Source organism: Sanguibacter sp. Leaf3 (assembly GCF_001425965.1).
Taxonomy (GTDB): Bacteria; Actinomycetota; Actinomycetes; order Actinomycetales; family Cellulomonadaceae; genus Sanguibacter; species Sanguibacter inulinus.
This window is the reverse complement of the sequence record NZ_LMRH01000003.1, coordinates 115,343-171,698: the sequence shown is the minus strand read 5'-3', so window position 1 is coordinate 171,698 and position 56,356 is coordinate 115,343. Positions and strand designations below refer to the sequence as shown.

The window sequence follows — 56,356 nt, the reverse complement described above, 5'->3', positions numbered from 1 at the left end:
GACGAAGATCACTATGTCACCTCGGGAGCGTGTTTTCATCCGCTCCTGAGGTCATCCAACACATCATCCACCGAACCGACAAGGGGTGACATGTGGCAAGTTGCTGCCAAAGCCTACGAAGCGACCTGCGCAGTGTACTCCTCAGCGGTGAGGACCGGCCCGGTTGCTGTGATGTCGACCTTCACGAGCCATCCTGCCCCATACGGGTCAGAGTTCACGATCTCCGGGTTCGCGACAGCCTCGTCGTTGACCTCGACGACGGTCCCGCTCACGGGGGAGAACAGCTCGGAGACCGACTTGGTCGACTCGACCTCGCCGATCACAGACCCGGCCTCGATCTGCGTGCCGACGGCCGGGAGCTCGAGGTAGACGATGTCGCCGAGGGCGTCCTGGGCGTTCCACGTGATACCGACGGTCGCCGGGCTGTCGGCCGTGAGCCACTCGTGCTCGGCGGTGTAGGTGAGGTCTGCGGGGATGTTCGACACGGGGTTCTCCTGGGGATGGTCTGGCGCGAGAAGGCTGGGGACGAGCAGGTCAGGACTGAGGGTCAGGCGCGCGGGCGCCTGTAGAACGGGGTCTCGACGACCTCGACGGCCTCGCCCCGGCCACGGACGTCGACAGCCAGGACGGTGCCGACGGCCGAGAACTCCGGGGTGACGTAGGCGAGAGCCACGGGGTACCCGAGGGTGGGCGACGGCGCACCAGAGGTCACGCTACCGACGACGACGTCGAGCTTCGAGGCGTCGACCACGACCGGGTACCCGGCACGGGCCGGCCTGCGGCCGAGCACCTTGAGACCGACGAGCACGCGTGCGGGCTGCGAGCCCTTGCGGGACTCGAGCGCCGCACGCCCGACGAAGTCGACGGGCGCGCCGTCGGCGTCAGTCTTGTCGAGGCGGACGACCCGCCCCAGACCAGCCTCGAAGGGGGTCGTCGTGAGGTCGAGCTCGTGGCCGTAGAGCGGCATGCCCGCCTCGAGACGCAGGCTGTCCCGAGCGGAGAGACCCGCCGGGACGAGCCCGAGCGGCTCCCCCGCGGCGAGCAGCGCCCGCCAGAGCGCGACGGCCGCGCCGTTCTCGACGAAGAGCTCGAAGCCGTCTTCACCGGTGTAGCCGGTCCGGGCCACCAGCAGCGGTGTCCCGGCGACGGTCGCCGGGGTGATCGCGTAGTACCGCAGGCCCGAGACCGCGTCGGCGTCGCCGGCCTCGGTCAGCGAGAGCAGGATCTCGGCAGCCCGCGGTCCCTGGACCGCGACGAGCGCGACCTCGGGGGACGTGAAGGTCACCTGGGCCTCGAAGCCTGCCACCCGCTCCTCGAGCGCGGCGAGGACGACCTCGGCGTTGCCGGCGTTCGCGACGACCAGGAAGGTCTCGTCAGCCGTGCGGTACACGACGAGGTCGTCGATGACGGCGCCGTCGTGCTGGGCGATCATCGAGTACCGGGCTCGCCCGACCTCGAGGGTGCTGAGCCAGCCGACGAGGGCGTGGTCGAGCGCCGCACCGGCGCCGGGGCCCGACACCTCGATCTCGCCCATGTGGGAGAGGTCGAACAGGCCCGCGGCTGTCCGCACCGCTGTGTGCTCGGCGATGTCCGAGCCGTAGCGCAGCGGCATCATCCAGCCGCCGAACTCGGTCATCGAGGCGCCGAGCGCCACGTGCTCGTCGTGCAGGGGGGTGGAGCGTGCGGTGCTCATGCGTCGTCCTCGTCTGCGGTGCGGGTGGTCGGGCGGTCGCTCAGGCCAGGCTGCGGGGTCATGCGCCCACCGCTGCGTGCGCGAGGGTGGTCTCGGTCGGCTCGGCGACGTCGTCGGCGTAGGCCTCGATCGGCGGGCAGGAGCACACGAGGTTGCGGTCGCCCTTCGCGCCGTCGATGCGGCGGACCGGCGGCCAGTACTTCGCGGCGCGCAGCGCGGCCACAGGGTAGGCGGCGGTCTCGCGGGAGTACGGCTTGTCCCACGCGTCGGAGACCACGGAGGCCGCGCTGTGCGGGGCGTTGCGCAGCGGGGACTCGGCGAGGGCCCAGGCGCCGTCGGCGACCTGGTCGATCTCGGCGCGGATCGCGAGCATCGCGTCGACGAAGCGGTCGATCTCGGTGAGGTCTTCGCTCTCGGTCGGCTCGACCATGAGGGTCCCGGGCACCGGGAACGACAGGGTCGGGGCGTGGAACCCGTAGTCCATGAGGCGCTTGGCCACGTCTTCGGCCGTCACCCCGGTCTGGGCCGTGAGGGGACGCAGGTCGAGGATGCACTCGTGGGCCACGAGACCGCCCGGTCCCGTGAACAGCACGGGGAAGGCGTCCCGCAGCCGGACAGCGAGGTAGTTCGCCGACACGACCGCGATCTCGGTCGCGCGGCGCAGCCCGTCCGGTCCCATGAGCGCCACGTAGGCGTAGGGGATCGGGAGGATCCCGGCCGAGCCGGCCGGTGCTGCCGAGACGGGTGCCGAGCCTGCTCCCGGCAGGAAGGGCACGAGGTGCTCTGCGACACCGACGGGGCCGACACCCGGGCCGCCGCCGCCGTGCGGGATGCAGAAGGTCTTGTGCAGGTTCAGGTGCGAGACGTCGCCGCCGAACTGGCCGGGCTTCGCGAGGCCGACGAGGGCGTTGAGGTTCGCCCCGTCGATGTACACCTGACCGCCCGCGGCGTGGACGAGGTCGCAGACCTCGCGGACGGTGTCTTCGTAGACGCCGTGGGTCGAGGGGTAGGTGATCATGATCGCCGCGACCTGCGGGCCGTGCTGCTCGAGCTTGGCGCGGAGGTCGTCGAGCAGGATCTCGCCGTCGTCGGCGGTCGCGACGACGACCACGCGCATGCCCGCCATCGCGGCCGACGCGGCGTTGGTGCCGTGCGCGGAAGCCGGGATGAGGCAGATGTCGCGACCGGCCTCGTCGCGGGAGCGGTGGTAGTTGCGGATCGCGAGGAGCCCCGCGAACTCGCCCTGCGAGCCCGCGTTCGGCTGCACGGAGACCGCCGCGTACCCGGTGATCTCGGCGAGGTTCGCCTCGAGGGTGCTGATGAGCTCGGCGTAGCCGGCGGTCTGCGCAGCCGGCGCGAAGGGGTGGATCCCCGCGTACTCGGGCCAGGAGATCGGCTCCATCTGGATCGCGGCGTTGAGCTTCATGGTGCACGAGCCGAGCGGGATCATCGTGCGGTCGAGCGCGAGGTCCTTGTCGGCGAGGGTGCGCAGGTAGCGCATCATCTGCGTCTCGGAGCGGTGCGTGTGGAACACCGGGTGCGTGAGGTAGTCCGAGCTGCGGCGGTGCTCGGCAGGGAGGTCGCCGACGGAGACGAAGTATCCCGAGGCGCTCGAGCCGGGGACGAAGGCCTCGACGACGGCGTCGAGGTGCGCCTCGGTCGTGGTCTCGTCGCAGGCGACCTGGACGTGGTCGGCGTCAGGTGCCCAGAGGTTGATCCCTGCGGCGTCGGCGCGTGCCACGACCTCGGCGGCGGCACCCGGGACGGTGACGCGGACGGTGTCGAAGAAGACCGCGTGCTCGACGTCGAGCTCGGCGCCGCGCAGGCGGTCTGCGAGCGCGAGCGCGTGGGAGTGCACGCGCTCCGCGATCGCCCGGAGCCCGGAGGGGCCGTGGTAGACGGCGTACATGGACGCGACGATCGCGAGCAGCGCCTGCGCCGTGCAGATGTTGCTCGTGGCCTTCTCGCGGCGGATGTGCTGCTCGCGGGTCTGGAGCGCGAGGCGGTAGGCGACATCTCCGTCGGCGTCGACGCTCACGCCGACGAGGCGCCCGGGGAGCATGCGCTCGATCCCCTTGCGCACGGCCATGAAGGCGGCGTGCGGGCCACCGAAGAACAGCGGGACGCCGAGACGCTGCGCGGAGCCGACGGCGATGTCCGCGCCCACGTCTCCAGGCGCTGTGAAGAGCGTCAGGGCGAGCAGGTCGGTCGCGACGGTGACGAGTGCGCCGGCTTCCTTGGCTGCGGTGACGAGGGGCTCGAGCGCGCGGGCCTGGCCGCTCGCGCCGAGCTGCTGGACGACGAGGCCGACGACAGCGGAGTCCATGAGGCCGGCGGCTGCGAGCGCGGCGTCGACGCCGGTCTGGTAGCCGGCATCGAGGTCGGCGACGACCACGGGGAGCCCGATCGCCTCGGCGCGTCCGCGGGTCACCGCGAGGGTCTGCGGGAAGAGGTCTGCGTCGAGCACGACGACACCCGGACCGGCGGTCGCGGGCCTCTTGGCGGCGCGCCACATGAGGGCGACGGCCTCGGCGACGGCTGTCGCCTCGTCGAGGAGCGACGCGTTGGCGACCTCGAGCCCCGTGAGGTCGGAGACGACGGTCTGGAAGTTGAGGAGGGCCTCGAGGCGGCCCTGGGAGATCTCCGGCTGGTAGGGCGTGTAGGCGGTGTACCAGGCGGGGTTCTCGAGGACGCCGCGGCGGATCACGGCGGGGGTCACGGTGTCCCAGTACCCCTGGCCGATCATCTGGACGCGGGTCTCGTTCTGGCTCGCGAGGCGCCGCAGGTCGGCGAGAACCTCGGGCTCGGTGCGCGCGGCCGGGAGGTCGAGGGGGCCGTCCAGACGGATCGAGGCGGGGACGGCGGCGTCGATGAGCGCGTCGACCGAGTCGTAGCCGAGGTGGCCGAGCATGTGGGCGACGTCGTCGCGGCCGTCGGTGCCTGTGCGGGGTCCGACGTGCCTGTCGACGAAGACGTCACCGGGGCCGGTCTGGGGGCGGTGCTGTGCGGGGGTGGTCACGACGAGCTCCTGGAGGTCGAGGGCGCACGTGGTGGCGCACCACGTGCGTGGACCCTCCCCGCTCTGTCATCTGACCGTGGGGACGCACGGGGCGTCCGGTCGACCTGAGAGTTTGGCCCGCGCAGGAGTGCGGGCTTGCCCCTTCGGTGAGGCGCGCGCCAGCCGGCGTCGTCCGCTCGGTCTCGAGCGTCCGGGTGCTTGACACGCGCGCCTGCTGTCCAGAGTTGCCTCACCTCGGCGGTACGGGTGCCTGAGAGTTTCCCGGGGAGGGTTTGCTCCTTCGGCGCCTGACAGGAGTGGTCGGCGGTGTGCCCGTCAGGGCTCTCCCACCGAGGTTCGAGCGGCGCTGCATTCGGTTGTGGGGCAAGACTACCGGGCGGACCCCCGGTCGACGCCAGGGGTACCGGGGAGGAGGTGCAGCCCGGGGCGTGCGTGACGGGGCCTTGAAGCGCCGACGAAGCCGTGCGCGAGGCTGCGCCATGGAGCTGCGCTCACGGCGCTGCGCGCGAGCACGGTCGGCTGCTCAGCCGATCAGCGGCCGCCCCTCGGGGCGACGGAACAGCCGGTTCTGCTCGCGGAGCACCAGGGCCGAGGCGAGCGTGACGGGTCCCAGCCGGCCCGCGAACATCAGCACCACGAGGATCAGCTGGTGGCCAGGTGAGAGGTCGGCGGTGATGCCCGTCGAGAGCCCGACTGTCGCGAAGGCGGAGACCACCTCGTAGAGGATCTGGTCCAGGGTGTAGGTGCTCGTCATGGCGATCGTGATGGTCGAGGCGACGACGGCCGCGACGCTCAGCAGGGCGACCGCGAGCGCCTGACGGACGGCCGTCGGCGAGAGGCGCCGGTCGAAGATCTCGGCGTCGGGAGCCGCACGGAGCTCGGCGACGATCGCGACGAGGAGCACCGCGAAGGTCCCGACCTTGATCCCACCCGCGGTGCCGGCGCTGCCCCCGCCGATGAACATCAGCACGTCGGTCCCGAGCAGGGTCCCGGTGTTCATCGACCCGATGTCCACGCTGTTGAAGCCTGCGGTGCGGGGCATCACCGCCTGGAAGAACCCCGCGAGCAGGCGCCCGGCGGGGTCGAGAGCCCCGAGGGTCTGCGGGTTGCCCCACTCCGCGACGGTCATGAAGACGGTCCCGCCCACCAGCAGCACGGCGGTCATGAGGAGCGTGAGCCGCGTGTGCACGCTCCAGCGCCGCGGGCGCGTGCGCCGTCGCAGCAGCTCCATGATGACGGGGAAGCCGAGACCGCCGAGGATCACGGCGACGGCGATCGGCAGGCAGATCCACGGGTCAGCGGCGAAGCCGACGAGGTTGTCGCTGAACAGCGCGAACCCGGCGTTGTTGAAGGCGGAGACGGCGTGGAACACCCCGAGCCACAGGCTCGTGCCGACAGGGTGGTCGTAGGCCGTGGCGAAGCGCACCGTGAGGACGAGAGCCGTGACGGCCTCGACGGTCAAGCTGATCTTCGCCACCCCGAGCAGCACCGTGCGGACGTCGCCCAGGCCCACGCTCTTGGTCTCGGCTGCGGCGACGATCCTCGAGCCGAGCCCGAGGCGCCTGGAGATCAGCAGCCCGAGCAGCGAGGCGAGGGTCATGATGCCGAAGCCGCCGACCTGGATCAGCGCGAGGATGGTCACCTGCCCGAAGGGTGTCCAGTAGGTGGCCGTGTCTACCACCGCGAGCCCCGTCACGCACAGGGCCGAGGTCGCGGTGAAGAGCGCCTCGAGCGGGGTGGCCCCGCCTGGCCCGGTCCGGGCGACGGGGAGCATGAGCAGGACCGTGCCGACCACGAGTCCGGCGGCGAACCCGGCCACGACGGTGCGCCCGGGGTTGCCGAGGCCGAGCCTCCACCGGCTGTCGTCACCGGGCCGACGGCTCGTGAGGTGGGCGACGATCCTCGCGAGCTGTGCTGGCATGGGCCTGGAGCCACCTTCGCCGCGTAGAGGGAGACCGTGCAGGTCCACCGCGCCGACGGTCGTCGGTGCCGACCTCCGAGCCTAGATGTCGAGGAGGGCCGGGAGACCCGGACGGCCAGCACCAGGGCGTCAAGGTTCCGTCAAAGTTCTTCGGTGGCAGGTGCGCGCGGGGCCCTCGCTCATGCAGCAGCTCCCCCGGGCCAGTCCGGCCCGGGGGGCTGCGGGGTGCGTCAGGCGTCAGGCGTCAGGCGTCAGGCGTCAGGCGTCAGGCGTCAGGCGTCAGGCGTCAGGCGTCAGGCGTCAGCGGACGAGCGTGAAGCCTGCGGTCCACGAGACGGCCTCGCGGGCCGCGAGGGTGAGCTGGAGGAAGCCGATCGCCTCGAGCTCGTGGGCGCGGGCGAGCGAGCCGGCGTCGACGGCGTCGAGCCCACCGGCGGTCACAGCCGCGACGAGCGTCTGCTTCGAGGCCTCGTCGTCACCCGCGACGAGGACCGTCGTCCGGTTCGTGCCGACGGTGCCCGAGGCGAGGGTCGCCGCGAAGTTCGTGTTGAAGGCCTTGAGCACGTGCGACTGCGGGAGGGCCCGGGCGATCTCGGCCGTCGCTGAGCTGCCGGCAGGGACCACGAGCGAGTCGAAGGTCTCGAAGTTCAGCGGGTTGGTGATGTCCACGACGATCTTGCCGGCCAGCTGGTCGGCGTAGGTCGCCACGATGTCCGTGACCGAGGGGTACGGGACGGCGAGGACGACGACGTCGCCCGTGAGGGTCGCGGTCTCACCGCGGCCGACGTGCTGGACGGAGGCCCCGCCGGAGGCGAGGACGCCTGCGATCGCGCTGCCCATGCTCCCAGAACCGAAGATCGTCACGTTCGTCATTGCTGCTCCTCGTACGGGGGCCTCGCGACCCGCTTTGTTGTATGTACAAGCAACCTAGCACCGGTTAGTTGTAGCGTCAACCATCGGCGGTAGAGTGGTTCCCATGGACGACGTCACCTGGCTCGACAGCGACGAGCACACAGCCTGGGTGCGGCTCATGGCCGTGCTCACCCTGCTCCCCGGGGCCCTCGACGCGCAGCTCAACCGCGACGACGACCTCAACCACTTCGAGTACTTCACGATGGCCATGCTGTCCGAGTCACCGGGACGGGTCCTCCAGATGTCGGCCCTCGCCTCGCGCACCAACGCCACGCTGCCCAGGCTCTCCCGCGTGGTCTCCCGCCTCGAGAAGGCCGGCTACGTCGAGCGATCCCCCTGCCCCGGCGACGGCCGTGCGACGAACGCGACCCTCACCGACGCCGGCTGGGACAAGGTCGTCCAGGCAGCCCCGGGTCACGTGCGGACCGCACGGGAGCTCGTCATCGACGCTCTCGAGCCCGAGCAGGTCGGCCAGCTCGCCGAGATCGCCCGGCGCATCCTGACGACCCTCGACCCCGAGCAGAAGATGGTCGCGACATCGCACTGAGGCGCGCGCCGCCGACAGGCAACCCTGCTCGACCGGGCTCGACGGCGCACACATCGCCGGCCGCTACGGCGCCCATCAGGCGGCACGTCAGAGCCCTCGGGCTCCTGCGTACAAAAGGGTGATGAATCCGCACCTCGGCAGACACTTCTGTTAACGTGCAATACGACCTTTCCTGTCGATCGCGCACCTCAGGCTCAGGAGAAGACCATGAACGTCAGACCGCTCGTCACCGTCATCGTCGGAGCGCTGGCGCTGATCGCCGTGCCGAACGCGGGTCATGCGGCACGATCAGCAGAACCCACACCGGGCCCGGCGCTCACAGCACTCTCACCTGAGACAGACGCGACGCTGTGGACCCTCGCAGGAACGCAGTCCGATGCCGAGATCGAGGCAGTCGTCGAGAGCGGTCTGCCCGTCGCAGACCTCTTCGACCCAGTCACGAACGACGTGCTCGCCGCAGTGAACACAGCCCCACAGGCATCTCTGGTCAGCCTCACGCGTCCCTGAATATCTCGCGGGACATCCCGACTGTCTCGGACTGGCTGGACCAGGCCCTCTGGACCAAGGCTCGGCCAACCTCTTCCTCCGGAGTGTGACCTGACGCACTAGGATGGAGCTCCAGGGGGCAGGGTCGGATCTCGCCGACCCATGATCCCGCCGGACGGGCGACGGTGCACACCACCGCCATCCATCGAGCGAGGGGCGACGATGACCGACCAACAGCACGACCTGAACATGCCGTTGCAGCCCGGGTCCGTCGAGGCCGAGTTCCGCCGTCCCGAGGGGCCTGGTCTGGTCTCCGCCGGACCGGCGATGTCCTCATACGGCACCGGGTCCGCCATGCGACCCAAGAGCACGACGATGCGCACGGCGCTCATCGCCGGGGCCGTCGGCATCGCGATCGGGTTCTGGATGGGCACCTCTGGGCCGCAGGAACCCGCCGTCCCGGACGACGTCCAGACGTCGACGGTCGTCACGCCCGTCGGCTGACCGGCGGGAGGCTAGCCTCTCTCCCCGCAGGCTGCCGCCGAGGTGCCTTGCGAGGTGCCTTGCGAGGTCCGGGAGGTCGCCCCACGGTCAGGTGGTCGCCGCCGGTGTCAGCGGCTCGCCTCCGAGTCGTCGTCTCGTCGTCTCGTCCTCAGAGCGTCCGCTGCCAGGCGACGACCCGTTCGACCGCCTCGGTGACGACAGCCGGGTCGGCCGCGAAGGACAACCGCACCCAGTCCTTCCCCGCGACCCCGTCGAAGTCGGTCCCCGGCGTCAGAGCGACGCCGGTCTCGGCGAGCAGCCGCTCGCACCAGGTCACGGAGTCGAGCCCGTACCGCGAGATGTCGGCGTAGACGTAGAACGCGCCGTCGGCCGGGGCCACGGGTCCCCACCCGAGGTCGTCGAGACGGTCGAGCACGACCCTGCGAGACCGCGCGTACTGCTCGACGTTCGCCCGCGCTGAGGCATAGCCCTCGTCGCTGAAGGCCGCGACCCCCGCATGCTGCGCGAGCGCCGGCGGACAGAGCGCGACGTTGCCCGCGAGCGCGTCGACCGGGGCCACGAGGTCGTCCGGGAGCAGCAACCAGCCGAGGCGCCACCCCGTCATCGCCCAGTACTTGGAGAACGACGAGACGACGACGGCTCCGTCGCCCAGGTACGACGCCGCCGTCGGTGTCTGCTCGCCCTCGGGGCCGTAGGTGATGCCGTGGTAGATCTCGTCGCTCACGAGCCGCACGTCGTAGTCTGCGCACCACCCGGCGATCGCCGCGAGATCACCGGGCGAGACCATGGTGCCCGTCGGGTTCGCCGGGCTCGCGAGCACGAGGCCGTCGAGCCCGCCCCCGTAGTAGGCCTCCTGGAGCTGCGAGAGCGTCGGCTGGTAGCGGGTCTCGGGCCCGCAGTCGAGCTCGACGACCTCGCAGCCGAGCGCCGTGAGGATGTTCTTGTACGCCGGGTACCCGGGGCGGGCGAGAGCCACCCTGTCACCGACGTCGAAGGCGGCGAGGAAGGCGAGCATGAAGCCGCCCGACGATCCCGTGGTCACGGCCACGCTCGACGCCGGGACGTCCACGCCGTACGAGCGCCCGTAGTGCTCGGCGATCGCCGCCCGCAGCGGTGGCGCGCCCATCGCCTCGGTGTACCCGAGGTCGCCCGACTGCAGGAGGTCGACCGCACGGCGGCGGACCACCTCGGACGCACCGGTCGACGGCTCGCCCGCGCAGAGGTTGAGGACAGACTCCCCCGCGGCGCGTCGCGCGTTGGCGGCGGCGAGCACCTCCATCACGGCGAAGGGCGGGACCTGGGCACGACGTGAGACCTTCATGGCTCCATGGTCGCAGGGCCTGCCTCGCCTGCGTGGCCACGCAGGTCCGGGAGCACACCGGCCGAGCGCAGAGCCCTGCGCAGGCGCGCCCCGTCGGGTGCGCTCACCACGGGGACGCTCGCCCCGGCCCCGGCCGACATCCCGGCACGGGCCTGGACCGTCGGTCCGGGGGCGCCGTGGGCGAGCACCTGCTCACCGGCGCTCAGCTGACGGATCGCGACAGCGCGGACGTGGTCCGGGTACATCTGCGCGAACCTGCTGTAGATGAGCGGGTCGTGCTGGCCGTCGTCCCCCACGAGGATCCACCGCACGTGCGGGAGCTCGCGGGCGAGCCGCTCGAGGCTGTGGAACTTGTGCTCACGACCGCTGCGGAACCAGCCGGTGTTGGTCGGACCCCAGTCGGTCAGCAGCATCGGTCCGGCCGGGAAGCCGTGGAAGGCGAAGAAGCGACGCAGCGCGGCCGCCCCGTTCCACGTGTTCGTGGACAGGTAGACGACAGGCAGCTGGTCCTCGAGCGAGTCGATCTCGGCGTAGAGGTCGGCCATCCCGCGCACGGGTCGGCGCGCGTCCTCATGCAGGACGAGCAGGTTCCAGATCGCCGTGAGAGGTCGGGGCAGCGAGGTCACCATGACGGTGTCGTCGACGTCGCTCACGAGTCCCGTGCGGACCTGGCGACCCACCACCCGGACCGGCGCTGTCACGGACGGCCCGCCGACAGGTGCGACCTGCACCTCGTGCCAGCCCTCGTCGGTCCGCGAGGGGACCACGACGTCGACGTAGCCACCGCGGTCGGCGACCACCCTGTGCTCGGTCCCGTCGACGGTGATGACCACGGGCGCACCCGGGAGCTGGGCGGTGAGGAAGCTGCGCCACCCGCGCACGGCGCGCAGCGGCTCGGGGCCCTCGGCGCGAGGTCGGCCCAGCCTGCGCGGTGTGGGGGCTGAGCTCTCGGCCACGGCAGTCGGGTCGTCGGCGCGTCCACCACGTCCTGCTGCGGCCCTGTCGCGGGTGGTCGCCCTGTGGGCCGGCGCGAGCACGACCCGCCCCAGCACGCGGACCCAGCCGTCGTCGGTGGCGTCCTCGCCCGGGGCGAGCCCGTACCCCGTGTAGGGCTCGATGCGCGGCACCCACCCGCGGCGGCGCAGGACGCTCGCGAGGGCGGCGTCGAACTTGTTCTCCCAGCGGCTGGCCCAGTACGGCCTGCTCGACGTCGTGTCGCTCATGCGGCCCGAGTCTTCCAGAGGTGTGGCCTCGCTGCTGGTCGAGGCTCCCGGTCGCGGGACCTGGCGGACGCCTCACGGCTCCGGTCCATGGTCAGGTAGCCACCTCTCCGCGGGCACCCGACGTCGCAGGTCACGACTCTGTCCCGATCTGCGGTCCCCCGGTGTGGCGCTCCGTCTGCCGTGCACCGTGCGGGTGAGCATCGGAGCACCCGTGGGGCGCCGGAGGTGACCCGCGGTCCACTCGACGCAGCAGGGGAGAACAGCATGACCGAGGCACGCCCGTCCGCAGACCACGAGCCGAAGAAGAGGAAGGCCTGGGTCGTCGCCGCCGTGGGGACGGTGGTCGTCGCAGCGGCAGCCGTCGCGGTCGGCCTGCAGCTCACGTCGGACGACGACACCGCTGCACCCGCACCCACGCCGGCCACGAGCAGCGCGGCCCCGGCGGCGCCCGAGCCCACCGAGACAGAGACCGGGTCGACGCCCGCCCCGTCGGCGCTGCATGGCACCCCGACGGCTGCCTGGACCGTGACCGGCAGCAGCTATGGAGCCGACGGCACGGATGTGCGCCTCGCGGCCCCCAACCCCGTGGGGACCACCAACGTCGCCGGCACGGTCGTGGTGCTCGCGACGCCGGAGGGTGCCGCCGTGGCCCTGGGCGTCGACGGCGAGACAGGCGCCGAGGTGTGGCGCCACGACCTCGGTGCCGGGCTCGAGGCCGAGCCGGGCTGCTCCGTCATCGACGACGGCAGCACCGTCGGCTGCTGGATCGGCGCCGACGACGGTACCTTCACGCTCTCGATGCTCGACACGGAGACCGGAGAGGTCGAGCAGACCGTCGTGCTCGACGCCGAGCCGACCTACGTGCTGTCCGACCGCGCCGGCACCGTCGTGGTCTCGGTCGTGGACGGTGCGATCGTCGCAGACGCCTTCGACCCCGACCTCGCACCTGTCTGGTCGACCTCGACAGAGGCTGGTCTCGTCCCTCCCACTGACTCGTACGGAGTCATGACCGCGGCGACCGGGCGTGTCGGGGTGTTCGTCTCCGGTGCGTCTGCGCTCTTCGACCGGACCTCGGGTCAGCTCCTCACGACGTCGAGCACCTCAGCGCTGCTCCTGCTGCCCGGAGGTCTGGTGCGTGACGTGAGCATGGTCGACGGGACCACGACGCTGACCGACCTCACCGGTCGCGTGCTGGCCTCCGGTGTCGGCGGGGCCTGGAACGTCCCTGGCCGGCTCGGACCTCTCGACGAGCGTCCCGCCGCCGTCGGCATCGGCACCCAGGCTCTCGACCCGGAGACGGGCGAGCCGACATGGGCGCTCGACGGTGACCCTGCACAGGTCCAGGCGACCGTCATCGGGGGGATCGCCGTCGTGACGAACCCGACGACAGGTGCGCCGCTGTCAGCAGTCGAGGCGACGACAGGCACGCCGTTGTGGACCTCGACCGCCACGAGCGGGACGGTCCAGGAGCACGACGGGGTGGTCGTCGTCGAGGACGAGAAAGGCGTGGTCGGCGTCGACCCGTCTGACGGCGCGGTGCTGTGGTCCGTCGCCCACACCCCGGCGCTCTACCCGACGTCTTTCCCGGGCGCCGAGTACCAGGTCGTCGGGTCGACCCTCGTGACGTCGACCACGGCCGGCGACATCACCGGGTACACGTTCGCACCGTGACGGCAGGGTGGTCCGCGCCTGCCGCTGACGAGCCTCGTGGGCGCCTCGCCGCTGGGTCGCCCACGGTGGCCGCGGTCGCGACGGCTAGTCTCGCCCCAGCCGCACCCGGGCCCACCCGACGATGCCGTCGACGGCGGCCTCGACCTGCGCGAGGCACACGTCGAAGTCTTCGGGGCCTCCGTACCAGGGGTCTTCGACGTCGAGCAGGTGCTCGTCCTCGACCCCACGGGTCGAGGGTGCCGCCGGGTCGAAGGTGCGGAACATGACGATGTCTCCGACCACGTCGGGCTGGCCGCTGCGCTCGGCGAGCCTGCGCAGCGCGGCAGCGTGCCGGGCGGTCATCGGGAGCAGCAGGTCCCGGGCTCCGAGGTCTGCCACGTCGACCTGACGGGCTCGGTGCGTGTCGAGGGCGCGGTCGGTGTACCCGGCCGCGGCGAGGACAGCGCGGGCGCGGCGGTCCATCGGGTTGCCGTGCTCCTCCGAGCTGACTCCCGTCGAGTCGACGACCACGTCGTCGCCGAGCCCAGCCGCCTCCAGCCTGTCGCGGAGCACCACCTCGGCGATCGGCGACCGGCAGATGTTGCCCGTGCAGACTGTCATGATCCGCAGGGGTCGCACCTGACCGTCGGCGGCGGGTCTGTGGTCCGCCGTGGGTGTCTCGTGGTCGCCAGGGCTGAGGGGGTCGGTCACTGGGGCGTCCTCCGGTCGGGGGTGAGGTCAGGGCACCAGCCTGTCACGCCGACGCGCGCCGGGCGGTGTCTGCACAGGTCACCAGCACGGCGTCCGACCCGTCGTCCACAGACGAGAAAAACCCCTTGAGCTCTCGCCCTGCCCAGGCGTAGCGTCGTCGGTACATCGGAAGGAGGTGGTCCCAGACATGAAGTTCACTCGGACTCGTGAGGTGGCTGTCCGCTAGTCGCCACCAGCATCGACCAGCCCTGCTGGTCGAGGACCAGCGCGCAAGGTCGCGCTGGCAGCTGACGGACGAACCGGTTGTCAGTACTCGCCGGCCCCGCACCGCCACGCGGTGGGCGGCAGCGAATACCAGGCAGTCACCGGAGCCCGTGGGTGCCGCGATCTCGTCCTTCGCGGTAGGTGGAGCGATCCACCAGCCCACGGGCTCTTCCATGCCCGGCCGCAGTTTTTCACCCCTGCCCGCCTCGACGCCGCCGCGCACAGCGCGGGACGCGTTGGCATACTGACGATCTGTCAAGAAGCAGGGGGATCATCGATGAACGAGCGCACCACGTCTGACCCGCAGGAGCGCCAGCGGGTCATCTCTGCCGAGACCGCACTGTGGACGTCAGCAGCGGGCAAGGACCGACAGCGCCTCGAGTGGTTGCTCCACGAGGACTTCTCGGCGATCACCTGCGACGGAGACGCCGTCAGCCGCGAGGCTGTCGCCGGGTCTACAGCACGAGACGTCGAGGTCGGAGACCGTACCTTCTCCGACTGGGCCTTCCACGAGATGCCCTGGCCCCTGGTGCTCGTGACCTACCACCTGGACGAGGTCGACAGGTGCAGCCGTCACATGTCGATCTGGGACGTGTCGACGGGATCGGCCCGCATCAGGTTCCACCAGGGGACCTGGGTGACCGAGGACGAGACTGCCGAGGACGAAGTGCTGACCGGCGCCGCCGCTGGCCACGCGACGGGTCACGGACTCTAGCCACGACCCCCGGGCTGGGTCTCCGTCCGCCCCCCGTCGGCGAACGCTCCGAGGACCACCGGCGACGATGATGACGAGCGTGATCGTCACGAGCACAGGCTGTGGCCGGGGTGCGTCGAGCGGCGACAGCCAGCCGCTCGTCGGCGCCTCAGGCGCTCAGCCGATGTATCCCAGGTCGAGCGTCACCACCTGCGCGAGCAGCGCGTCGATGACCGCTGTCACCGCCGGGGTCGGCTCGTGCCGGTTCGCGCGGTGGCGGGCGGCGATGTGCCTCATGCCGAGCCCGGCGATCGGCACCACGTCGACCCCCGCGACGTCGGCGTGCTCGAGGGCGAGAGCCGGCAGCAGCGCCACGCCCTGCCCGGCCGCGACGAGGGCGATCGCGACCTCGTAGCTGTACGTGCTGTGCAGCGTCGACCGGGTCGGCTTCGCCAGGTCGACCACACGGGAGAGCGCCCGGGCTGCGGCCGTCGTCTTCTCCGACCCGATCCACACGGCGTCGGTGAGGTCCTGCAGGCTCGTCGGGGTCGCCATGGAGGTGGGCACGGCGATCCGCCACGGCTCGTCGAGCAGCGGCACCTCGCGGAAGCCGCGCGGGACGGGGCGCTCCGCCGAGGAGTCGTGCTCGACGATCGCGATGTCGTACTCACCGCTGCGCAGACCACGGTTCGCGTCGTCGGTCTCGACCTCGTGGACGTCGATCTCGAGCCCGGGCGCAGACTCGGCCAGCTCGACGAGCATGGGAGCGACGACGCTGCGGGTCACGGTCTGGAACGCGCCGATGGTCACCCGTCCGCTGACGTCCGGCCCGATGGTCGCGATCTGCTTGCGCGCCTCGACGAGCTCGGACTCGATGCGCTCGGCCGCCTCGGCGAGCATGAGCCCGACGGCTGTCAGCGTCACGCCGCGGGGGCCGCGGTGCAGCACCTCGACACCTTCTTCTGCCTCGAGCTTGGCGATCTGCTGGGAGATCGCCGAGGGGGTCAGGTGCAGCAGGTCGGCGGCTGCCACCACTCCTCCAGCCCTGTGGACCGCCAGGAGTACACCAAGTCTTCGCGCGTCCAGAGCCATGTAGTGATGCTACATGGGGTTTGGAGAATGATTCGATTGTGCTACAGCATCTGGAGCCTCATGATTGGGGGCATCACCTCGTGGTCCGCAGCCGGTGGCTCGGCAGGACCGCACCCCCCACCGCACGTCATCAGGAGTTCGTCATGTCCGCAGCCGCCCAGATCCTCCTCACCCTCGCCGGGTGGACCGGTGCCATCAGCGCCGTCGTCGCCTACGGTCTGGTCACGATGAAGCGGATCTCCCCCGACTCCCTGCTGTTCCAGGGGCTCAACATCGTGGGTGCCGGACTCCTCTCGGTGAGCGCGTCGGTGCACAGCGCCTGGCCGTCGGCCGTCGTCAACGTCATCTGGGTCGCCATCGGCGTCTACGCCGTCCGTGCGCTGTGGAACGCCCGCCGCACAGCCGCCGCGGTCGTCGTCCCCGACGACGCCTCGGAGCTCACCGGCAGCGCACCCGCGGAGACGGCCACGGACCTCTCGTTCGACAGCAGCCCCGAAGAGGTCCTCGCGACGGGCTGGGAGGCCCCGGCCTCGTCGGTCGCCGACCACGACCTGCTCATGGACTCGCTCTTCGCCGGGACCGACGTGGTCGACCCCGCCTCGCACCTCGTCTCCGAGAGGAATAGCGCGACGCGCACCCCGGTTGCAGCCTGAGTGAGCACCGACCCCACCACCGGCACGCCGGTGGATCCCGCGCCCGTCGACAGCACCCCTGTCCCCCCTGTCTCTGCACTCTCCGTCCTCGACCTCATCCCCGTCAGGACAGACCAGACCTCTGCTGACGCGATCGCCGCGAGCACCCGTCTGGCGCAGACGGCCGACGAGCTCGGGTTCCGGCGCTACTGGGTCGCCGAGCACCACAACATGCCCGCGGTGGCCTCGACCACCCCGCCCGTCCTGCTCGCGCTCCTGGCCTCGGCCACGCAGCAGATCCGCGTCGGGTCGGGCGGGGTCATGCTCCCCAACCACGCGCCGCTTGCCGTCGCCGAGCAGTTCGCCGTCCTCGAGGCAGCGTTCCCGGGGCGCATCGACCTCGGCATCGGCCGCGCCCCCGGCTCCGACCCCGTGACCAGCCACATGCTGCGGTCGGGCGCGGCGCAGGGCAGCTCGGTCGACACCTTCCCGGACGACGTCCGCGACACCATCGAGCTCATGTCCCCCGGTGGCATGGTCCTCGACCTGCGCGGTCGCAGCTATCCGCTGAGGGCGACCCCGCACGCGACCTCGGCACCCGAGACGTGGCTGCTCGGCTCGTCCATGTACTCGGCGCAGCTCGCCGCGGCCCTCGGGCTGCCGTACGTGTTCGCGCACCACTTCGCAGGGCAGGGCACCCGCGAGGCGATGCAGACCTACCGCGCCGCCTTCCGTCCCTCGGAGCACCTCGCGGAGCCCAAGACCTTCGGCATCATCAACGCCGTCGTCGCGGAGACCGCCGAGGAGGCCGAGCGCCGGGCGCTCCCCTACATCCGGTCGATGATCCGGCTGCGGACAGGGCAGGGCCTCGAGCCGCAAGAGCTGGTCGAGGACGCCGAGCGCGAGGGCATCGCCCCAGAGCACGCCGGCATCGCCCAGGCGATCCGCGGCTCGTGGGCGATCGGCACCCCGGACGTCGCAGCCGCGAAGGTCCGTGAGCTCGCCGAGATGGTCAGGACCGACGAGATCATGATCTCGCCCGTCTCCTCCGCCTACGTCGGCAGCGACCCGCGCCGGGTCGAGACCCGCGAGGAGACGCTGCGCCTGCTCGCGGGCGCGCTGCTTCCAGGCTCGCTGCTCCCGAGGTGACCGAGCACACACACCAGAGCTGAGCAGCCGAGAGCTCCGGGGTCACCTCCCCCAGGCCCTTCTGCCCCCTTCTCGCCCCATTCGTCTCCGCAGGCCCTCCGGCGTCCCGGAAATACGCTGGCCAGCCGCAGATACGATGACTGTATGAAGAGGATTGCTCTGGTTATGTGTTCATTGGTTCTGCTTTCTGCCTGTTCGGGCACCGACGACTCCAGCTCGACGGAGACGACCTCGGCCCCGGCCGCGGCGACCGCCGAGGCCGTCTCGAAGGACCCTGTCGCCGTCTGCGGCACGCTGTTCGACGGTGGTGACGACAGCATCGTCAGCCAGCTCACCGCCCTCGCGGGGGTCGCTGTCGACGAGACCGTGCTGACCCAGGTCTCCGACCTGCGTCAGGAGCTCGTCGGTGCGATCGCGAAGTCTCCGACCGACCTCGCGTCGGCCATCGAGGGCCTGCGCTCCCCGCTCGGCGCCGTGGTCTCGGCCGCCGGCTCGGGCACGCCCGACGTGACGGTCGACTCCGAGGCGATCACGACAGCCACCGCAGAGCTCACCACGGCCTGCGAGGACGCCGGGTACACGGTCCCCGCAGCCTGATATCCCGGGGGAGCATGCTCCCGCAGCACGACGTCGGCCGGTTCCTCCTCGAGGACCCGGCCGACGTCGTCTCCTGGGACCCGCGGCTCTCGCCGAGCAGCACTCGGCCGCGTGACGACCACCTCGCTCAGGACCCCGGGCCTTGGCTCCGACCCGGTACCAGGGACTCGCGACCCGGGCGCCAGCAGGCCCGCATACTGGTGCCCATGCCCGTCGACTGCCCCCAGCCCTCCCCGCACCCCCGCAGACCTCGACCTCGCGCCGCAGCAGCTGCGACGGCGGTGCTGCTGCCAGTCCTGCTCGCAGCGTGCGCGACGGCCCCGGGGACGACGAGGGACGAGCCCGTGCCAGCGGTCTCGGCCGCGCCGACCGCCGACACCTCCGCGAGCGTCCAGCCCGACCCTTCGTCCTCGTCGCCCTCCGACGTCGCGCTGCTCCCGGAGGGCGCCCTGGTCGACTACCAGCTCGGCGGACCCTACGACCCACCACCCGGGGTGACCGTCGTCGTCCGTGACGTGACCGCGGAGCCGGCTGGCCTCGGCTACGACCTCTGCTACGTCAACGCCTTCCAGACCCAGCCGGGCGAGTCCGAGCAGTGGCTCAGCGATCACCCCGAGCTCGTGCTGCACGTCGACGGCGCCCCTCTCGAAGACCCGGACTGGCCGGACGAGCTGCTGCTCGACACGTCGACCGCCGAGAAGCGCGAGGCGATCGCCCAGATCCTCGGGGAGCAGGTGGACACCTGCGCAGAGAAGGGCTTCGACGCCGTCGAGCCCGACAACCTCGACTCATACACCCGCTCGCACGGCCTGCTCACCGAGGCTGACAACCTCGCCCTCTCGACGCTGCTCGTCCAGAGAGCGCACGTGGCCGGTCTCGCGATCGCCCAGAAGAACACCGTCGAGCTGGGCGACCGGGGCAAGGCCGCCGGCTTCGACCTGGCCGTCGCCGAAGACTGCGCCGTGTACGACGAGTGCGGTGACTACACGGCGGTCTACGGCCGTCAGGTGATCGAGATCGTCTACGACGACGCCCCCGACTTCGCCGACCTGCTCGAGACCTCGTGCGCCGACCACGGCCGTGGCGACGAAGCGATCCCCGTCGTGGGGCGCGACCGCCCGCTGAGCCTGCCCGACGACCCGGGGTACACCTTCGTCACCTGCTGAGAGATACCGCACTCTCCGCACCGCGGCTGGGCACGCCCCGACGCCGGAGCCTAGGGTCGAAGGGACCAGCACATCCCGCCACGAAGGAGATGCCATGTCCGCCTCAGCAGTTCCCGTCCGTACCGTCATCAGCCCCGGACGCTACGTCCAGGCGAAGGGCGCGATCGCCCGTCTCGGCGAGTTCACAGCACCGATCGGCACGACCCCGATCGTCGTCGCGGACGACGTCGTCTGGGGCATCGTGGAAGAGCAGGTGAGGGCGTCCTTCGAGGCTGCGGGGCTGACGGTGGTCCGCGAGTCCTTCGGCCGCTACGCCACCAAGGGTGAGGTCGACCGTCTCGTCACGGCGATCCAGGACGCCGGCGCCGACGTGGCGATCGGCATCGGTGGTGGCAGCACCATCGACGCCGTGAAGGCCGCAGGCCACCTCGCGGGGATCCGCTGGGTGTCAGCACCGACGGTCGCGTCGACCGACGCCCCGGCCTCTGCGCTCTCGGTGATCTACACCGAGGAGGGCGAGTTCGAGGAGTACAGGTTCTTCCCGCACAACCCGGACCTCGTGCTGGTCGACACCCAGCTCGTCGCGAACGCCCCGGTGAAGTTCCTCGTCGCGGGTGTCGGTGACGCCCTCGCCACCTGGCTCGAGGCACGGGCCACCCAGCGAGCGCACGCGACCACGATGGCGGGCGGCCTCCAGACCGAGACGGCTCTCGCGCTGGCCAGGCTCTCGTGGGACCTCATCTGGGAGAACGCCCTGCCAGCCATCGCGGCAGTCCAGGACAACGTCGTGACCCCCGCGGTCGAGAAGCTCGTCGAGGCCAACACCCTGCTCTCGGGTCTCGGCTTCGAGTCTGGCGGCCTCGCCGCGGCCCACGCGATCCACAACGGCCTGACCGCCGCCCCGCAGACGCACGGGCTGACCCACGGGCAGAAGGTCAACATCGGCTCGCTCGCCCAGCTCGTGCTCGAGGGCGCACCGACCGAGGAGATCCGCGACTTCATCATCTTCACCACGAAGGTGGGTCTGCCGAACACCCTGACCGAGATCGGCCTCAAGACCACCGACGTCGAAGACCTGCAACGCGTGGCCGAGCTCTCCGTGGTCGAGGGCGAGACGATCCACAACATGCCCTTCCCCGTCACCGCGGCCGACGTGGTCGATGCGCTCCGCTCGATCGAGGGCTACTCCCGCCAGGTCCGGGCCGAGGCAGGTCTGCCCGGGCCGGTCTTCTACACCGCACACTGACAGCGCACTGACACCGCGCTCGCGCGCCGCCCGGGACCTGTCGAGGGGAGACCCTGTGCGGATCCGGTCGGCGCGCGAGAGCAGTCCGGCACACCGCCTGCACAGCCCCTCCCCCGGCCGCTGCGGGTGAAGATCGCGCGTTCGGGTGGCTGCTCTGACGGGCCGCCTGCGCACTGTCGGGTGGCGGGCCAGCGCCCTGGCCCCCTCGGCGACGGCCCGTCGGAGCAGGCGCAGGGCGCCACCCGGCCGTGTGCCGAGCCCGAGAACCGCAGCAACCCGCGGGAGAGCACGGCCAGACGACGCAGAAGGCCCCGACCGGAAACCGGTCGGGGCCTTCTGATGTCCGTCGAGACGGACCTACGTGCGTGAGGGGGGACTTGAACCCCCACGTCCTTACGGACACTGGCACCTGAAGCCAGCGCGTCTGCCATTCCGCCACTCACGCGAGACTCAGAGAACTTATCACGTCTACGCTGAACCCTGTGCATCCACGCACCGTCGACCCAACTGTCTATACGATGGGACGACGTAGCAGTGCGAGTCGCGACCGGTAACCGGTCGCTCCTCAGCCATCATAGGTCCAGCACACGGGCCTGCGTGCCGTCCGCCGACGGTCCGCGCAGCACGATCGGAGGAGGTGACATGGGAGTTCTCGACAGGTTCGAGAAGAGCGTCGAGCGCGCTGTGAACAACACGTTCGCCCGCGTCTTCCGAAGCGAGCTGAAGCCCGTCGAGCTCGCGAGCGCGCTCCGCCGCGAGGTGGACGACCGCGCCGCAGCCGTGGACCGCGACCGCACGGTGGTACCCAACGAGTTCACCATCCAGCTGTCGGTCGACGACTTCGCGCAGATCGAGAGCTGGGGCGCGGAGCCCCTCGCCGACGAGCTCGCAGCGAACGTCACCCAGTACGCCGGGACGCAGCATTACGCCTTCGTCGGCGCCGTGACCGTCACCTTCGAAGAGGTCGAGGGTCTCGAGACCGGCCGCTTCGAGGTCAGGTCGTCGACCGTCCGCGGAGCTGTCGCCCCCGCGAGCGCCGGAGCGACCCCGAGCTCACGCCACCCGCTCGTCGACATCGACGGCCAGCGCTACCTGCTGACGGGCCCCGTGACAGTGATCGGCCGAGGCGCCGAGGCCGACATCGTCGTCGACGACCCGGGCGTCTCACGCCGGCACCTCGAGATCCGCGTGACACCCGACGGCGTGGTCGCGACAGACATGGGCTCGACCAACGGCCTGTACGTCGAGGGCCACCAGGTCCCGGCCGCGACGCTGCTCGACGGGAACTCGCTGACCATCGGCCGGACGCGCATCATGTTCTGGACCGGGGTCGCCGACGACTCTGCCGACGGTGAATGGTGACCTGCCCCGGATGAACGAGCTGACGATCACCCTGCTGCGGCTGGGTTACCTGGTCTTGCTGTGGCTGTTCGTCTACTCCGTCGTGCGCGTCCTGCGCCACGACCTCTACGGCACCCGCATCACCACCCGCAAGGGCTCGCACGAGACGGGCGTCGGCACCGTGACCGCACCGGCCCCTGCGGCCCCCGCCCAGAGCAAGAACCGGCCCACCCGGCTCGTCGTGAGCGAGGGACCGCTGCGCGGCACCACGCTCCCCCTCACCAGCTCCGCGATCCTCATCGGGCGCGCGCCGAGCTGCACCCTCGTGCTCGACGACGACTACTCCTCCTCCCGCCACGCCCGGATCTTCCCGTCCGGCGACCAGTGGGTCCTCGAGGACCTGGGCTCCACGAACGGCACCTTCATCGGCAACCAGCGGGTGTCGTCCCCGACCCCGTTGTCGCCGGGGACCCAGGTGCGCATCGGTCAGAGCGTCGTCGAGCTGCAGAGGTAGGCCATGACCATCGCCTTGCGCTACGCCGCGCTGTCCGACGTCGGACTCGTCAGGTCCAACAACCAGGACTCTGCCTACGCCGGCCCGCACCTGCTGCTCGTAGCCGACGGCATGGGTGGGCACGCGGGCGGAGACATCGCGTCGTCTCTCGCGGTCGCCTCCCTGGCTCCCCTCGACGGTGAGGCCTTCGGGTCCTCAGAGATCCTCGAGCGCCTCGGCGAGGCCATCGAGACCGCACGGCTCGAGCTCGTCCGCAGGGCTCGCGAAGACTCCGAGCTCTCCGGCATGGGCACGACGGTGACCGCCCTGCTGCGCTCGGGCAACAAGCTGGCGATGGCCCACATGGGCGACTCCCGGGGCTATCTGCTCCGCGGCGGCCAGCTGAGCCAGGTGACCAAGGACCACACCTTCGTCCAGCACCTCGTCGACACCGGCAAGATCACCGCCGAGGAGGCCGAGCACCACCCGCAGCGCTCTGTCGTCATGCGGGTCCTCGGCGACTTCGACCTCGACCTCAGCCCCGACCTCTCCGTCCGCGAGGCGCACCCGGGCGACCGCTGGCTGCTGTGCTCTGACGGGTTGAGCGGCATGGTCAGCCTCGAGACGATCGAGCGCACCATGGTCGAGAACACCGACGTGACCGCCTGCGCCGAGCGGCTCGTCCAGCTCGCGCTGCGTGCCGGCGGGTCGGACAACATCACCTGCATCGTCGCCGACGTGCTCGACCTCGACGACCTCCCGGACGGCGCAGCGCCCGACTCCGGCGTGCAGGTGGTCGGATCAGTCGCGATCACCCGCGACGCACCGACGACAGCCGTCGACGGTCCTGCTGCCCGGGCGGCAGCCCTGCTCGCCGAGGCGCGCGCGACCGTCGGCGCCCTCGCCGAGTCGTCCCAGCAGTCGCCGGCTGCACCCGACGCGGCCGTCTCCGAGCCGGACGAGACCGTCGAGGTCGCGACGGCGACACCCGGGGCGCTCAGCCGCTCCGAGAAGAAGGCAGCACGAGCCCACGAGCGCGCCGACGCCAAGGCCGCGAAGGCCGAGGCCAAGCGCGGGACCGGCATCTCGTCGACCGAGCTCGAGGAAGAGACCGGCCGGGGCCGGTGGGCCTGGACCCTCGTCTCCCTCGTCGTGCTGCTCGCGATCGTCGGCACCGGTGCGTTCTTCGGCTACCGCTGGACGCAGACGCAGTACTACGTCGGCCTCGCCGACGGCAAGGTCACCATCTTCCAGGGCATCTCCCAGTCGATCGGCCCGCTCGAGCTCTCGGAGGTCTACGAGACCTCCGACGTGGTCGCCTCCGACCTCGACAGGTTCGAGATCAACCAGCTCGAGCGCACGATCCGAGCGAAGTCGCTCGACGACGCCCGGCAGCGCGTCGCGGACCTCGCCCCCGAGGGTGCAGCGACCGACGAACCGGCCACCGAGGGGACCGGCGAGACCCCGACTCCCACGGACGGCGCCACGACAGCTGCCGCCGACGCCGCGCCGGACGGTCCGACGACCGCGGGTGGCACCTCCTGATGGCCACGGTCGAACCTGGTCGGGTCCGCAGCGGTCGAGCCAGCGAGTTCGGCCTGCTCGTCCTCGCCCTCGCGATCGGCATCAGCGCCTACGCGATCGTCAGCCTCGTCATGGAGGGGACCCTCCCGGCGAACTTCTACATGCTCATGCTCGGCATGACGGGCCTGAGCCTCGCCCTGCACCTCGTCGTCCGCTGGCGTGCCCCCTACGCAGACCCGACCCTCGTGCCGATCGCCGTCGCGCTCAACGGCCTCGGCCTCGCCATGATCCACAGGCTGGACCTCGGGCAGCAGCTCAAGGGAGCCACGAGCGAGCTCGCGACGCGCCAGCTCGGCTGGACCGCCGTGGGTGTCGGCGGCGCTGTCGCGCTGCTCTTCGTCCTCAAGGACCACCGCACGCTGCGCCGCAACACCTACACGGCCATGGTCGTCGGCCTGGTCCTCATCCTGCTGCCGCTGATCCCGGGGATCGGCAAGCAGATCAACGGCTCACGCGTGTGGGTGGGCCTGGGGCCCTTCACCCTCCAGCCCGCAGAGTTCGCCAAGATCGCCTTCGCCGTGTTCTTCGCGGGGTACCTGGTGTCCAACCGGGACACGCTGACGCTCGCGGGCAAGAAGGTCTTCGGCCTCCAGCTGCCACGCTCGCGCGACCTCGGTCCGATCATCGTCGTGTGGCTCGTGTCGATCCTCGTGCTCGTCTTCGAGAAGGACCTCGGTACCTCGCTGCTCTTCTTCGGCCTCTTCGTCGCGATGATCTACATCGCGACAGAACGTGTCAGCTGGGTCCTCATCGGTCTCGTGCTCGTCGGCGTCGGTGCAGCCGCTGCGGCCTCCTCGCTCCCTCACGTCGCAGGACGCTTCGACGCGTGGCTCAACGCCTTCGACGCGGACATCTACGACCGGGACTTCGGCGGGTCGTACCAGATCGTCCAGGGACTCTTCGGCATGGCCAACGGCGGTCTCATGGGGACCGGGTGGGGCGCGGGGCGACCAGACATCGTGCCGTACGCCTCGTCCGACTTCATCTTCGCGGCCCTCGGTGAGGAGCTGGGCCTCACCGGCGTGCTCGCCATCCTCGCGATGTACACGCTGCTCGTGCAGCGCGGCATGCGCATCGCGATCGGCACCCGTGACGGCTTCGGCAAGCTGCTCGCGAGCGGTCTCGCCTTCGTCGTCGCGTGGCAGTGCTTCGTCGTCATCGGCGGGATCACCCGCGTCATCCCGCTCACGGGCCTGACCATGCCCTTCTTGGCCTACGGCGGGTCGTCGCTCCTCGCGAACTGGCTGATCGTGGCCCTGCTCGTGCGGATCAGCGACAACTCGCGACGTCCGACACCCCTGCCCCTGCGCGGTGCGCCCCGAGCCGAGCCGAAGCCGACCCCCGAGCCCGCACGTGCTGCGGCCTCGCGGGACACCTCGGGGGCGCACGGCTCGACGACCTCGCAGGCCGCCGCCGTCTCCCGTGACGACGACACCCAGATCGTCCGCCCCGGGGACGACGACCAGACCCAGATCGTGCCGGAGCCTCCCCGATGAACGTCCCCATCCGGCGCGTCGCCGTCGTCGCCCTCGCCCTGTTCCTCGTGCTCATGGTCGCCTCGACGTGGATCCAGGTCGCCCAGGCACCGACGCTCAACGCCGACGGCCGCAACTCCCGATCGCTCTACCAAGACCTGAGCATCCAGCGCGGGCCGATCATCGCCGGCGGCCAGACGATCGCCGAGTCGGTCCCCGTCGACGACGCCTTCATGTACCAGCGCGTGTACGCCGAGCCCGAGCTGTACTCGGCCGTCACGGGCTACTACTCGTTCAGGTTCCAGTCGACAGGCATGGAGCGGGCCGCCAACGAGTACCTCGTCGGCACCTCCGACTCGCTGTGGTGGGACAGGTTCCGCAACCTGATCTCCGGCGGGACGCCGCAGGGCTCGTCGGTCGAGCTCACCATCGACCCCGTGGTGCAGCAGGCCGCGTGGGACGCCCTCGGCGACCAGCGCGGCGCCGTCGTGGCGCTCGACCCGAAGACCGGTGCCGTCCTCGCGATGGTCTCGAAGCCCGCCTTCGACCCCAACCTCGTCGCCTCGCACTCGTCCGCCGACGCGAGCGCCGCCTTCCAGGCCCTGGCCGACGACAGCGCACGCCCCCTCGACAACCGGGCGATCGCCGGCCGCACCTACCCGCCCGGCTCGACCTTCAAGCTCGTCACGGCCGCAGCTGCCCTCGAGGGCGGTGCCGTCACCCCGGACCAGCAGATCCCTGCGCCCGACCAGCTCCAGCTGCCGCAGTCGAGCAGCGTCCTCAACAACTTCGGCGGCGAGTCCTGCTCCCCCACGGGCACCACGACCCTCGCCGACGCGCTGCGCACCTCGTGCAACACAGCCTTCGCGCAGCTCGGGATCGACCTGGGTCCCGAGGCCCTCGACGAGCAGGCCAAGGCCTTCGGCTTCGACTCGCGGATGTCGATCCCGCTCCAGGTGACGAGCAGCCAGTTCCCGCTCGAGGTCGACGGGGCGACCATCGACTCCGCGAAGACCGCTCTCTCCGCGATCGGCCAGTACGACGTGAAGGTGACCCCGATGCAGGTCGCGATGATCTCTGCCGCGATCGCCAACGGCGGCACCCTCATGCAGCCGTACATGATCGACCGTGTGCGGACGCCCGACCTCACGGTCGCGGTCGAGACCGACCCCGAGGAGATCGGCACGCCGATCTCCCGCGAGACCGCCGACACCCTGCGCGACATGATGATCGGTGTCGTCCAGGACGGCACCGGGACCTCCGCGCAGATCTCGGGCGTGCAGGTCGCTGGGAAGTCCGGCACGGCCGAGACCACGGCCGACGCTGCGCCCCACGCGTGGTTCACCTCCTTCGCGCCGGCCGACGACCCGCAGGTGGCCGTCGCGGTGATCGTCGAGAACGGCGGAGACGCCGGCAACGAGGCGACCGGTGGCCGTGTCGCGGCCCCTATCGCCCGAGCAGTCATGGAAGCGGTGATCAACCGATGAAGCCCGAGGCGCAGATGGCGCTCGGCGGCAGGTACCGCCTCGTCCGGCAGATCGCCGTCGGCGGCATGGGCGAGGTGTGGGTCGCCCACGACGAGTCGCTCGCGCGCGACGTCGCGGTCAAGGTGCTGCGCGAAGAGTTCGCGGGCAACTCCGACTTCCTCGACCGCCTGCGGACCGAGGCCCGCAACAGCGCGGCCCTGTCGCACTCCAACATCGCCCAGCTGTACGACTACGGCGAGCAGCAGGGCTCGGGGTACCTCGTCATGGAGCTCGTCCACGGCGAGCCCATGTCCGACCTCCTCGAGCGCGAGCCTGTGCTGCCCGTCCTCCGCCTGCTGTCGATCTTGTCGCAGACGGCTCGGGCGCTGCATGCTGCCCACGTCGCCGGGGTGGTCCACCGCGACGTGAAGCCCGGCAACATCTTGCTGGAACGCTCGGGCGAGGTGAAGATCACCGACTTCGGGGTCTCCCTCGCGTCGAACCAGATCCCCATGACGGCCGCCGGCATGGTCATGGGCACGGCTCAGTACCTGTCACCCGAGCAGGCGATCGGCAAGGCCGCGACGGGTGCGTCCGACATCTACGCGCTCGGGATCGTGGCCTACGAGTCGATCGTCGGGAACCGGCCCTTCACGGGAGCCACGCCCGTGGACATCGCTGTCGCGCAGGTCAACGAGGCAGTGCCCCCGCTGCCGTCGACGGTGCACTCGGGGCTCGCAGACCTCGTCATGCGCATGCTCGCCAAGGACCCGCTCGACAGGCCGCGCAGCGGGGCGATCCTGGCGCGCACCTTCGACCTGCTCGCCGACGAGATCGCCGCCGACCCCTGGGGCAACGGCCGGCGGCGCCGTGAGCCTGCCGCGCCCGTGGTCCGCCGTGAGGCACCTCCGACGGCTGGGGTGCCCGCAACCGCTCCGGCCGCAGCCGAGAGCACCCCCTCCGCTGCCGCGGTGCCGCTGCCGGTCGTCCACGAGCCAGAGGCCCCGGCCGCGCCGGTCTCCCCAGACGCTCCGCACGAGCGTGCTGAGCAGGCTCCTGTCGGACGCCGGATGCTGCCGCCGACCGACCGACCGGACGTCCAGGACGAGGCACGGACCGAGACGCGCTCCGCGCCAGCGGTGCCGCCGGTCCCGCCTGCACCGTCCCAGGCCGAGCCCGGCACGAGCGAACCCTCAGCCTCACCTGCCGCAGCTCCCCGGTCGCGCCACGCCGAGCCGACACCGCCTGCAGCACCGGTCAGCACCACCGCTCCGGCGGCCCCGACCCGCTCTGAGACGTCCCGCGTGCGCGACGTCCCTCCGCCCCCTGCTCCGCACCAGGACGCCCAGCAGACCCAGCAGTGGGAACCTGTCGCACCCACCTGGGACGCCGTGAAGCCCGCGAGCCGCACGAGCCCGTCGGACCGACCGGGCTCGTCCGACGGCAGACTTGCCGGCATCTCGGCGACGTCTGCCTCGGAGCCGACGGGATCTGTCCGACGGCGCGTGCCACCGCCGGGGACGACCGCGCGGTCGCGCACGACGCCGGTCGCGGGTACCCCGCGCGCACCGGGGTCGTCGACGGCGCGATCCCCGCGATCCACCACACGCAGCTCTGCGAACCGGAGCGCGCCAGCCCGCAGCTCGACGACCCGCCCCGCGACTGGTCGCCAGGCATCCTCCTCTCGCCGTCGCGGCGGGGCACGACGGAGCGGAGTCGCAGGTCTCCTGGACACCATCAGGTCGGTCGGCTGGCCGACGCTCGCGCTGGTCCTCGTCCTCGTCGTCGTCCTCACGGCGACGCTGGCCAAGGCGCTGCTCGACTCCTCAGCCTCTGGTGAGGCACCAGGGTCTGGTCACCTCTCAGGAACGATCTCGGTAGAATCGACCGGCTGGACCGGCCCAGATGCCATGATCGTCGAAGCGCAGGGCTCGCAGAGCCACGGCGCAGCATCCCCAACGACACCTAAGGACACGTAGTGGTTGACGAGGCACCCCGCACCCTTGCGGGCCGTTACGAGGTCGGTGAGCTCATCGGCCGCGGTGGTATGGCCGAGGTCCACATCGGTCACGACAACCGTCTCGGGCGGACCGTGGCGATCAAGATCCTGCGCTCCGACCTCGCGCGCGACCCGTCCTTCCAGGCGAGGTTCCGCCGCGAGGCGCAGTCCGCTGCCGCGCTGAACCACCCGGCGATCGTCGCCGTCTACGACACCGGTGAGGACACCTTCACCGAGCCGAGCGGTGCCGTCTCGCACGTGCCCTTCATCGTCATGGAGTACGTCGAGGGCCACACGGTCCGCGACATCCTCCAGGACGGCAACGCCGTGCCGATCGAGGAGGCCGTCGAGATCACCTCGGGCGTCCTCTCGGCCCTCGAGTACTCCCACCACGCCGGGATCGTCCACCGCGACATCAAGCCCGCGAACGTCATGCTCACGCCCACGGGCGCGATCAAGGTGATGGACTTCGGCATCGCCCGAGCCCTCGCCGACTCCGCCGCGACCATGACGCAGACGCAGGCCGTCATCGGGACCGCGCAGTACCTCTCCCCCGAGCAGGCTCGCGGTGAGAGCGTCGACGCACGCAGCGACCTCTACTCGACGGGCTGCCTGCTCTTCGAGCTCCTCACCGGGCGCCCGCCGTTCACCGGCGACTCCCCCGTGTCCGTCGCGTACCAGCACGTCCGTGAGGCTCCGGTCAGCCCGAGCAGCATCGCCTCCGACGTCCCCGAGACCCTCGACCGCGTGACGCTCAAGGCCCTGGCCAAGGAGCGGACTGCCCGCTACGGCAGCGCGGCGGAGTTCCGCTCTGACCTCGAGGCCGCCATCCGCGGCGGCGCGCTGGCTGCCGGATCTCTCGGCGCCGTCGTCGCAGCATCCGCTGCGACAGGACCGGCCGAGGGCGCGACGGAGATCTTCAGCTCGGTGACCGACGACGCGACCAAGGTCGCGCCAGCCTTCGCTCCCGTCGCGACGGCCGACCCGCTCGCCGACCTCGCGACGGAGGAGGACGAGGAGAAGCCCAAGCACCGCGCGCTGCTCTGGACCCTCGTCGTCATCGCCGTGCTGGCTGTCGCAGCCATCGCGGCCATGCTGCTCCTCGACCGCGACTCGACTCCCCCTGTCGACCAGGCCAACGTGCCTGTCCTCACCGACATGTCGCGCGAGCAGATCACGGCGACGCTCACCGACGCGGGTTTCACAGAGCCGCCAGAGTTCTTCGAAGAGGTGAACAACGACGTCGCACCAGGGCTGTTCATCCGCAGCGACCCTGCGGTGGGTACCTCGGTACCGGTCACCACAGCCGTCCAGGTCTGGACGTCGACGGGCCCTGAGGACGCCACGGTCCCCGACGTCACGGGCTTCACCCAGGCGCAGGCGACAGCCGCCATCGAGTCTGCAGGACTTGTCGTGGCTGTCGGCATCGAGTCTGAGCCGAGCCCGAAGATCGCCCGCGACTCTGTCACCCGTACCGAGCCCGTCGCGGGGACAGGCGCGAAGAAGGGGGACGAGGTCAAGCTCTACGTCGCCTCCGGTCAGGTCGACCTGCCGGACCTCACCGGGATGACGCAGGCTGAGGCCGCCCAGACCCTGAGCGACCTCGGTCTCACGGGCAGCTTCACCAACACCCCCACCAACGACGTCGAGGCCGGTCGGGTCGTGTCGCAGGTGCCCAACGCCGGTTCTGTGAACCAGGGACGGAATGTCGAGGTCGCGATCGCCGAGGCGATCCCGGTCGCCACGGTGCCTGCCAACCTCGTCGGCATGACCTTCGCAGACGCCCAGAAGGCGCTCGGTGACGCTGGACTCGGCGTGCAGCTCGCTCCTGGGACGCTCCCCAGCCCGACGGGTCGTGTGGTCTCGAGCAACCCGGCCGGCGGGACCGAGGTCGAGCCCGGTTCTGTGGTCGTGCTGACCTTCGAGCCCGAGCCCTCGGCCGACCCGAGCGACGACCCGTCGGACGACGCATCCGCAGGTGCCAACAACGGCAACAACGACGGGAAGCCGGGCAAGGGCAACGCCTGACGACCGTCCCCGCACTGCTGGCACGCCGAAGGCCGCTCCCCGCTGGGGGGCGGCCTTCGTCGTCGGGAGCGCCACGAGAGATGCGGCCTCCGTCGTGCGGAGAGATGCCGGGTGGACTGGTCAGCCCGGCACCGAGGCTCAGCGGTGCAGGAGCGGCGCGAGCCCCTCAGCGCGCTCGACGGCGTCCGTCGACCCGCAGATCTCGAGCCAGTTCGCGAGCAGCCTGTGGCCACCCTCGGTGAGCACCGACTCCGGGTGGAACTGGACGCCGTGCAGCGGCAGCTCGCGGTGGGCCAGGCCCATGATGATCGTGCCGTGCGCGCCGTCGACCTCCGCGGTGACCTCGAGCTCGTCAGGCACAGTGCCGGTGACGACGGCGAGGGAGTGGTAGCGCGTCGCGGTGAAGGGGTGCGGCAGGCCTGCCAGCACTCCCCCGTCACGGTGCTCGACGACGCTCGTCTTGCCGTGCATGAGCTCGGGCGCATGGGTGACCGTCGCTCCGAAGGCCTCACCGAGGGCCTGGTGCCCGAGGCAGACGCCGAGCATCGGTGTACCTGTGCTCGCGCAGTCACGGATCACCTGGAGGCTCTGCCCGGCATCGGCCGGGGTGCCTGGTCCCGGCGAGACCAGCACGCCGTCGAAGGAGCCCCGCTCGTCGAGGGGAGGCACGGCGTCGTTGCGCACGACCACTGTCTCGGCCCCGAGCTGCTGCAGGTAGCCGACGATCGTGTAGACGAAGGAGTCGTAGTTGTCGACGACGAGGATTCGGGTCATGTCGGTTCTCCCGCTGGTGATGCCGTGGTGGGGGTGCGCGGTGCGTGCCTGTCGGTGCTTCGCGCAGAGGACGAGCCTACGTCGTGGACGGCAGCGGCGTCGGGCCAGACCGACGGTCGGGCAGAGTCACCTGTAGACGTCCGTCCCGGCCGGCACGGAGGCGTGCTCGAGGGTGAGGACCCCGGTGTAGGCGGGGGCGTCGATGGTGTCTCGGGTCTCGACCGAGTACCCCAGACCGACTGCCGCGACGTACTCCCTGTAGATGCTGAGGGGCTCAGAGGCGTCGAGCGCCGCCTGGAGCCTCTGCGGGTCCCCCACGGCCTCGACCACGTACGGAGGCGAGTAGACACGGCCGTGGAGCGACAGCACGTTCCCGACGCACCTGAAGGCCGTCAGGGCTGTCACACGCTCGCCCTGGAGAGTCATCGCCTCCGCGCCACCCGCCCAGAGGGCGTTGATGACCCCTTCGAGGTCCTGCTGGTGGACGACCAGGTCGTCAGGAACGATCTCGGGCGGCTGCGGGCGGTTGGTCGGCGCGTCCTCGAGCTGCACACGCAGTCCCGCTCCGGTGACGGCGGTCATGCCGGCCTCGATGCCAGAGCTCACGTCGAGGGCTGGTTCGAGCGCCGGGACCTCGGTCGCGAGGCCTTCTGAGAGCGTGTCGACGGCAGACCGCAGACCTTCGACCTCCGTGAGGAGGTCGTCGCCGCGGTCGACCTCCTGGCGGACCAGCTCGGCGAAGTTCTCAGGCTGCCGGTTCTCCTCCCCGCCGGACAGACGCGCGTTCGCGGTGAACAGCAGACCGGCCAGGATCAGCACGAAGGTCGCCGAGAGCGTGGCTCTGAGCGGGGTCCGGGTGCCGTGCGACTGAGGTGCCATGGTCCTTGCTGTCCACTGTGGGCGGTGCGGGGGCTGTGTGCCACTACGCTAGTCGAGAATACGTCGTCGACCCATCGACAGGAGCCGGCTCCAGTGCCTGAATCGAAGCGCCGCAAGAAGGCCGCGAAGACATCGTCTGAGCAGGCTTCCACACCCAAGGTCAAGCAGGAGCGCGTGGGCAACCCGGCGTGGCTCGTCCCGACCATGGTGACCATGTTCGTCGTCGGGATCCTCTGGGTCGTCATCTTCTACCTGACGTCTGGTGGCGCACAGCTGCCGATCCCGCCGATCGGGCGCTGGAACATCCTCGTCGGCTTCGCGATCCTGCTCGGTGGCTTCGGGCTGTCGACCCGCTGGAAGTAGCTGCTGGACCGGGTCGTCCGGTCTGAGCACGCAGGCCCTCGTCCTGCCGCCGTGCCCTTGGCGCGTCGGCTGGGCGGGGGCCTTCTGCGTATCCGGGTGGTCGGTCTGCCTCCACCTCGTGGGAGGACGGGTGCGTGGCTCCCGAGGAACCATCATGCACAGGCCTGTCCACAGGTGTGGATAACTTACAGGTGTGTAGTTCCCGCACGATCCTGCGAGTTCCGGTGCGCTGTCCCCACAGCTGTGGACAGCGGGGTCTACACCTGTGAATAACGCAGCAGGACTGCTCCGACGAGCAGGACGGCGACCGCGACGGTCGCCACGATGCTCACGAGGGTCCGTCGCTCACGAGGCGCGAAGGCGTAGGCGGCACCCAGGACTGCGCCGGTGACGAGCCCGCCCAGGTGCCCCTGCCACGAGATGTTCGGGACGACGAAGCCGACCACGAGGTTGAGCCCGATGATCACCAGCATGCCGCGGGCCTCCTGGCCCATCCGCCGCATGACGACGAAGATCGCCCCGAAGAGCCCGAAGACGGCGCCCGACGCGCCCACGGTCCCGGTGAACCACGACGCGGACAGGGGGTCCGCGAGCAGCACGACCGCGACGTGGCCGCCTATAGCCGAGAGCAGGTAGAGAGAGATGAAGCGGGCCCGACCGAGCAGGTTCTCGAGGTAGGGGCCGACGATCCACAGCGCGTACATGTTGAGCGCGACGTGGAAGATCTGGGTCGAGTGCAAGAACGCCGCGGTGACGAAGCGCCACGGCTCGAGCTCGCCGGTGAACGGCGAGAAGGCCAGACGGCCCGTCCAGCCGTCGACGCTGAGCTGCAGCACGTAGCTGATCAGGCAGAGCGCGATGATCGTGTAGGTGACGACGGGGCGTCCTGTGCGCAGCGGTGCTCCGAGGGCCGTGCGGTGCACGGGGGCGGTGCGCTGCGCCTCGCGGACGCAGTCGACGCACTGGACGCCGACAGAGGCCTGGACAGAGCACTCCGGGCACGCGGGCCGTCCGCACCGCTGACAGCGCACGTAGCTGACGCGGTCAGGGTGGCGGGGACAGGTGGGGACGGTCTGGTCGGCCGCCCCGGGCGGCGTGCTCGGAGTGCTCATGCGTCGCAGGTCAGCGGCGGTGTGCCGCTCAGTCCTCGATCGTGACGGACGTGATGGTGATGTCCTCGACCGGGCGGTCGCCGGGGCGCGTCGCTGCGGAGGCGATCGCGTCGACGACGGCGCGGCTCGAGTCGTCGGCCACCTCACCGAAGATGGTGTGCTTGCCGTTGAGCCACGGGGTGGCCTCGACCGAGACGAAGAACTGCGAGCCGTTGGTGCCCTCGGGCTGGCCGGTGATGGCGTTGCGGCGCGTGCCGGCGTTGGCCATCGCGAGGAGGTACGGCTTGTTGAACGACAGCTCCGGGTGGATCTCGTCGTCGAACTTGTAGCCCGGGTCTCCGGTGCCGGTGCCGAGCGGGCACCCGCCCTGGATCATGAAGCCCGGGATGACGCGGTGGAAGATCAGGCCGTCGTAGAAGGGCTCGTTGCTCTCGGCGCCCGTCTTGGGGTCGGTCCAGGTCTTCGACCCGGTCGCCAGACCCGTGAAGTTCTCGACCGTCTTCGGCGTGTGGTTGGGGAACAGCTCGATACGGATGTCACCAGCAGTGGTGTGGAGGGTTGCGAACATGCCGCCATTGTCCCACGACCAGGCGGTCCGGGGCAGGACCAGCACAGGATGGTCACGTCTGACCCCTCTGCGCGCAGGCCCGTGAGGTGGCAGAGTGGACTCAGGTGCATGCCCACTACTCTCAGGGAGCTTTGAATGTTGGACGGAATCAAGGACTCGGCACGCAGCGCGAGCGACAAGATCGACACCGACAAGATCAAGGACCAGGCCGCCGACCTCGCCTCCGTCCTCGCTGACGGTGCGCACCAGGCCGGCGAGAAGGCTGGCGTCGTCGCCGGTCAGGCCCGAGAGGCTGCACTGCAGGCCAAGGACTGGGGAACCCCCAAGGTCGAGGCCTTCGTCGAGTGGGTCACCCCGCGCATCGAGCAGGCGTGGAACGAGTCGGTCAAGGCCGCTGCCCCCCGCGTCGAGAAGGCTGCCGAGAAGGCCTCCCCCGTGATCGACAGCGCCCACGACAAGCTCGTCGACGAGGTCTTCCCCAAGATCGTCGCCGCGCTCAACGAGGCTGCCAAGAACGCCGCCGACGTCACGAGCGGCGGGGCGAGCACCGTGGCCTCCAAGGCGTCCTCGGGTGCGACCCACGTGGCCGACTCGATCAAGGCTGCCTCGGCGAAGGCGCCGATCAAGCTCTCCGACGCCGTGCACTCCGTCGAGAAGCACGCCAAGAAGAAGCAGAAGAAGTCCGGCAAGGGCTGGTGGGTCGTCGCCGGTGTCGCCGCCGCCGGCGGGGCGCTCGTCCTGTGGCGCCGCGCGCAGCCGACGACCGACCCGTGGGCCGAGCCGTGGGAGAAGGTCGACTCGAGCGCCGTCGACAACGTCGAGGGTGCTGTCGGCAACGCGGCCGAGGCCGTCGGCGAGGCTGCTGGCGCGGCTGTCGCCAAGACCCGCGAGGTCTCGGGCAAGGTCGCCGACAAGGCCGAAGACCTCTCCGAGAAGGTCGCCGACAAGCTCTCCGAGGCCAAGGCCACCGCGAAGAAGACCACCTCGCGTGCCAAGAGCACCGCGAAGTCCGCAGCAGACGACCTCGGCGAGGCCAGCGAGCACGCCGTCGACTCTGCGAAGAAGGCCGGCGACGCCCTCGCGACCGAGGTCGAGGCGAAGGTCTCCGACAAGGACGCCGAGTCGACCGACCAGGACGACGCGGTCAACCGTGCCGGTCAGGTCGCCCCGACCTCCACCGAGGACGACACGAAGTAGCTCGACCCCAGCACGTACGACGAAGGCCACGGTTCCTCGGGACCGTGGCCTTCGTTGTACGTGCTCCCGAGATCGTCGAACCGGGCCGGCGGACAGTCGGCCGGCGAGACGGCCGGGAGCCGCTGGTACGCTGCGAGCCATGGCTCCCGACGAGGCACTCCATGCTCTGAGAGCGTTCTTCGCCGAGCGCGACTGGGAGCAGTTCCACACTCCCGAGAACCTCGCGAAGTCCATCTCCATCGAGGCTGGTGAGCTGCTCGAGTGCTTCCAGTGGTCGTCCGAGGCGGACCCAGGAGCGGTGCGTGACGAGCTCGCGGATGTCCTCACCTACTGCCTCGCTCTCGCAGACAGGTTGGGGCTCGACCCGCAGCAGATCGTGCTCGACAAGCTCGAGAAGACCCGGCGGAAGTACCCGGTCGAGACGTCCCGCGGACGGAGCGCGCGATATGACGCTCTCTGAGCGCCCGCGTGTGACCCGGCTGAGCTTCGACGCAGCCACTGTCCGGGGATGGCGTGAACCTGACGGCCGGCACCACGACTGGCCGGTGGTCTACATGATCACCGACTCACGGAAGGTCTACGTCGGCGAGACCACGCGAGCACGTCACCGGCTGCGCCAGCATCTCGACCACCCGTCCAAGGCGGGGCTCCGCGAGGTTCGGGTCGTCATCGACGAGGAGTTCAACAAGTCGGCCTGCCTCGACCTCGAGTCGCGCCTCATCGCTCTGTTCCACGCCGACGGCGCCTACGCGCCTCTCAACCGGAACGACGGCCAGCAAGACTCCGGCTACTTCGAACGCACGACGCGGTACCAGCCCCTCTTCGACAAGGTCTTCGACAGGCTCAGGACCGAGGGCATGTTCCGGCGGAGCGTCGACGAGATCGAGAACCTCAACCTCTTCAAGCTCTCACCGTACAAGGCGCTGAACGACGAGCAGCTCGTCGCGGTCGACGGCATCGTGGAGGGTCTTCTCGAGGACCTCACGGAAGGGCGAGAGAGCGCGTCCGTCGTCCGCGGAGGGCCGGGCACTGGCAAGACTGTCGTCGCCATCTTCCTGCTCAAGCTTCTCCGTGACATCCAGGACGCTGGTAGCGGGGTCGACCCGAGCGATGACGGACGGTTCTCGGACTTCTTCCTCGACGGGAACCGCGAGCTGCTCGACGGCTTGCGGATCGGCTTCGTGGTCCCCCAGCAGTCGTTGCGGAAGACCATCACGTCAGTCTTCCGGCGGACGCCTGGTCTGAAGGGAGTGACGGTCCTCAGCCCCTACACCGTCGCGGCGTCTCCCGGGACTTGGGATCTCCTCGTGGTGGACGAGGCTCACCGTCTGACGCACCGTGGCGCAGGCCCGACCCGAGGAGCCTTCTCACAACGGAACCGGGACCTCTTCGGGGAGATGTCCGAGGGGCGGACCGCAGTGGACTGGATCTCCGCGAAGAGCACCCACCAGATCTACCTCGTCGACGGTGAGCAGACTGTGCGGCCGGCCGACGTGTCTCGGACCGTCATCGACGGTCTCGTCGCCCGTGCGTCCGCCGATCACCGCTTCTACGAGCTGGAGTCTCAGATGCGGGTCTCGGCCGGGCAGGGCTATCTCGGCTTCGCACGGGCGCTCCTGACGGACTCCCCCGTCCCAGCACGCGTACCGACGTCGTACGACCTCCGGTTCTTCGACGACCTGACGGACATGCAGTCCCAGATCCTGGAGCGCGAGTCAGAGGTCGGGCTGTCGCGGCTGGTCGCCGGGTACGCGTGGAGATGGACCAGCAAGGGAGATGTGTCGGTCGACGCCCCTCACGACATCTCAGAAGACGGGGTGGAGCTGCGCTGGAACCGGACGGACACAGACTGGATCAGCTCGGAGGGGTCGATCGACGAGGTGGGCAGCGTCCACACCGTGCAGGGCTACGACCTCAACTATGCCGGCGTGATCATCGGCCCGGACATCGTCTGGGACGAGGACCACGGCGGGGTACGCGCCGTCCGAGAGTCTCATTTCGACCGCGAGGTGCGGTCGGTCCGCGACGAGCACGAGCTGCTGGAGTACATCCGCAACGCCTACTACGTCCTGCTGACCCGTGGCATGAGGGGGACGTACGTCTACGTCTGCGATCCCGCTCTGCGAGAGAGGGTGCGAGCGGCGATCTCCTCGGAGCACCAGTAGCGTCATCCCCTGGCGCTCGGAGCCTGTCCCGACAACAACAAGAGGCCCCGCCGTGGCGGGGCCTCTCGTGTCATCCTGTGGAGCCAAGGGGACTCGAACCCCTAACCCCCTGCTTGCAAAGCAGGTGCGCTACCAATTGCGCCATGGCCCCTCACGCACCTGAGGTGCGCTGCGTGCCGGACTACTTGAACGTGTCCGTGACCTCTGACCAGAGGTCACGCTCTGCGTTGTCCTCGGTGTACCTACGCCAGACGGCGTACCCGATTCCCGCGACAGCGAGTGTGAACAACAGCTTCTTCATACGTTCCCCCTCTAGTGGGATCCGACAGTGGGCCTTGGAGGACTTGAACCTCCGACCTCTTCGTTATCAGCGAAGCGCTCTAACCGCCTGAGCTAAAGGCCCGTGCGCACGTCAGCAGCCCGAGGGCTTCCGTTGTGCAGCGCTTGACCTTACCCCACGATCGGCGTGACGCTCAAACTGAGCGTCAGCACCGGTCCCGAGCGGGATCGAGCGCGTGATGATCTTACTCGTCGATGAGCGTGAGGTGCACACCGCCGACGAGCGAGGCGACCACGTTGTACAGGAATGCCCCGATCGTGGCGAGGGCTGTGAGCAGCACCATGTCGACGATCGCGATGATCGTGGCCAGGGACACCACGCGCTTGAACTCGACGTACTGGAGCACGTTGACGTCCGCTGCGTCGCCGAGGACCTCCTGGACGAGCCTGTCGACCTCGGTGAAGACGTACATGCCGTCGAGGACCATCCAGAACACGATGGTCGCCACGATCATCATGATGCCGAGGGCGATCGACAGCAGGAACGACAGCTTCATGGCGGACCACGGGTCGATCCGAGCGACGGCCAGACGGACACGTCGCGGCCCGGGCACAGCCTTCTTCACGGCCGGTGAGGCCTGCGTGGTGCCCGTGCTCGGGTCAGCCTGCGTGACCGACGGCCGTGCGGGCGCCGTGCTGCTGCCCTGGGAGGCCGGCGCACCGGACACCGAGGGTGCCGTAGAGGTCGGGGTGGCGGCGGTGACTGTCCCGATCGGGCTGGGACCCTTGGCCGCCGGGGTGCCGCCGGGACGGGTGGAGGGTGCAGTCTTCGCAGCCTCCGCCTGGGCGCCTGTGGCCTTGGCTCCCTGCGATCCGCCCGAGCCTGACACCTTGGTCGCGCCGGCTGCCGAGGTGGGCGACGGCGTACCGGCAGCCTTCTTCGGCGGGACCGACGGCGGCGGGGAGCTCACCGACGGTGCCGGGGGAGCCGGCGGGGTGGAGGCGCTGGCGCCCCGGGCGGGCTTCCCCGATGCTGCTGTGGGCTTGCCTGTGGCTTCGCCGCTCATGCGTCCTCCTCGGATCCGGTGGTCGAATCCGGAGCGGCGACTGCGTCGCCAGGGTGCTGCAGGTCGTCGCTCGTCGTCACGGCGTCCCCGTCAGCCCCCTCACCGGACTCCTCTGAGTCGATGTCGTCACCCAGGTTCCGCTCGACGTTGCGAGCGACCGCGATGATGCGGTCGTTCTTGTCGGGCTTGGCGAAGGTCACGCCCTGCGTGGTGCGCCCGGTGAGGTTCACCTGGTTCACAGCAGATCGCACGATCTTGCCACGCTCCATGATGACGAGTACCTCGTCATCTTCGTCCGTCACCAGAGCCCCCACAAGATCTCCACGCGCCTCGACGAGGTTGGCGACCTTGATGCCGAGCCCGCCACGTCCCTGGACACGGTACTCGTCGACGCTCGTGCGCTTGGCGAACCCGCCCTCGGTGACCACGAAGAGGTGGGCACCCTCACGGACGACGTCCATGGCGAGGAGCTCGTCGTCCTCGCGGAACTTCATGCCGGTGACGCCCGAGGTGGCACGTCCCAGGGGCCGCATGGCCTCGTCGCTCGCCGTGAAGCGGATCGACTGGCCCTTGCGCGAGACGAGGATGAGGTCGTCGGTCGCGTCGACGAGGCGCGCCGAGACGAGCTCGTCAGGGTGGCCGTCGGCGTCCTCGCGCAGGTTGATCGCGATGACACCGCCGCTGCGGTTCGAGTCGTACTCGGACAGCCGGGTCTTCTTCACGGTCCCGCGGCGGGTCGCGAGCACGAGGTAGTCCGCGACGTCGTAGTCGCGCATGTCGAGGACCTGCGCGATCTTCTCCCCGGGCTGGAAGGCCAGGAGGTTGGCGACGTGCTGGCCCTTCGCGTCACGGCCGCCCTCGGGCAGCTCGTAGGCCTTGGCGCGGTAGACACGGCCGAGGTTGGTGAAGAAGAGCAGCCAGTGGTGCGTGGTCGTGACGAAGAAGTGGTCGACGATGTCGTCCTCGCGCAGCTGGGCGCCACGCACTCCCTTGCCGCCACGCTTCTGCGCACGGTAGTTGTCGCTGCGCGTCCGCTTGGCGTAGCCGCCGCGGGTGATGGTGACGACCATCTCCTCCTCGGCGATGAGGTCTTCCATCGAGACCTCGCCGGCGTGCGGGAGGATCGTCGTGCGTCGCTCGTCGCCGTACTTCGCGACGAGCTCGTTCATCTCGTCGGAGACGATCTGACGCTGGCGCGACTCCTTCGCGAGGATGTCCTGGTACTCCAGGATCTCCTTCTCGAGCTTGTCGTGCTCGTCGATGATCTCCTGGCGCTGCAGGGCGGCGAGTCGGCGCAGCTGCATGTTGAGGATCGCGGTCGCCTGGATCTCGTCGATGTCGAGCATCTCGATGAGGCCCTGACGCGCACGGTCGGCGTCGGGGGAGCGGCGGATGAGCGCGATGACGTCGTCGAGGCGGTCGAGCGCCTTGAGGTACCCGCGGAAGATGTGGATCTTCGACTCGGCCTCGCGCAGCAGGAAGGCCGTGCGACGCACGATGACCTCGAGCTGGTGGGCGACCCAGTGGCGGATGAACGCGTCGATGCTCAGCGTGCGGGGCACGCCGTCGACGAGCGCGAGCATGTTGGCACCGAAGTTGTCCTGCAGCTGCGTGTGCTTGTAGAGGTTGTTGAGCACGACCTTGGCGACGGCGTCGCGCTTGAGCACGATCACCAGGCGCTGGCCCGTGCGGCCCGAGGTCTCGTCGCGGATGTCCGCGATCCCCTGGACGCGGCCGTCCTTGACCAGCTCGGCGATCTTGAGCGCGAGGGTGTCGGGGTTGACCTGGTACGGGAGCTCGGTGACGACGAGGCAGATCCGGTTCTGGATCTCCTCGACGTTGACGATCGCGCGCATCGTGATCGAGCCGCGGCCCGTGCGGTACGCGTCCTCGATCCCGCGGTGGCCGAGGATCGTCGCGCCTGTCGGGAAGTCCGGGCCCTTGATGATGCGGATGAGCGCGTCGAGGACCTCTTCGGCCGAGGCGTCGGGGTGGTCGAGGTACCACTGGACACCCTCGGCGACCTCACGGAGGTTGTGCGGCGGGATGTTGGTGGCCATGCCGACCGCGATGCCCGACGAGCCGTTGACCAGCAGGTTCGGGAACCGCGACGGGAGGATCGACGGCTCCTGCGTGCGGCCGTCGTAGTTGTCCTGGAAGTCGACGGTGTCCTTGTCGATGTCCCGGACCATCTCCATGGCGATCGGGGCCATGCGGCACTCGGTGTACCGCGGGGCAGCCGCGGGGTCGTTGCCGGGGGAGCCGAAGTTCCCCTGCCCGGCGACGAGCGGGTAGCGCAGCGACCAGTCCTGGACGAGGCGCACGAGAGCGTCGTAGATCGCGCTGTCACCGTGGGGGTGGAACTTTCCCATGACGTCGCCGACGACGCGGCTGCACTTGGAGAACGCACGGTCGGGGCGGTACCCGCCGTCGTACATCGCGTAGAGCACGCGGCGGTGCACGGGCTTGAGCCCGTCACGGACCTCGGGCAGCGCACGCCCGACGATCACGCTCATCGCGTAGTCCAGGTAGGAGCGCTGCATCTCGAGCTGCAGGTCGACGCTCTGGATGCGTCCGTGCTCGATGGCGAGCCCGTTCTCGCCGAGGATCTCGGGAGTGCTGGGCTCAGGTGTCAGATCGTCTGTCACGGTGTTCCTCGTTCTCGGTCCGGCACGTTCGCCGTATCGGTGTCAGGTCGTCAGGGCTGCGTCGTCGTCGACCGGCTGAGCCGGTCACGACCCGCTAGATGTCCAGGAACCTGACGTCCTTGGCGTTGCGCTGGATGAAGTTGCGGCGGGACTCGACGTCTTCTCCCATGAGCACGGAGAAGATCTCGTCAGCTGCTGCCGCGTCGTCGAGCGTGACCTGCAGGAGCGTGCGGTGGTCGGGGTCCATCGTGGTGTCCCAGAGCTCGGAGTAGTCCATCTCGCCGAGACCCTTGTAGCGCTGGATGCCGTTGTCCTTGGGGATCCGCTTGCCGTTCGCGATGCCCGCGGCGATGTACTCGTCGCGCTCACGGTCGGAGTACACGTAGTCGTGCTCGGCGTTGGACCACTTGATGCGGTACAGCGGCGGCTGCGCGAGGTAGACCATGCCGTGCTCGATGAGCGGTCGCATGTAGCGGAACAGCAGCGTCAGGAGCAGGGTGCAGATGTGCTGGCCGTCGACGTCGGCGTCGGCCATGAGCACGATCTTGTGGTACCTCAGCTTGGCGATGTCGAAGTCCTCGCCGATCCCGGTCCCGAAGGCCGTGATGAGCGCCTGGACCTCCTGGTTGCCCAGGGCCTTGTCGAGGCGCGCGCGCTCGACGTTGAGGATCTTGCCTCGGATGGGCAGGATCGCCTGGGTGCGGGGGTTGCGCCCACGGACCGCGGAGCCGCCTGCCGAGTCACCCTCGACGATGTAGACCTCGCACTCCTCGGGCTTGTTCGACTGGCAGTCGCGGAGCTTGCCCGGCATGCCACCGGACTCGAGCAGACCCTTGCGGCGGGTCGCCTCGCGCGCCTTGCGGGCGGCCAGACGGGCCTGCGAGGCCTGGATCGCCTTGCGGATGATGTCCTTGGCCTCGTTCGGGTGCGAGTCGAGCCAGTCGCCCAGCTGCTCGTTGACGACGGACTGGACGAAGGTCTTGGCCTCGGTGTTGCCGAGCTTGGTCTTCGTCTGGCCCTCGAACTGCGGCTCGCCGAGCTTGATCGAGATGACGGCCGTGAGGCCCTCGCGGATGTCGTCTCCCGTGAGGTTGTCGTCCTTCTCCTTGATGATCCCCTTGGCCCGCGCGTAGCGGTTGATCAGGGACGTCATCGCGGCGCGGAAGCCCTCTTCGTGCGTCCCGCCCTCGGTCGTCGAGATGGTGTTCGCGTAGGTGTGGACCGACTCGGAGTAGGCGTTGGTCCACTGCATCGCGACCTCGAGCGAGATGCGACGCTCGGTGTCCTCGGACTCGAAGGCGATGATGTCCTCGTGGACGATCTCCACACGCTTGGCCGAGTTGAGGTGGGCGACGTAGTCGAGCAGACCGCGGTCGTACTTGTAGACCACGGTCCGTGCCTGAGCGCCGGAGCCCTCGCCCTCGTCGGCGCCGGTGACCTCGTCGTCGGTCTCGGCGACGTCGGAGCGCTCGTCGGTCAGCGTGATCTGCAGGCCCTTGTTGAGGAAGGCCATCTGCTGGAAGCGCGCGCGCAGGGTCTCGAAGTCGTAGCGCGTGGTCTCGAAGATGCTGTCGTCGGCCCAGAAGGTCTGCGTGGTGCCGGTCTCGTCGGTCGGCTCGCCCTTGCGGAGCTCGCCCACAGGCTTGCCGCCGTCGGCGAAGGACTGGTGCCACGTGAAGCCCTGGCGTCGCACGACGGTCTCGACCCGGGTCGAGAGCGCGTTGACGACGGAGATGCCGACACCGTGCAGACCACCCGAGACCGCGTAGCCGCCGCCGCCGAACTTTCCGCCGGCGTGCAGGATGGTCATGACGACCTCGACCGTGGGGCGACCCTCGGTCGGGTGGATGTCGACGGGGATGCCTCTGCCGTTGTCGACGACACGGACACCGCCGTCGTCGAGCAGCGTCACCTCGATGTGGTCGCAGTAGCCGGCGAGGGCCTCGTCGACAGAGTTGTCGACCACCTCGTAGACGAGGTGGTGCAGACCACGCTCTCCGGTCGAGCCGATGTACATGCCGGGACGCTTGCGCACGGCCTCGAGTCCTTCGAGGACCGTGATGTCGCTGGCACCGTACCCTCCGTCGACGGTTCCGGGGACGTGGGTCGACGGCTCGGAATCGGCGGCGTTGTTGAGTTCTGCCACGGCTGGTGGTGCTCCTAGTCCTCTTGCAGCGCGCATCCGTCCTCGCTCCGGCGACGCGCTCGGACTCCGAGCGGGCCAGGGGTGTGCGACGGCGGTCACGCTGCTCTTTTCCGCCTGCAGCACGCGGGCGGAATGACCTTCAGAGTCTACCGGAAAGACGCGGATCAGCGGGGATTCACGCCGCTTTTCCACAGGTGTCTGCACAGGTCGAGACCAGGTCGTCCCGAGGATCCACCCTCAGGTGGACGACAGCGGTCTCGTCAGCCGTAGGTGTCGCGCGCGCCGCGGCCCTGGACCGAGCGAAAACCCTTTCCGAACCCTGGACCTGTCGGCCCCTGGACGGCGATCGTCTGCACGACGTCCTGCCCGACCTCGCGCTCGAGGACACCGAGGAGCTGGGGCACGAGCAGGCGGATCTGGGTCGCCCAGGCCGTCGACGACGCCCGCACCGTGAGGATCCCGTTCTCGAAGGTCAGGGGCTCGCAGTGGTCGGCGATGTCGTCTCCGACGACCTCGCGCCACCGGCCGATGACACCGCCGACCGAGACCTCCTGGACCCAGCCACGCTGCTCCAGGAAGGCCGAGAGGGTCTCGGCGAACAGCTTCGGGTCGCGACCGTCCTTGCCGGGCCCGCTGCGCCGCGGCTCGGCCAGGATCCGTCGACGTTGAGCCCCGGGGTAGAGACCCTTCGCCTTGGCGGCGGCCCGCGCTCGGTTGAGGGCCTCGCGGGCGACGTCGCCCGGCGCCTTCAGCTCGATGATCTCGCTGACCGGCCGGTCGTCCGGGAGGACCGGCCCGTCGGTCTCGTCGTCGGTCCCGGTCGTGCTGGTCTGGTCCTCCGGGCTCTCGCTCTCCGGGGTGCTCTGGCCGTCCGCGCCACCCGGCCGCCCGCGACCACCGCCCGACACCCGTGACCCGCCGCGGTCGCCGGGGACCTCAGGCACGGGTCACCGTGCCTCCCGAGACCGCCAGGCGCGCCCCGTGCAGCCGTTCCGGGATGTCTTCACCGACGGCCGCGGTGATGAGCACCTGGCTGGCACCCTCGACGAGCTCGGCAAGACGCCCACGACGACGAGAGTCGAGCTCGGCGAACACGTCGTCGAGCACCAGGATCGGCTCGGTGTCAGGGCCCGTGTCCGCGAACCAGAAGGCGGCGTCGGCCGACGCCGGGTCAGGTCCGTCGGTCAGCAGCCTGTACGAGGCGAGCCGCAGCGCGAGGGCGAAGGACCACGACTCTCCGTGGCTCGCGTAGCCCTTGGCAGGCAGACCGCCGAGGGTGAGGGTCAGGTCGTCGCGGTGAGGGCCGACGAGGCAGACCCCGCGCTCGAGCTCTTTCGGACGCACGATCGTGAGCGCCTCCATGAGCTGCTGCTCGAGGTGCTCGGTCGACGGCGCTCCAGCACCCGCGTCGGGGGCGAGGACGGGCTCTGCCGCCAGACCCGAGATCGACCTGTCGTCCACCCCGCTCAGCACGGCCGAGAGCGACGACCTGTACTCGATCTCGGCGTGCCCCTGCCCGGAGCTCACCTGGTCGTAGGCGAGAGCGACGTGCGGGCGCAGCGCAGCGACCAGCTGCAGCCTGACGGCGATGATCTGCGCGCCCACCTGGGCGAGCTTGGCGTCCCACACGTCGAGGGTCCGAAGGTCCGGCGGGTTCGACGAGCGCCGGGCCGCACCGGCGGACTTGAGCAGCGCGCTGCGCTGGCGGAGCACGCGGTCGTAGTCCGAGAACACCCCCGACATCCTCGGGAGCAGCAGCACCGTCAGGTCGTCGAGGAACCGGCGTCGGGCATCCGGGTCCCCCTTGACCAGCACGAGGTCCTCGGGGGCGAACAAGACCGTCCGCGCGATGCCGAGGACGTCGCGCGGTCGCTGCACGGGGGAGCGGTTGAGCTGGGCCCGGTTGGCACGCCCCTGCGCGATCTCGATCTCGACGACGCTCGCGCGGTCGCCCCGCACGATGCGTGTGCGGACGACCGCGCGCGACGCCCCGGCGCGGATCAGCGCCGCGTCAGAGGAGACGCGGTGGCTGCCGAGGGTGGCGACGTAGCCGAGGGCCTCGACCAGGTTCGTCTTGCCCTGCCCGTTCGGCCCGACGAGGGTCGTGACGCCCGGCTCGAGCTCGACGTCGACCTGGGCGTACGACCTGAAGTCGAGCAGCGAGAGGTGGGAGACGTGCATCAGTCGATCATGCGCCCGGGGCCGACGGCCTGACGCTGTGACCACCGAACTGGTGGCGGAGGGCGGCGACGGCCTTCATGGCCGGCGAGGCTCCCTGGCGCGACGAGAAGCGCGCGAAGAGCGCGGCCGAGATGACCGGCAGCGGGACGGCCGAGTCGATCGCCTCGTCGACCGTCCAGCGACCCTCGCCCGAGTCTTCGACCCAGTCGCTGATCTGCTCGAGCGACGGGTCTTCTTCGAGGGCCTTGACCAGCAGGTCGAGCAGCCAGGACCGCACGACGGTGCCGCGGCTCCATGCCTTGAGGGTCCCGGGCACGTCGGTGACGATGTCTTTCGCCTCGAGCAGCTCGAAGCCCTCGGCGTAGGCCTGCATCAGGCCGTACTCGATGCCGTTGTGGACCATCTTGGCGTAGTGGCCGGCGCCGACTGCCCCGGCGTGCACGAAGCCCTCGTCGCGGGGACCCTCGGGACGCAGGGCGTCGAAGACGGGGAGAGCGCGCTCGACGAGAGCGGCATCACCGCCGACCATGAGCCCGTAGCCGTTCTCGAGGCCCCAGACGCCCCCTGAGACGCCGACGTCGAGATAGCCGATGCCGTGCTCGGCGAGGGCGGCCGCGTGCTTGCCGTCGTCCAGATAGTGCGAGTTGCCACCCTCGATGACCGTGTCACCGGGGGAGAGCAGGCCTGCGAGGTCGTCGACGACTCCCTGGGTGATCGCCCCTGCCGGGACCATCACCCACACGAATCGCTCACCCTCGGGGAGCGAGGCCACGAGCTCTTCGAGCGAGGCGACGTCGGTCACCTCCGGGTTGCGGTCGTACCCGACGACGTCGATGCCTCCGGCGCGCAGACGGGTGCGCATGTTGGCGCCCATCTTGCCCAGTCCGACAAGTCCGATGCGCATGTCACCCTCCTCGGGGTCGTTCAGCTGGCGAAGCGGATCGGCACCAGCAGGTAGCGGTAGTGCGAGCTGTCCTCACCGTCGAGGGATCCCTGGCCGGTGAACTCGACCGGCTTGTTCGGGTGCGTGAAGCTGAGCCTCACGAAGTCTGTGCCGAGGGCGTTGAGCCCGTCGAGCAGGAACGCCGGGTTGAACGCGACCGAGATGTCGTCACCGACCAGCACGGCCTCGAGAGCCTCGGAGGCCTGCGCGTCGTCACCCTGGCCGGCGTCGAGGACGACCTGGCCCTCGGAGAAGCTCATGCGGATCGGCGTGTTGCGCTCGGCGACCAGGGCCACACGCTTCGCGGCGTCGATGAGCGGCTGGGTCGGCACGACGGCGTGGATCGGGGTCTCGTCGGGGAACAGGCGACGCACGTGGGGGTAGTCGCCGTCGACGAGGAGCGAGGTGGTGTGGCGTCCGCCGGCCTCGAAGCCGACCAGGTCGACGCCGGTCCCCGTCGAGAGCGCGACGTTGACCTCGCCCGAGCCGCCGAGCGACTTGGCGACGTCCGACAGCGTGCGGGCACGGACGAGCGCGACCGTCGAGATGTCCGGCGAGGCGGGCTTCCACGTCATCTCGCGCAGCGCGAGCCTGTAGCGGTCTGTCGCGAGCATGGTGATGCGCTCGCCCTCGATCTCGACGCGGACGCCGGTGAGCAGCGGGAGCGTGTCGTCACGGCTGGCGGCGACGGTCACCTGGGCGACCGCGGCGGTGAGCTCGTCGCCGTGGACGGTGCCGCTGATCTCGGGCATGGAGGGCAGGGCCGGGTAGTCCTCGACGGGCATCGTGAGGAGCGTGAAGCGGCTCGCACCGCAGACGACGGTGACCTTGGTGCCCTCGACCGAGAAGTCGACAGGCTTGGCCGGCAGGGCGCGGGAGATCTCGGCGAGCAGGCGGCCCGAGACGAGGATGACGCCGGGCTCGGTGACCTCTGCGGGGATCTCGGACCGGGCAGAGACCTCGTAGTCGAAGCTCGAGAGCCCGAGCGTCCCGTCGGCCGACGCCTCGATGCGCACACCGGCGAGGACAGGTGCTGGGGGCCTGGTCGGCAGGGTACGAGCCGTCCAGGTCACTGCCTCGGCAAGAACGTCGCGCTCAACCCGGAACTTCATCCCACACCTTCCTCGACCTGCCTCTGGGCGGGTCTTGTGTCCGTCCAGGAGGGCCCTGACGTCCGTTGATCTTCTCGTGAACAGCTCTTCTCGTGCGCGCAGACTCTCGACGCGGGAGGTCCAGGGCGCGCAGGCCCGAGCGATCTCCCGGAGGTGGTCGGTCGAGGGTCAGCCGTCTGACCGAGCCCCCTCGCGTGGTTGAACCTTACGCGAGGACGCGCAGCACTGGCGACCGAGGTGCTGAAGAGATTCCTGTCATCGGTGATCGGTGTTCACCGGAGGTGTCAGGCGTGTCAGGAGCCGCGGTCTGCACAGGCTCATGCCTGGCATCTCGGACTTCTCGCCACCGGGTGATGAAGGTGAGTCGCTTGACCTTTGAGAGAGGAGTCGTAGTCGTAGTAGCCCTTGTGAATTCTGTGCGGATGATGCGTCCTCGCAGGTCAGAGCCGTTTTCTGCCTGTGCGCGCAGCTGTTGCTGAACTGTGGACGACCAAGGCGGTCTGTGGACAACAACTTTTCGACCACAGGCCGTCCACCGTGAACGGCGTTCCCGTCCACAAGAACCAAGGGCGTCGTCCACCGCTATCCACAGGGCTGTCCACAGCTGTGAACATTCGTCCCACGGCCCCCTGCCGGACACCTCTCGTCCACCTGCGGACGACGGACCACTCAGCCCCTGTGCTGCTGCTTGATGCGGCTCGTGAGCTCGGTGACCTGGTTGAACGTCGACCGGCGCTCCGCCATCTGCTCGGTGATCTTGCGGTTGGCGTGCATCACCGTGGTGTGGTCGCGGCCGCCGAACTGCTGGCCGATCTTCGGCAGAGAGAGGTCGGTCAGCTCACGGCACAGGTACATGGCGATCTGGCGTGCCGTCACGAGGACCCGTGACCTCGAGCTGCCGCAGAGGTCGTCGATGGTGAGACCGAAGTACGCCGCAGTCTGCGCGATGACGCTGCCCGCGGTGATCTGCGAGGCGTCGTCGTCGGTGATGAGGTCCTTGAGGACGATCTCGGCGAGGGCGAGGTCGACCTGCTGACGGTTGAGGTTCGCGAAGGCCGTCACGCGGATGAGCGCGCCCTCGAGCTCGCGGATGTTCGACGAGATCTTCGAGGCGATGTACTCGAGTACGTCGTCCGGGGCGGCGAGTCGCTCGCCGCTGGCCTTCTTGCGCAAGATCGCGATACGGGTCTCGAGGTCGGGCGGCTGGACGTCGGTGATGAGGCCCCACTCGAAGCGAGACCGCAGACGGTCCTCGAATCCGTTGAGCTGCTTGGGCGGCAGGTCGGAGGTGATGACCACCTGCTTGTTGGCGTTGTGCAGCGTGTTGAAGGTGTGGAAGAACTCCTCCATCGTCTGCTCTTTGCCCTGGAGGAACTGGATGTCGTCGATGAGCAGGAAGTCGACCTCGCGGTAGCGGCGCTGGAACGCCCCGGCCTTCTCGTCACGGATCGAGTTGATGAAGTCGTTCGTGAACTCTTCGGAGTTGACGTACTTGACGCGGACCCCGGGGTAGAGGTTGTAGGCGTAGTGGCCGATCGCGTGCAGCAGGTGCGTCTTGCCCAGACCTGAGTCGCCGTAGATGAACAGCGGGTTGTAGGCCTTGGCCGGTGCCTCGGCCACGGCGACCGCCGCAGCATGGGCGAACCTGTTGGATGAGCCGATGACGAAGGTCTCGAAGAGGTACTTCGGGTTGAGGAGCGCTGGTTCGACAGAGCTGGAGCCGCTCGCGCTCGACCCTGACGACATGGAGGCACGGCGGCGGGAGATCTCCGCGATGTCGGCCTGGGCCGGGGGTGCGTGGCGCACCGGAGCCGGCGCGGGGGCCTCGGTCGTGGGGGAGGTGGTCGGCGACTCGTCGTCGAAGCCGAGCTCGGGGTCCACGGTGATCGCGAACCGGGCGTCGCGACCGAGTGCGTTGGAGAGGGCCTGGACGACCTCGGCCCGGACCCTGGTCTCGAGGAAGTCACGGGTGTGGTCGTTCGCGACGGCGATGATCACCGTGCCGTCGAAGAGACCGAGCGGCTTGGCGAGCTTGACGAAGGCCAGCTGGCGAGGCGTGATGTCGGGGCTCGCCTCGAGCTCGGCGATGGCCTGCTTCCAGATGCCGCTGATGTTGTCGTCTGTGGTCGCCACGTGGTCTTCCTGTTGGTCACGATGTCCCGGGGAGGAGTGTCGTCTTCCCGAGTGCCGAGCTCTGCAGAGGCGTCCCGCCGGTGGAGAACTGGATCAGCAGTCTCGCATGCCCAGGCGCTGTCCACATAGTTTTCCACAGCCTGTGGGTTATCGGTACGGTTGTTCGAGACGTTGGTATCCCGGGGGTCCAGCCTGTGGATGACCCGCTCCCGGCGTGCCCCGGTCGCACAGGAGCTGACGAGCTTCCACAGGTGGACGCAGCCCGTCCACACCTGTGGACGATCCGGTGCACCGGGACCTCTGCCGCACCCGGACGGAGCGTCGCTGCGACGCGCCCAGCAGGCTGCCCACCCGCGGGTTTGACCTGTGGTAGCCGGACCACGTACCGTTTGACAGCCAGTTCCGTCGCTTCCGCATGCCCCCAGATCCTTCCGGGGACGTCATGCACGACATCCGAAGTGGCGTTCCGCGTGTCCACCGAGGATGCGCTTCCCCAACGTGTTTTGGAGTACCTCGTGACCAAGCGGACCTTCCAGCCGAACAACCGGCGTCGTGCGAAGACCCACGGCTTCCGGCTGCGCATGCGCACCCGTGCGGGTCGCGCGATCCTCGCAGCTCGTCGCCGCAAGGGCCGTTCCGAGCTCTCTGCCTGAGCTCGGTGCTTCCCGCGGCGCATCGCATGCGCCGTCCCGGCGACTTCAGCCGGGCGGTGCGCGGCGGTGTGCGCACAGGAAAATCGACCATGGTCGTCCACGTCTCGCCCTCGGGCGCAGGCAGCGACGCGCCGTCGGTCGGTTTTGTTGTATCTAAGGCCGTGGGGAACGCCGTCGTCCGCAACAGGGTGAAGCGTCGCCTGCGGGCGCTGGTAGCGACGCGCATGTCGACGCTCCCTCCCGGCAGCCTGGTCGTGGTGCGAGCTCTGCCGGCATCGGCCGACGCTGACTTCGCCAGGCTCGGCACAGACCTCGACGCCTGCCTCGGCAGGTCTCTGTCGAGGCTGACCAGAGCGTCCTCGTGACCTCCGCAGAGCGACCGGACCACCCCGCGGTCGAGCCGCCGGCGGCAGGACCGCGACGCCGCGGTCCTCTCGCCCGGCTCCTGCTCGGCGCCGTCGGTCTGTACCAGCGTTTCATCTCTCCGCTGTCGCCGCCCAGGTGCCGCTTCTACCCGTCCTGCTCGAGCTACGCGGTGATCGCGATCGAGACGCACGGTCCGGTGCGCGGCACCGGGCTGGCCGTGTGGAGGGTCCTGCGGTGCAACCCGTGGAACTCCGGGGGCGTCGACGACGTTCCAGGTACAGGGCCCGGTGCGGTCCATGACCACTGACAGGCCACCGGCCGCCACAGATCTTCGTCGCCGATCCTGCCGACGACTCATGCACGACGCTTGTCCACTAGGAGCCACAGCCATGGAGTTCACGACGATCCGCTGCTCGAACGAGCGGGTGGCATGATGCAGATCCTCTACCCCCTCGAGTGGGTTGTCGCCTGGATCATGTTCCTGTGCCACAAGCTCTTCGTCTTCGTCGGGCTCCCCGACGGCGCGGGCGTGGCCTGGATCCTGTCGATCGTGGGTCTGGTCATCGTCATCAGGACGATCATGATCCCGCTGTTCTTCAAGCAGATCCGCGCCTCGCGCGGCATGCAGATGGTGCAGCCTGAGCTCCAGGCGATCCAGAAGAAGTACAAGAACAAGAAGGACCCGGCGTCCCGCGAGGCCATGAGCCGCGAGACCATGGCGCTGTACAAGAAGCACGGCACCAACCCCTTCGCGTCCTGCCTGCCCGTGCTGCTCCAGGCGCCCGTGTTCTTCGCGCTGTTCCGCGTCCTCAACAGCCTCGCCGGCATCGCCGACGGGTCCAAGGACGCGATCGGCCCGATCGACCAGGCCGTCGCCAAGGCTGCGGAGTCCTCCGCCCTGTTCGGCGCCCCGCTGTCCTTTACGTTCTTGCACGACCCCACGACGGTGAACACCAAGGTGGTCGCCGGGATCCTCATCGTCGCGATGGCGGCGACGCAGTTCCTCACGCAGCGTCAGCTGACGATGAAGAACATGCCGAAGGCGGCCCTCGAGGGCCCGATGATGCAGACGCAGAAGATCATGCTCTACATGCTCCCGGTGATCATGGGCGTCTCTGGTGTGAACTTCCCGGTCGGTGTCCTCATCTACTGGACGACCACCAACCTGTGGTCGATGGGGCAGCAGTTCTACACGATCCGCAAGATGCCCGCCCCGGGTTCCGAGGCGGAGCGCATGCTCAATGAGCGCAAGGCACGCAAGGCCGCCCGCAAGGGCATCGTGATCGAGGAAGACAAGCCCACGGTCATCGAGCAGCCGCGCGGGCAGCGCCAGCAGCCCAAGCGCAAGGACCGTCAGAAGGCGCGTCCTGTCACGGCGACGCAGGACGTCACGTCCGCTGCAGCGGGTGCAGACGCCTCGGCGGCGGCACCCGAGGCGGTGTCACCTGAGGTGGCCACCAAGCCTGCCAGCACCCAGCGTCAGCAGCCGCAGAGCAAGAAGCGCAAGAAGCGCTGACCGCGCTGCAGCAGACTGTCCCTGTCCCCGACGGACAGGTCCTCGGACGTGAATGGAGAATCCTGTGACTGCAGAGACACCCGCTGTCGAACCTGAGGTTCGCACGAAGACGACGCTCCTCGAAGAAGAGGGCGAGGTCGCTGCCGACTACCTCGAAGAGCTGCTGGACATCGCGGATCTCGACGGTGACATCGACATCGACGTCGACCACGGCCGTGCTGCTGTCGAGGTCGTCGCCGACGACCAGGAGTCGCTGAGGCACCTGGTCGGCCGCAACGGGGAGGTGCTCGACTCTCTGCAGGAGCTCACCCGCCTCGCGGTCCAGACCAAGACTGGGGAGCGGAGCCGGCTGATGCTCGACGTCGCCGGGTACCGGGCGGAGCGTCGCGCTGAGCTCACGATCCTCGCCGACACGACGATCGAGCAGGTGAAGGCGTCGGGTGAGAAGGTTGCGCTCGACCCGATGAACGCCTTCGAGCGCAAGGTCGTCCACGACGTGGTGACTGCGGCTGGCTTGGTCAGCGAGTCGTACGGCATCGAGCCGCAGCGGTACATCGAGGTCGGACCGGCCGAGCAGCAGCAGTAGCTCCCCGGTATCGACCACACAGAACGACAGACTCCACATCTCGGGTGACTGCCTGAGATGTGGAGTCTCTCTGCGAGGCGGCCGGACGGCGCCCGCGGACCGAGCGCCACAGGACGGACGAGAAGACGATGGACGAGAACTACGAGCGGGCGACGCTCTCCGAGTACTTCGGAGACGCCTTCCCTGCGGTCGATCGCTTCGCGCACGAGCTGAGCGTCCAGGGCGAGCTCCGCGGTCTGATCGGACCGCGAGAGATCGGTCGGATCTGGGACCGCCACATCCTCAACTCCGCGGCTGTGGTCCAGTACCTCCCGCAGACCGGCACGATCGTAGACATCGGTTCCGGTGCTGGTCTGCCGGGGCTCGTGATCGCGGCGATGCGCCCCGAGGCCGAGGTGATCCTCATCGAGCCGATGGAGCGTCGCTGCACCTGGCTGAACGAGATGACCGAGACGCTCGGGCTGACCAACGTCGAGGTGAAGCGCGGACGAGCCGAAGAGTTCCACGACGCCTTCGAGGCCGACGTCGTGACGGCACGAGCTGTGGCCGCCCTCGACAAGCTGGCCCGCTGGTCGCTGCCGCTGCTGCGGCTCGGGGGAGAGCTCATCATCCTCAAGGGGCGCAATGTCGAGGCGGAGATCGAGCCCGCGCGCAAGGTGCTGAAGAAGTTCAAGATGAGCCCGCCGGAGATCCTCCAGGCACACACGATCGACGGTGCCGAGGGGACGACGGTCCTCCGCTCGACGCGCGGCAAGAAGTAGCAGACGCACGTGCCGTTGGCCCGGGGGCCCTGGTCGACGGCGTGGTCAGAGGCTGATCAACGACGATCCGCTTCTGTGAGAGCGATCCTCCGGTCCGGCGCTGCGCTCCACGGACGCTGGAGTGCTGATCTCGGGTCTCCTGAGGCTTCTCCACGAGGCCGGTATGCGTGGTTAGTGCTGAAGGTGACTCGGCGACGCGACGCGGTCGGAAGGACGGCGCCGCTGCGGGCTGCCGGCCCGGCGGACGGTGGAGCACACCTACGAGCCCCAGGTGGCAGTCCTGGCCACCGAGATGACAGGGTCGCTCTCGCGTCTGAGTCGGGGCCGAGGCGGCGGAATCATCGTGCTGATCGATGAGATCTTGAGAGCAACCCGACTGGGACATCGAGCGGACGATGCGATCCTGGCCGATCCCCCGGCTGCCTCATCCAGGGTGTGCTCGCTTGCAGACGCGTCTCGGTCCAGCGGGGTAGCGGTGACCCGTGGTCACGAACCGCTCGTACTTCCCCGCCCGTACCAGGTGTGAGCGTCTGACTGCAGTGGGCAATGGGCTCGCTCGGGGGAGGGGGGTAGGTCTCGGCAGCTGGAGCCGCGACTACGTGATGCGGACAGCCTGGCGTCAGTTGTCGACGGTGTTCTACGTCAGTCCATCCAGGCTTCGTCATCGAGGCCCTTGTGACATCGTGCGTGAAGAGCCCCAGGTGACGTCTGCCCTACGTGCCCTCGTCGTCACCGTGGGCCGCGGTCAAAGACGTCGTTGATCTCCTAAGTTCTCCGCAAGCTCTCGCTGCTTTCTGGCCGGATCTGTTGGCCCGGATCGGCCGTTCTTGGCTCGTGGGGTTTGTGAGCCGGTGATTGCCCGGAAGTCCCGCCGCAAGTGTTGGGGCCGTCAGAGGTGGGGGAGGGGTCGAGGCCTACCTAGGGGGCGGCGCGTCCCCGGCGAGTCATGTGGCGGTGCGGTGGCACACGTTCCGGTCTGGAGAGAACTGGCGGCGTGCTTTGGCCTCCGCGAAGCGTGTTCCACGTGAAACAGAGGGAGCATCTGGCCCCTCGGGATTAGGGGTGCGGATGCTAGCTAGTCAGTTCAGCGCTGGGTCAGTCTTGTCGCACTGCCGGCTGTCGAGCCGCATCCGACAGACCGTGGGACGAGGACGGCCCGCGACAGCTTCGTGGGCGGAGGGGGCTGGTTCGCCGTGGGCGCAGGCCTACTCGTAACATGACAGCCAACGCATCCCTCACGGCCATATGGCCTCATCCTTCTGAGTTGCGAGGAGGGGGGCGGGTTCGCACCAGGGGGATACTGGCTCAGACGAATGTGACCTGTGAGCTGTGAGCGCGCTGACCCCATGGACATGTCTTGTATCGGCGAGGAGCGACGCACCGGCGCGATCCCGAGACTTTGGCAAGAGAGGCGCCATCGGCGAGCTTCGTTCCACGTGAAACGGAGACACGACAGTTCCGGTCTAGGGTCCGATGTTTCACGTGGAACGGGAGCGCTGCCCGCTGACAAAGGTCGCATTCTGTCCGCAGCGGGCAGGGCGTGAGCAGCTGTCGTTGACGCGCGGCGCGGATGGCCTCAGCGTGGGTGGTACGCAGTAGTCTTGGGTCGAGAAGGCCCGGAGGCTCACGGAATAATCTGAGCTGCCCGGGCGTGTGCGTCTGTGTGGAGGAAGATCGAGTGTCCGTGGCACCTG

The 56,356-nt window shown here is 69.6% G+C and carries 49 protein-coding genes, 3 tRNA genes and 1 riboswitch; of the genes, 27 read left to right on the top strand and 25 right to left on the bottom strand.

Annotated elements, in window-relative coordinates; genetic code table 11:
• Nucleotides 1–113 precede the first annotated feature (113 nt).
• The 5 genes from gcvH to ASG53_RS14130 form a co-directional block, all read right to left on the bottom strand.
• A complete protein-coding gene (gene gcvH, locus ASG53_RS14150) occupies nt 114–485 on the bottom strand; it encodes a glycine cleavage system protein GcvH (RefSeq protein WP_056134718.1) in 372 nt (123 codons plus the stop codon).
• A 62-nt stretch (nt 486–547) separates the two neighbouring features.
• Nucleotides 548–1,693 carry a glycine cleavage system aminomethyltransferase GcvT gene (gcvT, locus tag ASG53_RS14145; RefSeq protein WP_056134715.1) on the bottom strand — a complete coding sequence of 382 codons (1,146 nt, stop codon included), beginning with the start codon at nt 1,691–1,693 and terminating at the stop codon, nt 548–550.
• A 58-nt stretch (nt 1,694–1,751) separates the two neighbouring features.
• Nucleotides 1,752–4,712, bottom strand: coding sequence for an aminomethyl-transferring glycine dehydrogenase (gene gcvP / locus ASG53_RS14140; RefSeq protein WP_056134712.1), 2,961 nt, complete (start codon nt 4,710–4,712; stop codon nt 1,752–1,754).
• Nucleotides 4,713–4,940: 228 nt separating this feature from the next.
• Nucleotides 4,941–5,051: riboswitch (glycine riboswitch) on the bottom strand.
• A 184-nt stretch (nt 5,052–5,235) separates the two neighbouring features.
• On the bottom strand, nt 5,236–6,633 hold the full coding sequence (locus ASG53_RS14135) for a TrkH family potassium uptake protein (protein ID WP_082544084.1): 1,398 nt from the start codon (nt 6,631–6,633) through the stop codon (nt 5,236–5,238).
• A gap of 300 nt (nt 6,634–6,933) precedes the next feature.
• Nucleotides 6,934–7,506 (bottom strand): NADPH-dependent F420 reductase, encoded by a 573-nt coding sequence (locus tag ASG53_RS14130; protein WP_056134707.1) that lies wholly within the window; start codon nt 7,504–7,506, stop codon nt 6,934–6,936.
• A gap of 103 nt (nt 7,507–7,609) precedes the next feature.
• Between ASG53_RS14130 and ASG53_RS14125 the strand changes: the two genes are divergently transcribed.
• The 3 genes from ASG53_RS14125 (at nt 7,610) to ASG53_RS14115 (ending at nt 9,082) form a co-directional block, all read left to right on the top strand.
• A complete protein-coding gene (locus tag ASG53_RS14125) occupies nt 7,610–8,092 on the top strand; it encodes a MarR family winged helix-turn-helix transcriptional regulator (RefSeq protein WP_056134704.1) in 483 nt (160 codons plus the stop codon).
• Nucleotides 8,093–8,299: 207 nt separating this feature from the next.
• Nucleotides 8,300–8,599 carry a hypothetical protein gene (locus ASG53_RS14120; protein ID WP_056134701.1) on the top strand — a complete coding sequence of 100 codons (300 nt, stop codon included), beginning with the start codon at nt 8,300–8,302 and terminating at the stop codon, nt 8,597–8,599.
• 201 nt (nt 8,600–8,800) lie between these two features.
• The gene (locus ASG53_RS14115) at nt 8,801–9,082 is read left to right on the top strand and encodes a hypothetical protein (protein ID WP_056134699.1); all 282 of its coding nucleotides are present in this window, start codon (nt 8,801–8,803) and stop codon (nt 9,080–9,082) included.
• 148 nt (nt 9,083–9,230) lie between these two features.
• Here the strand turns inward: ASG53_RS14115 and ASG53_RS14110 are convergent, their stop codons facing one another.
• Entirely contained in the window at nt 9,231–10,403 is a 1,173-nt protein-coding gene (locus tag ASG53_RS14110) for a pyridoxal phosphate-dependent aminotransferase (RefSeq protein WP_056134696.1), read from the bottom strand.
• Entirely contained in the window at nt 10,400–11,626 is a 1,227-nt protein-coding gene (locus tag ASG53_RS14105; protein WP_056134692.1) for an App1 family protein, read from the bottom strand. The genes ASG53_RS14110 and ASG53_RS14105 overlap by 4 nt, the downstream gene beginning before the upstream one ends.
• Before the next feature lie 264 nt (nt 11,627–11,890).
• Between ASG53_RS14105 and ASG53_RS14100 the strand changes: the two genes are divergently transcribed.
• Nucleotides 11,891–13,297: an outer membrane protein assembly factor BamB family protein gene (locus ASG53_RS14100; protein ID WP_056134687.1), complete on the top strand. Its 1,407-nt coding sequence runs from the start codon at nt 11,891–11,893 to the stop codon at nt 13,295–13,297.
• A gap of 84 nt (nt 13,298–13,381) precedes the next feature.
• Here the strand turns inward: ASG53_RS14100 and ASG53_RS14095 are convergent, their stop codons facing one another.
• The gene (locus tag ASG53_RS14095) at nt 13,382–13,897 is read right to left on the bottom strand and encodes a low molecular weight protein-tyrosine-phosphatase (protein ID WP_056136316.1); all 516 of its coding nucleotides are present in this window, start codon (nt 13,895–13,897) and stop codon (nt 13,382–13,384) included.
• 631 nt (nt 13,898–14,528) lie between these two features.
• On the opposite strand from ASG53_RS14095, the gene ASG53_RS14090 reads away from it, so the two are divergent.
• The gene (locus tag ASG53_RS14090) at nt 14,529–14,966 is read left to right on the top strand and encodes a DUF4440 domain-containing protein (protein ID WP_056134684.1); all 438 of its coding nucleotides are present in this window, start codon (nt 14,529–14,531) and stop codon (nt 14,964–14,966) included.
• A gap of 156 nt (nt 14,967–15,122) precedes the next feature.
• Here ASG53_RS14090 and ASG53_RS14085 read toward each other — a convergent pair whose 3' ends face one another.
• Nucleotides 15,123–16,037, bottom strand: coding sequence for a LysR family transcriptional regulator (locus ASG53_RS14085; protein ID WP_056134681.1), 915 nt, complete (start codon nt 16,035–16,037; stop codon nt 15,123–15,125).
• Nucleotides 16,038–16,180: 143 nt separating this feature from the next.
• On the opposite strand from ASG53_RS14085, the gene ASG53_RS14080 reads away from it, so the two are divergent.
• From ASG53_RS14080 to ASG53_RS14060, 5 genes are all read left to right on the top strand, one after another.
• Nucleotides 16,181–16,690: a CBU_0592 family membrane protein gene (locus ASG53_RS14080; RefSeq protein WP_056134678.1), complete on the top strand. Its 510-nt coding sequence runs from the start codon at nt 16,181–16,183 to the stop codon at nt 16,688–16,690.
• Complete coding sequence (locus ASG53_RS14075; RefSeq protein ID WP_156382817.1) at nt 16,691–17,818, top strand: LLM class flavin-dependent oxidoreductase; 1,128 nt, start codon at nt 16,691–16,693, stop codon at nt 17,816–17,818.
• Nucleotides 17,819–17,983: 165 nt separating this feature from the next.
• Nucleotides 17,984–18,415, top strand: a complete 432-nt coding sequence (locus tag ASG53_RS14070; RefSeq protein ID WP_156382816.1) for a hypothetical protein — start codon at nt 17,984–17,986, stop codon at nt 18,413–18,415.
• 206 nt (nt 18,416–18,621) lie between these two features.
• A complete protein-coding gene (locus ASG53_RS14065) occupies nt 18,622–19,581 on the top strand; it encodes an endo alpha-1,4 polygalactosaminidase (protein ID WP_082544161.1) in 960 nt (319 codons plus the stop codon).
• Between the two features lie 94 nt (nt 19,582–19,675).
• On the top strand, nt 19,676–20,827 hold the full coding sequence (locus tag ASG53_RS14060) for a glycerol dehydrogenase (protein WP_056134669.1): 1,152 nt from the start codon (nt 19,676–19,678) through the stop codon (nt 20,825–20,827).
• 362 nt (nt 20,828–21,189) lie between these two features.
• On the opposite strand, the gene ASG53_RS14055 is transcribed toward ASG53_RS14060, so the two are convergent.
• A tRNA-Leu gene (locus tag ASG53_RS14055) sits at nt 21,190–21,272 on the bottom strand.
• Nucleotides 21,273–21,469: 197 nt separating this feature from the next.
• On the opposite strand from ASG53_RS14055, the gene ASG53_RS14050 reads away from it, so the two are divergent.
• From ASG53_RS14050 to pknB, 7 genes are read left to right on the top strand one after another with little or no spacing between them, the layout of a single operon-like run.
• Nucleotides 21,470–22,189, top strand: a complete 720-nt coding sequence (locus ASG53_RS14050) for an FhaA domain-containing protein (RefSeq protein ID WP_056134666.1) — start codon at nt 21,470–21,472, stop codon at nt 22,187–22,189.
• Between the two features lie 10 nt (nt 22,190–22,199).
• On the top strand, nt 22,200–22,682 hold the full coding sequence (locus ASG53_RS14045) for an FHA domain-containing protein FhaB/FipA (protein ID WP_056134662.1): 483 nt from the start codon (nt 22,200–22,202) through the stop codon (nt 22,680–22,682).
• 3 nt (nt 22,683–22,685) lie between these two features.
• Entirely contained in the window at nt 22,686–24,206 is a 1,521-nt protein-coding gene (locus ASG53_RS14040) for a Stp1/IreP family PP2C-type Ser/Thr phosphatase (RefSeq protein ID WP_056134658.1), read from the top strand.
• The gene (locus tag ASG53_RS14035) at nt 24,206–25,741 is read left to right on the top strand and encodes an FtsW/RodA/SpoVE family cell cycle protein (RefSeq protein WP_056134655.1); all 1,536 of its coding nucleotides are present in this window, start codon (nt 24,206–24,208) and stop codon (nt 25,739–25,741) included. The genes ASG53_RS14040 and ASG53_RS14035 overlap by 1 nt, the downstream gene beginning before the upstream one ends.
• A complete protein-coding gene (locus tag ASG53_RS14030) occupies nt 25,738–27,207 on the top strand; it encodes a peptidoglycan D,D-transpeptidase FtsI family protein (protein WP_056134652.1) in 1,470 nt (489 codons plus the stop codon). The genes ASG53_RS14035 and ASG53_RS14030 overlap by 4 nt, the downstream gene beginning before the upstream one ends.
• Complete coding sequence (locus ASG53_RS20155; RefSeq protein ID WP_082544082.1) at nt 27,204–29,165, top strand: serine/threonine protein kinase; 1,962 nt, start codon at nt 27,204–27,206, stop codon at nt 29,163–29,165. The genes ASG53_RS14030 and ASG53_RS20155 overlap by 4 nt, the downstream gene beginning before the upstream one ends.
• Nucleotides 29,165–31,213 carry a Stk1 family PASTA domain-containing Ser/Thr kinase gene (gene pknB, locus ASG53_RS14020; protein WP_056134648.1) on the top strand — a complete coding sequence of 683 codons (2,049 nt, stop codon included), beginning with the start codon at nt 29,165–29,167 and terminating at the stop codon, nt 31,211–31,213. Before ASG53_RS20155 ends, pknB begins: the two co-directional genes overlap by 1 nt.
• 138 nt (nt 31,214–31,351) lie before the next feature.
• Here the strand turns inward: pknB and ASG53_RS14015 are convergent, their stop codons facing one another.
• Together ASG53_RS14015 and ASG53_RS14010 are read right to left on the bottom strand one after the other, a co-directional pair.
• Complete coding sequence (locus ASG53_RS14015) at nt 31,352–31,987, bottom strand: aminodeoxychorismate/anthranilate synthase component II (protein ID WP_056134646.1); 636 nt, start codon at nt 31,985–31,987, stop codon at nt 31,352–31,354.
• Between the two features lie 126 nt (nt 31,988–32,113).
• A complete protein-coding gene (locus tag ASG53_RS14010; protein ID WP_056134643.1) occupies nt 32,114–32,866 on the bottom strand; it encodes a DUF881 domain-containing protein in 753 nt (250 codons plus the stop codon).
• 93 nt (nt 32,867–32,959) lie between these two features.
• On the opposite strand from ASG53_RS14010, the gene ASG53_RS14005 reads away from it, so the two are divergent.
• The gene (locus ASG53_RS14005) at nt 32,960–33,229 is read left to right on the top strand and encodes a cell division protein CrgA (protein WP_056134640.1); all 270 of its coding nucleotides are present in this window, start codon (nt 32,960–32,962) and stop codon (nt 33,227–33,229) included.
• Nucleotides 33,230–33,486: 257 nt separating this feature from the next.
• On the opposite strand, the gene ASG53_RS14000 is transcribed toward ASG53_RS14005, so the two are convergent.
• Nucleotides 33,487–34,341 carry a rhomboid family intramembrane serine protease gene (locus ASG53_RS14000; protein ID WP_056134638.1) on the bottom strand — a complete coding sequence of 285 codons (855 nt, stop codon included), beginning with the start codon at nt 34,339–34,341 and terminating at the stop codon, nt 33,487–33,489.
• Between the two features lie 28 nt (nt 34,342–34,369).
• Nucleotides 34,370–34,909, bottom strand: coding sequence for a peptidylprolyl isomerase (locus tag ASG53_RS13995; RefSeq protein ID WP_056136313.1), 540 nt, complete (start codon nt 34,907–34,909; stop codon nt 34,370–34,372).
• 135 nt (nt 34,910–35,044) lie between these two features.
• Here ASG53_RS13995 and ASG53_RS13990 point away from each other — a divergent pair, with 135 nt between their 5' ends.
• The 3 genes from ASG53_RS13990 (at nt 35,045) to ASG53_RS13980 (ending at nt 38,271) form a co-directional block, all read left to right on the top strand.
• Complete coding sequence (locus tag ASG53_RS13990) at nt 35,045–36,106, top strand: hypothetical protein (protein ID WP_056134635.1); 1,062 nt, start codon at nt 35,045–35,047, stop codon at nt 36,104–36,106.
• A 139-nt stretch (nt 36,107–36,245) separates the two neighbouring features.
• Complete coding sequence (locus tag ASG53_RS13985; RefSeq protein WP_056134632.1) at nt 36,246–36,566, top strand: nucleotide pyrophosphohydrolase; 321 nt, start codon at nt 36,246–36,248, stop codon at nt 36,564–36,566.
• Nucleotides 36,553–38,271 (top strand): DUF2075 domain-containing protein, encoded by a 1,719-nt coding sequence (locus ASG53_RS13980; RefSeq protein ID WP_082544081.1) that lies wholly within the window; start codon nt 36,553–36,555, stop codon nt 38,269–38,271. The genes ASG53_RS13985 and ASG53_RS13980 overlap by 14 nt, the downstream gene beginning before the upstream one ends.
• Nucleotides 38,272–38,349: 78 nt before the next feature.
• On the opposite strand, the gene ASG53_RS13975 is transcribed toward ASG53_RS13980, so the two are convergent.
• The 11 genes from ASG53_RS13975 to dnaA form a co-directional block, all read right to left on the bottom strand.
• Nucleotides 38,350–38,422 (bottom strand) — tRNA-Ala (locus ASG53_RS13975).
• A 30-nt stretch (nt 38,423–38,452) separates the two neighbouring features.
• Complete coding sequence (locus tag ASG53_RS20385; protein WP_235533947.1) at nt 38,453–38,572, bottom strand: DLW-39 family protein; 120 nt, start codon at nt 38,570–38,572, stop codon at nt 38,453–38,455.
• A gap of 28 nt (nt 38,573–38,600) precedes the next feature.
• Nucleotides 38,601–38,674, bottom strand: a tRNA-Ile gene (locus ASG53_RS13970).
• Between the two features lie 121 nt (nt 38,675–38,795).
• Nucleotides 38,796–39,617, bottom strand: coding sequence for a DUF3566 domain-containing protein (locus ASG53_RS19560; protein WP_082544080.1), 822 nt, complete (start codon nt 39,615–39,617; stop codon nt 38,796–38,798).
• Nucleotides 39,614–42,265 carry a DNA gyrase subunit A gene (gyrA, locus tag ASG53_RS13960; RefSeq protein WP_056134630.1) on the bottom strand — a complete coding sequence of 884 codons (2,652 nt, stop codon included), beginning with the start codon at nt 42,263–42,265 and terminating at the stop codon, nt 39,614–39,616. The genes ASG53_RS19560 and gyrA overlap by 4 nt, the downstream gene beginning before the upstream one ends.
• 94 nt (nt 42,266–42,359) lie before the next feature.
• The gene (gene gyrB, locus ASG53_RS13955; RefSeq protein WP_056134627.1) at nt 42,360–44,411 is read right to left on the bottom strand and encodes a DNA topoisomerase (ATP-hydrolyzing) subunit B; all 2,052 of its coding nucleotides are present in this window, start codon (nt 44,409–44,411) and stop codon (nt 42,360–42,362) included.
• Between the two features lie 260 nt (nt 44,412–44,671).
• Nucleotides 44,672–45,355, bottom strand: a complete 684-nt coding sequence (locus tag ASG53_RS13950) for a DUF721 domain-containing protein (RefSeq protein WP_235533946.1) — start codon at nt 45,353–45,355, stop codon at nt 44,672–44,674.
• On the bottom strand, nt 45,348–46,592 hold the full coding sequence (gene recF, locus ASG53_RS13945) for a DNA replication/repair protein RecF (protein WP_056134625.1): 1,245 nt from the start codon (nt 46,590–46,592) through the stop codon (nt 45,348–45,350). The genes ASG53_RS13950 and recF overlap by 8 nt, the downstream gene beginning before the upstream one ends.
• 7 nt (nt 46,593–46,599) lie before the next feature.
• Entirely contained in the window at nt 46,600–47,496 is an 897-nt protein-coding gene (gnd, locus tag ASG53_RS13940; protein ID WP_056134622.1) for a phosphogluconate dehydrogenase (NAD(+)-dependent, decarboxylating), read from the bottom strand.
• A 20-nt stretch (nt 47,497–47,516) separates the two neighbouring features.
• Nucleotides 47,517–48,647, bottom strand: coding sequence for a DNA polymerase III subunit beta (dnaN, locus tag ASG53_RS13935; protein WP_056134619.1), 1,131 nt, complete (start codon nt 48,645–48,647; stop codon nt 47,517–47,519).
• A gap of 669 nt (nt 48,648–49,316) precedes the next feature.
• Nucleotides 49,317–50,780: a chromosomal replication initiator protein DnaA gene (gene dnaA / locus ASG53_RS13930; protein WP_056134616.1), complete on the bottom strand. Its 1,464-nt coding sequence runs from the start codon at nt 50,778–50,780 to the stop codon at nt 49,317–49,319.
• Nucleotides 50,781–51,295: 515 nt separating this feature from the next.
• On the opposite strand from dnaA, the gene rpmH reads away from it, so the two are divergent.
• From rpmH to rsmG, 6 genes are all read left to right on the top strand, one after another.
• Nucleotides 51,296–51,433, top strand: coding sequence for a 50S ribosomal protein L34 (gene rpmH, locus ASG53_RS13925; RefSeq protein ID WP_159808264.1), 138 nt, complete (start codon nt 51,296–51,298; stop codon nt 51,431–51,433).
• 5 nt (nt 51,434–51,438) lie between these two features.
• Nucleotides 51,439–51,798, top strand: a complete 360-nt coding sequence (gene rnpA, locus ASG53_RS13920) for a ribonuclease P protein component (RefSeq protein WP_056134614.1) — start codon at nt 51,439–51,441, stop codon at nt 51,796–51,798.
• Nucleotides 51,795–52,106, top strand: a complete 312-nt coding sequence (gene yidD / locus ASG53_RS13915; protein ID WP_056134611.1) for a membrane protein insertion efficiency factor YidD — start codon at nt 51,795–51,797, stop codon at nt 52,104–52,106. Before rnpA ends, yidD begins: the two co-directional genes overlap by 4 nt.
• A 123-nt stretch (nt 52,107–52,229) precedes the next feature.
• On the top strand, nt 52,230–53,315 hold the full coding sequence (gene yidC / locus ASG53_RS13910; RefSeq protein WP_056134609.1) for a membrane protein insertase YidC: 1,086 nt from the start codon (nt 52,230–52,232) through the stop codon (nt 53,313–53,315).
• Between the two features lie 52 nt (nt 53,316–53,367).
• On the top strand, nt 53,368–53,901 hold the full coding sequence (locus ASG53_RS13905) for a Jag family protein (RefSeq protein ID WP_056134607.1): 534 nt from the start codon (nt 53,368–53,370) through the stop codon (nt 53,899–53,901).
• 128 nt (nt 53,902–54,029) lie between these two features.
• A complete protein-coding gene (gene rsmG, locus ASG53_RS13900) occupies nt 54,030–54,662 on the top strand; it encodes a 16S rRNA (guanine(527)-N(7))-methyltransferase RsmG (protein ID WP_056136305.1) in 633 nt (210 codons plus the stop codon).
• The last annotated feature ends 1,694 nt before the right edge of the window (nt 54,663–56,356 follow it).

Bases quoted from the DNA above. Each gene is read 5' to 3' on its own strand.
- gcvT (WP_056134715.1), bottom strand. From the start codon at position 1,693: ATGAGCACCGCACGCTCCACCCCCCTGCACGACGAGCACGTGGCGCTC.
- ASG53_RS14135 (WP_082544084.1), bottom strand. From the start codon at position 6,633: ATGCCAGCACAGCTCGCGAGGATCGTCGCCCACCTCACGAGCCGTCGG.
- ASG53_RS14130 (WP_056134707.1), bottom strand. From the start codon at position 7,506: ATGACGAACGTGACGATCTTCGGTTCTGGGAGCATGGGCAGCGCGATC.
- ASG53_RS14125 (WP_056134704.1), top strand. From the start codon at position 7,610: ATGGACGACGTCACCTGGCTCGACAGCGACGAGCACACAGCCTGGGTG.
- ASG53_RS14120 (WP_056134701.1), top strand. From the start codon at position 8,300: ATGAACGTCAGACCGCTCGTCACCGTCATCGTCGGAGCGCTGGCGCTG.
- ASG53_RS14115 (WP_056134699.1), top strand. From the start codon at position 8,801: ATGACCGACCAACAGCACGACCTGAACATGCCGTTGCAGCCCGGGTCC.
- ASG53_RS14110 (WP_056134696.1), bottom strand. From the start codon at position 10,403: ATGAAGGTCTCACGTCGTGCCCAGGTCCCGCCCTTCGCCGTGATGGAG.
- ASG53_RS14105 (WP_056134692.1), bottom strand. From the start codon at position 11,626: ATGAGCGACACGACGTCGAGCAGGCCGTACTGGGCCAGCCGCTGGGAG.
- ASG53_RS14100 (WP_056134687.1), top strand. From the start codon at position 11,891: ATGACCGAGGCACGCCCGTCCGCAGACCACGAGCCGAAGAAGAGGAAG.
- ASG53_RS14095 (WP_056136316.1), bottom strand. From the start codon at position 13,897: ATGACAGTCTGCACGGGCAACATCTGCCGGTCGCCGATCGCCGAGGTG.
- ASG53_RS14090 (WP_056134684.1), top strand. From the start codon at position 14,529: ATGAACGAGCGCACCACGTCTGACCCGCAGGAGCGCCAGCGGGTCATC.
- ASG53_RS14085 (WP_056134681.1), bottom strand. From the start codon at position 16,037: ATGGCTCTGGACGCGCGAAGACTTGGTGTACTCCTGGCGGTCCACAGG.
- ASG53_RS14080 (WP_056134678.1), top strand. From the start codon at position 16,181: ATGTCCGCAGCCGCCCAGATCCTCCTCACCCTCGCCGGGTGGACCGGT.
- ASG53_RS14070 (WP_156382816.1), top strand. From the start codon at position 17,984: ATGTGTTCATTGGTTCTGCTTTCTGCCTGTTCGGGCACCGACGACTCC.
- ASG53_RS14065 (WP_082544161.1), top strand. From the start codon at position 18,622: ATGCCCGTCGACTGCCCCCAGCCCTCCCCGCACCCCCGCAGACCTCGA.
- ASG53_RS14060 (WP_056134669.1), top strand. From the start codon at position 19,676: ATGTCCGCCTCAGCAGTTCCCGTCCGTACCGTCATCAGCCCCGGACGC.
- ASG53_RS14050 (WP_056134666.1), top strand. From the start codon at position 21,470: ATGGGAGTTCTCGACAGGTTCGAGAAGAGCGTCGAGCGCGCTGTGAAC.
- ASG53_RS14045 (WP_056134662.1), top strand. From the start codon at position 22,200: ATGAACGAGCTGACGATCACCCTGCTGCGGCTGGGTTACCTGGTCTTG.
- ASG53_RS14040 (WP_056134658.1), top strand. From the start codon at position 22,686: ATGACCATCGCCTTGCGCTACGCCGCGCTGTCCGACGTCGGACTCGTC.
- ASG53_RS14035 (WP_056134655.1), top strand. From the start codon at position 24,206: ATGGCCACGGTCGAACCTGGTCGGGTCCGCAGCGGTCGAGCCAGCGAG.
- ASG53_RS14030 (WP_056134652.1), top strand. From the start codon at position 25,738: ATGAACGTCCCCATCCGGCGCGTCGCCGTCGTCGCCCTCGCCCTGTTC.
- ASG53_RS20155 (WP_082544082.1), top strand. From the start codon at position 27,204: ATGAAGCCCGAGGCGCAGATGGCGCTCGGCGGCAGGTACCGCCTCGTC.
- ASG53_RS14015 (WP_056134646.1), bottom strand. From the start codon at position 31,987: ATGACCCGAATCCTCGTCGTCGACAACTACGACTCCTTCGTCTACACG.
- ASG53_RS14010 (WP_056134643.1), bottom strand. From the start codon at position 32,866: ATGGCACCTCAGTCGCACGGCACCCGGACCCCGCTCAGAGCCACGCTC.
- ASG53_RS14000 (WP_056134638.1), bottom strand. From the start codon at position 34,341: ATGAGCACTCCGAGCACGCCGCCCGGGGCGGCCGACCAGACCGTCCCC.
- ASG53_RS13995 (WP_056136313.1), bottom strand. From the start codon at position 34,909: ATGTTCGCAACCCTCCACACCACTGCTGGTGACATCCGTATCGAGCTG.
- ASG53_RS13990 (WP_056134635.1), top strand. From the start codon at position 35,045: ATGTTGGACGGAATCAAGGACTCGGCACGCAGCGCGAGCGACAAGATC.
- ASG53_RS13985 (WP_056134632.1), top strand. From the start codon at position 36,246: ATGGCTCCCGACGAGGCACTCCATGCTCTGAGAGCGTTCTTCGCCGAG.
- ASG53_RS13980 (WP_082544081.1), top strand. From the start codon at position 36,553: ATGACGCTCTCTGAGCGCCCGCGTGTGACCCGGCTGAGCTTCGACGCA.
- ASG53_RS20385 (WP_235533947.1), bottom strand. From the start codon at position 38,572: ATGAAGAAGCTGTTGTTCACACTCGCTGTCGCGGGAATCGGGTACGCC.
- ASG53_RS19560 (WP_082544080.1), bottom strand. From the start codon at position 39,617: ATGAGCGGCGAAGCCACAGGCAAGCCCACAGCAGCATCGGGGAAGCCC.
- recF (WP_056134625.1), bottom strand. From the start codon at position 46,592: ATGCACGTCTCCCACCTCTCGCTGCTCGACTTCAGGTCGTACGCCCAG.
- gnd (WP_056134622.1), bottom strand. From the start codon at position 47,496: ATGCGCATCGGACTTGTCGGACTGGGCAAGATGGGCGCCAACATGCGC.
- dnaN (WP_056134619.1), bottom strand. From the start codon at position 48,647: ATGAAGTTCCGGGTTGAGCGCGACGTTCTTGCCGAGGCAGTGACCTGG.
- yidC (WP_056134609.1), top strand. From the start codon at position 52,230: ATGATGCAGATCCTCTACCCCCTCGAGTGGGTTGTCGCCTGGATCATG.
- ASG53_RS13905 (WP_056134607.1), top strand. From the start codon at position 53,368: ATGGAGAATCCTGTGACTGCAGAGACACCCGCTGTCGAACCTGAGGTT.
- rsmG (WP_056136305.1), top strand. From the start codon at position 54,030: ATGGACGAGAACTACGAGCGGGCGACGCTCTCCGAGTACTTCGGAGAC.